The following is a 49,209-nucleotide window of genomic DNA, read 5'->3' as shown; positions in this document are numbered from 1 at the left end:
GGCTGTTGGCGGTAGGTGGCAGGTGGGGAGCAGTTGCAACCGCGCCACAGGCGGCGGGTGGTACGTAGTAGTCGCCAGGCAAAACAAAAGCCCCGAAGCAAAAGCTTCGGGGACTTGCTGGTGGCTCCGACCGGCGTCGATCCGGTGACCTTTCGATTTTCAGTCGAACGCTCTACCAACTGAGCTACAGAGCCAAGACCTGAACCAAAAGGTCTGGTCGGCGACCCCGACGGGACTTGAACCCGCGACCTCCGCCGTGACAGGGCGGCGCGCTAACCAACTGCGCTACGGGGCCTTACAACAGGTAAGACCTATTGAATTATTCCGGTCACGATAGCGACCGGTGGTACCCCCAACGGGATTCGAACCCGTGTCGCCGCCGTGAAAGGGCGGTGTCCTAGGCCGCTAGACGATGGGGGCCTGCTTGGCCGTCGAACTGGCGTCCGAAGACGGGAGATAGTTTAGGCAGAACGCGCTCGGCACGTCAAAACAAAACGGAGTGACAGCTGACACATTACTGGAAAACGTTGCAATTGTGCGGAATTCACAGGATTTCATCAGCTAGGCGACCTACCCTTGATGTATGACTATGACACCAGCACTCGGTGCCCTCGCCCAGGCCTCGGACGCTCTCACGCGGGCGATTGCAGACCCTCAATCCGGGGCGGAGGCCGCCGTCGTCACGACCATTGACTTCACCCTCCTGATTCTCGGCCCAATCGTCGGCGCCTTTGTGGGTGTCGTCATCTCGGTCGTCATGTCCGCGCTCTTGCGTAAGGCTTTCGCGAAGGCCGCCACGGCCTCGTCGATCCTGGCGCGCGTGCGCCGCCCGGGCCACTTCACCTTCGCGGCGTGGGGAGCGTGGGCGGGGCTCGGCATCGCGCTGGTCAACCCGAATCTGTCCGACTGGAACGGCACGTCGATCACGACGTTCCTCATGCACGTGCTCCTCATCCTCGCCCTCGCGTGCCTCACCTGGATGGCCTACGCCGCCGCCTGGGTGTTCGAGGACGCCGCCAAAGCCCGCCAGGAATCTGACCAGGGTCGTTCGCGCCGTTTCGAGACGCAGGCGCAAGTGCTGCGCCGCTTCACCCAAGGGATCGTCGTCGTCGTCGGCGTGGTCGCCATCATCGGCACGTTCGAGGTCGCCCGCCAGGCTATGACGACCGTGCTGGCCTCCGCCGGCGTCCTCTCGGTCATCGCCGGTCTCGCCGCCCAGCAGACCCTCGGTAACGTGTTCGCCGGCCTGCAGCTGGCCTTCACCGACGCGATCCGCGTGGGTGACGTCGTCGTCGCCGGTGACAAGCATGAGACGGGTTCCGTCGAGGAGATCACGCTTTCCTACGTGGTCGTGCGCATCTGGGATGAGCGCCGACTCATCATTCCGTGCCGCTACTTCACGCAGACACCCTTCGAGAACTGGACGCGTCGCGCCGCCGCCCAGCTCGGCACCGTTGAGCTCAAGCTCGACTGGTCCGCGCCCATGACCCTCATCCGCACGAAGGTCGAGCAGCTCCTGACTTCCACGGACCTGTGGGATGGGCGCACGTGGGGTGTGCAGATCACCGACTCCGACGAGTACACGGTGACCGTGCGCGTCCTTGTCTCCGCGAAGAACTCCGGGCACCTGTCCGACCTGCGTGCGTACCTGCGCGAGCAGCTCATCTCGTGGATCGTCACGGAAGAGCCGTGGGCGCGCCCCGCTCAGCGCATCGAGCCACTTGAGACCGTGACCGTTGAAAAAGACATGAGCCGTGAACGCATCGCGCGCCTGGCCGCCGAGCTCGCCGGGATCTCCGGCACGAACGAGGCCGTGGCCGCCACGGGCGTGTCGAGTGCCCACCCCGTCGCAGGGGAGCGCACGCCTGCCGGTAGTGCGACGGGAGGCGCCGCGTACGCCCCTGGCGCCATGCCTGCGGGCGTTTCTCCCAAGGATCCCGCCCACGCCGCGCGCATGGTCGCCGCCCGCCGCAAGGCCAAGCGCGCTCGCCGCCGCGCGATGGCGGACCGCCAGCGCGAACTCGCCGAGGGTGGACCCGCCGCTTCGCACGACGAGACCCAGGTGATCTCCAAGGCCGCGCTGCGCAAGATCATCGAGGCCGCCGGCAACGCGAACCCGCAGCTCACACAGACCCTCACCGCGACCTCCATCGGGCGAGGAGAACGCTTCTTCTCCGGATCCGCCGACGCCGATGAGCGCGCCGCCGCCCTCGAGGGCCCGGGCGAAGAGGCCTACGCCGAGCGCGAGGCCGAAGCCCGTCGCGCTCAGGAACGCCGCGAAGGCCACAAGAACCGTAGCTCGGACGCCCTGGATCCCGAGGCGACCCTCGCCCTGGCCGCCGTCGGCGTCGAGCCGGTCGTGCCCGAGGCCGAAGAGGCCGGGGCGGCTCGAGATGGGGCTGGCCCCGCCGCTTCTGGCGAGGCTCAGGGCACCGCTGTGACTGCGGCACCCGCCGCGACCGCCGCGAACAGCGCCACGCCCGGAGAAATCACCGAGGCCAATGCCGCCGCCGAGAAGGCCGGCGTGCCCGCGCCCGCCGACGTCACGGCTGGTGCGCCCGAGGCCGGAACCGATGCCCACGAGCCTTCTGCCGGATCCGAGGCCACCTCCGAGGCCACCTCCGAGGAACCTACGGCTGATGATGTCTCCGCGGAGAGCGCCGCGACCGATGGCACGGCCGCGACCGAGTCTGCCGCCGATGCTGGTGCATCCGAGGCTGACAGCTCCGACGCTGGCGCATCCGCCGACTCTGGCGACTTCCGCGCCGCAGACGCGCAGACCACCGATGCACAGGAAGCCGCCGCCCCCGCCGACGCTCCCGAGCGCGAGGACGCACCCGCCCCCGATGTGCCCGAGGAAACGGGCGGTGAGGAGGAGGCCCAGGCCTCGTCGGACGGCGAGATTTCCCCGGACGAGCAGGAAACCACGCCGATCCCCGCGCGTGAAACATCCGTGAAACATCCCGTGCAGGTGCCACCGCCCGTGCGCACCGGCCGACCCGTCATGACCGACACGGTCCAGGCGGTCGCGCCCGCTCTCGTGCCGCCGCCGGAGCCAACACCCGCTGAGATGGCCGCGTCGCTCGCCGACGAGGAAACCCCCGACGAGCCGACCGTCCACCCCGGCTGGTACGCGGTCGCCGAAGAGGCGCGCCTCGACGCGGAAACCCGCCCCACGCCCACGGTGAAGCCCGCGCGCGTGTCCATCATGGACTTCTTCCCCGCCGTCGCCCCCACCGGCGCCGAGGCCGACGTCCTGCGCGCCGTCACCGGCCAGATCCCGGTCGTCGAACGCCTCGAGCAGGAGTCCGACGAGGGCGAGTCCGCCGCGACGGACGACGAGACCGCGACGGATGACGAGTCCACGACCCCCGATGTCGCGAACCCGGAGCCGTCGGAGCGCGAGGAGTCAGCGTCTGAGGAGGCTGCCCCCGAGGCTGACGTTTCGGAGGCCGAGGACGTGGATGAAGCCCCTGCCGACGACGAGACCGCCGCCACCGATGAGCCCGCCGCCCAGGTGGAGGGTGAGGAGGCCGCAGACGATGCGGATAACGCCGAGGCTGCCGACGTTGAGGCGACCACCGTCATGGACCCCGTGGAGGCCGAAGAGGCTGGCGCGCTCGACTCCGACGCCACGCAGGTCATGCCCGCCGTCGATGAGCCCGTGGACGAGACCCTCGTGATGCCGGTCGCAGCCGTCGCCGAGCAGACGTCCGAGGTCGAGCCCGCTTCGCAGACCGAGGACACCGCAGCGGAAGAGGAAGCACCGGCGAAGAAGGAGACCGCCAAAAAGGCTGCCTCCAAGGCCGGCGTGAAGAAGGCTCCCGCGAAAAAGGCTGCCACCAAGAAGGCGGCGACCGCGAAAAAGGGCGCCAAAAAGTCCTCCACGGCGACCAAGAAAACTGTGAGCGGCGACAACGCCGCAGCCGGTGAGGCAGCCGACGCGACCCCCGCCAAGGCCGCGCAGGCTCCCGCCAAGAAGGCTCCTGCGAAGAAGACCGCCGCCAAGAAGGGTGCCGCCAAAAAGGCAGCTCCCAAGAAGGCGGCCGCGAAGAAGGCCTCAGGCGCTGGGCCCGCACCGATGAGTGATGGGGACAGGTGAACGGGCCACGGCCTCGTGACTGAGGTCGGCGCGAGGAAAGCGGACCGCCCGCGCCCACGCACACATGTGCACGGGTGCGGGCGGTCCGCGACAAGAGAGGCATGACTGCTCCCGATCCCGCTGCCCGCGGCGATTTTTTCGCAAACGCGAGTCCGCAGCGGTGAACGCAGACTGAGCCCCTGCCTCGTCGATGGAGTCGCGCGAAGAAAGCGTTCGCACGCGTGCGAGGGCGCGGGCGGCGCGGGACAATAGATCCATGAACGCTACTGATCCCGCTGCCCGCACCGACGCCGAGTGGAAGAAGCTCCTGAGCCCCATGCGCTACCACGTGCTGCGCGAGGCGGGCACCGAGCGCCCCTTCACGGGCGAGCTCCTCGACGAGGCGCGCGTCGGCACGTACTCGTGCGCGGCCTGCGGATCCGCTCTCTTCGACTCCGACGCGAAGTTCGACTCCTCCTGCGGGTGGCCCTCGTTCTTCCAAGCCCACGACGGCGCGACCGTCGAGAGCGTCGACACCAGCCACGGCATGATCCGCACCGAAGTGCGCTGCGCGACGTGCGGCTCCCACCTCGGCCACGTCTTCCCCGACGCGCCCGACCAGCCCACCGGCATGCGCTACTGCATGAACTCGGCGGCCCTGACCTTCGCGCCCGCACAGTGAACGCCCGCGCGTAGTGAAAGCACCCGACCAGCGCCCGGTCACCGACCGCATCCCGCCCCAGCTCTACATCGTCGGCTCCGGCCTCATCCAGTACGTGGGCGCGGCGCTCGCGGTCATCGCCTTCGCATCCGTCGAACCCGCCTCCGTCGCCTGGTGGCGCGTCCTGACCGGCGCGGTCGTCCTCCTGGCCTGGAAGCGCCCGTGGCGCGGCGGCCTCACGCGCTCGGACTTGGCGATTTCCGCGCTCTTCGGCGTCATCATCCTGACGATGAACTCCTCGTTCTACGAGTCGATCGCGCGCATCCCCCTGGGGACTGCCGTGTCTATCGAGTTCATCGGCCCGGTCGCCGTCGCCGTTCTCCGAGGCCGTGGCTGGCGGCCGCGCATCGCCGCCGTCCTCGCGTTCGCGGGGGTGGCGTGCATTGGCGGGCTCGCCCTTGACCTGAGCGTGGCGAGCGTGCGCGTCGGCGTCGCCTGGATCCTCCTCGCGGCCCTCGCCTGGTCGGCCTACATCGTCGTCGGGCAGAAGGCCTCAACCACGCGCGACGGGGTGACGAACCTGGCGCTCGGCTGCGCGTGGGGCACCCTGTTTTTCGCGCCTTTCCTCGGTCCCGGCGCGATGGCGGCCACGGCCTCGTGGAAGCTGATCGCCATCGTCGTCGGTGTGGGCCTGCTGTCCACGGCGATTCCCTACACGTTCGAGGCGCTGGCGATGCGGCGCCTGGCGGCGTCGACCTTCGCGCTGTTCGCCGCGATCCTGCCGGCCACGTCCGCGCTGGTCGGAGCCGTGATGCTCCGCCAGATCCCCGGCGTCTTCGAGCTCATCGGCCTTGTCCTGGTGTCGGTCGCGGTGTGGCTGGCCTCGCGCGAGTAAGGGTTTTCGGCGGGGCGCTTTCCCGGTTTTCTGTGCCGGTGTGTCCGCGCCATCCCAACTGACAGTCGTGGCCGGGCTATGAAAGATGGCGCCTTCCGCTGAATTCATCGCGATGAGGCGCCCGATCCGGATAGGTTGTGACGATCCGGATAGGTTGTGACGATCCGGATAGGTTAATAACCTATCCGGATGCGCGTTACCTATCCGGAAGTGCACAACCTATCCAGAACATGCCGGTGCGCGGGGCCCGGGTGGCACCGAAACACGGTGGATGGTGTGCTGAAGCCCCTCAGTCGAGGCTGAGCTGGCGGGGCGTGTGCTTGCCGCCGCGGGCGATCACCCAGAATGCGAACCACGCGCCGGCCGAGCCGACGATCATGACGAGCACCATCGGCACGGCGCTGTCGCCGCCCGAGGTTGCCAGGGGAGCGGCGATGCCGTTCGCGATCGACTGGAACACGCCCATGACGGACGAGGCCGTGCCCGCGTGCTCGCGCGCCTCGCTCATGGCCTGCGCGCCCGAATTGCCGAAGATAAACGCGTTCGCCGTCATGACCAGCGCGAAGCCCACGCACGTGAGGATCAGCGGCAGGTTGAGGAAGAACGTCGAGATCGCCAGCGTCACCACGCCGGTTGCAGCGATCGTGAGGCCCGTGATGATGAGCGTGCGCGGCGTGAAGTGCGAGATCAGGCGCACGTTGACCAGCGCGAAGCCTGTCGACAGCAGCGCGTTGAACGCGAACACCCACGCGAAAGCCATGGGGGACAGGCCCAGCGGTCCCTGCAGGACGTACGTGGCGTTCGAGATGTAGCCGAACATACAGAAGCTTGAGAAGGTGTTGGTCAGCATGAAGCCCATGAAGGGACGGATGCGCACGACCTGGACGAGGCCGGAGAAGAACCGCGGAATACCACCGGGGTGGCGGCGTTCCTCGGGCAGGGACTCGGGCACGAGGAACCACGCGAGGGCCGCCATCAGCAGCATGAAGCCGGCGAGCGCCCAGAAGACGACCCTCCACGTCGCGTGCGTGATGATGAACGCGCCGAGGACCGGGGCGAGCATCGGCGCGAAGCCGACGATCGCCTGGATGAGGCTCATGGCGCGCGCCAGTGTCTTGCCGTGCGCGACGTCGACGAGGATCGCGCGCGCCACCGAGGAGGCGACGCCGCCGCCGAGGCCCTGGAAGACTCGGCCCACGAGGAACACCCAGATGCCCGGCGTGAACACGCAGATCACGGAGCCGACGAGGGCAATGATGCCGCCCGCGATGATGGGGCGGCGGCGCCCGATCTGGTCCGAGATTGCACCGCCCAGGACTTGGCCGGTCGCGAAGCCCACGAAGAAGGTCGTGAGCGTGAACCCGAGCATCGTAGAGTTCGTCGCCAGGTCCGCCGTGATCTGTGGGAACGCGGCCGAGTACATGTCGGTCGCCATCGGGGGCACGGCGTTCTGCAGGGCTAGCGTGATCAGCAGGGCAACCGTGAGCGCCCCGCCGACGACTCCGCCGCGGTCCCGGGTGTCGTTAGTCGTCATGGTGCGATTGTGTACCCTTTGGGACGCTAAATAGATGAATCGGTCGATTATTTGATGCATCTCGCACGTCTGAGCCTCCCCACCTGCATGGATGTGATGCCGATGAGGTCGTTCAGTTGGCGGTCAACCGGGTCTGCGCGGTGCTCACTCCCCGTCTATGCTCGCCTCCAGTGCATCCGCCGCGGCCTCAATCTGTTCGCGCGTCGGGCACGAGGCCGGTCCGACGGCCGTTGTGGACAGCGCGCCCGCGCAGTTGGCGAGGAGAAGGGCCCTCTCCACGGGAATCCCCCGCGCGAGGGAGGCTGCCAGGACGCCGGAGTGTGCGTCGCCTGCGCCGTTCGTGTCGATCGCCTCGACGCGAGGTGTCGGGATGTGCGTTGCGCTCTCATCGAGGGTGTCCGGAGCTGCCGTGGAAGGCCAGGCGACGTATGCGCCCTCGGCGCCTGCGCGGACGAGAACGGGACGATCCAGCACAGTGAACATCGCGCGCGCCGCTTCGCGAGGCTGGAGAGCCCGGTCGCGAGCGCTCGCATCGCCTCTCTGGTGAGCGATCTCTTGAGCCTCCCTGTGGTTCATCGACACGATGACGCCGTCGGAGGGTAGCCCTCCCGGGATTCCGATGACGGGGGAGACATCGAGGACGACGCGCACGCCCGCGGGCAGGACGCGCAGCGCAGCCTCCGCGGCCTCCCTGTTCGCCGGGTGGTCCATGAGGTAGCCGTCGATGTAGAGCACGTCACCCGGGTGCATCATGCGCACGAAGTCAGCCCACGCGCTCGCGGGTGCCATCGTCTCGGCGCCCTTGGTGGAGATGAAGGTGCGCTCGCCCGTGCGGTCCGTGAACGCGATGCAGAAACCGTTGTCAGTGCCTGTGACGCGAGGACCGAGGTCCGTGATCCCTTCGCGCTCAAGCGCCGCTTGGATGAGCGAGGAGTATGGGCCGTCGCCGATGGGGCTGAGGGAGATGGCCTCGGCCCCCATGCGCCGCGCGGCCACGAGGGCGTTGAAGCCTCCGCCCACGTGCATTCCCTCGTCGATGGCCCACACGTCGCCGCCGGGGGAGGGGAGGACCTCACCGCGTACGGCGAGGTCCACGAGGATCTGGCCCATGAGGACGACGCGGCCTGCGGGGGAGGCAGGCGACGAGGTGGGGGCCGGCTCCTCCGGAGAAGTGACGCCGCGCGAAACCTCGGGCGTGGCATCCGAAGAGGCATCCGGGGGAGCCTCCTCCTGGCGGCCGGCGAGCGCCTGATCGCGCAGCTCGAGGAGCTCCCTGGCGACGGTGGGTAGGCCGAGGTGGGAAACCTCCTCGATCCTCGAGAGGCTGTCTGTGGGGAGAACCTCGACCCCGAGGGCGGCGCCCAGGATTGCGCCCGCGATTGCGCCGATCGTGTCGGTGTCGCCGCCGAGGTTGGCGGCGTCCAACAGGGCCTGCGGCGAGGGATCGCGCGCGAGCAGCGCGAAGGCCATGGGGATCGCCTGCGCCGAGGCCACGGACGTGCCCACCTGCTCGACGAGGCATTCCAGGGAGGACAAGGCAGGGTTGGCGGCCAGCTGCATCGCCCGGCGCGTCGCCGCGACGACGTCCGGGTCGGGGGTCCACGCGCCGCGCTCGGGGAGGGAATCGACGTAGGTGACGGCCTTCCACAGCAGACCCCTCAGATTCGGGCTCGTTGAGCGAGCGGTGTCGATCCCCAGGGACACGGCCGCCGCCACGAGGGCAGCCGACTGGAAACCCTGTCGCGTCGCGTGCGTGACCTGGCAGGACGACCAGACGGCATCCGCAAATGCCTCCGGATCGTCCGTCGGCATCGCGATGCCGATCGGGGTGACGCGCATCGCCGCGCCATTCGTGGTGCCCTCGCCGCCCACGGTTAGCGGGTCCTCGCCCGCGCGCACGCGCTCAAGCGCCGCCTTCGTGGAGGGACCCAGCAGGTCGAGCGACCCGCGCCGAATCATCGAATCCTCCCAGGCCAGCAGGGCGTGGGCGAACTCGCCCGCGTCCAGGGCCACGCGACCCGAGGAGGATCCCCGGCCTCGTACCAGGAGGGACGCAATCAGCAGAGCCTGCTCCGTGTCATCCGTGACGGACCCGGCCGGCATCCCCGGCGCGTAGGGCTGCGAGGCGTCACCGTCCACGAGCCCCGTGATACGCCCGTACACCGCGCGAATCTGCTCCGGCGACATCGCCTGCGTCGGCATGCCCAGCGCGTCACCGAGCGCCAGGCCAGCCAGGGCACCGTACGCGCGAGAAAAACGAGGATCCATACTGCACCTCCGAAAGCGGGCGCGCGCCCGCAGATAGCGTGAACGCCCCGGAACATTCCGAGGCGACCAGTAGGCCCAGGGGGACTCGAACCCCCAACCTACGGATTAAAAGTCCGCTGCTCTACCATTGAGCTATAGGCCCAGCAGCCCCCATTGTAGGAGGAAGAAGTCCCCATGGCCCAATCGAAGATGCCGCGACGCCCCGCCATGCTCGACGCAGCCCGGGCTGAGGCCATCGTCGGCGACGAAGATCCCGCGGCCACCGCCGCCGTTGCGCACACCGCCGCCTGGGCCCTCATGGGCGTGGGAGACGAAACCTTCACCGACGCCGACGTCGCGCGCCTGCGCGAGACCGTGCGCACCCGCGGCGTGGATACGATCGCGCACGTGTGGTCGCGCAGCCCCGAATTCACGCTCCCCGGGGCGCTGTGGCGCGTCTACCTGCTGCACGAGTGGTACCACCGCGACCCGCTTCTCGTGGCCGAGCGCTACGCCGACGGGATGCGCGCGCCCATCATCCAGGGCCTCGAGGCCCCCGTCGAGCTGCGCCCCCTGAACCTCATCATGGAGGAAATTGATTCGCTGCTGCGCGGCGACCTGACCGACGACGATCTCGACTATGTGCTCGCCCAGGCGTCGCGGGCCATGCGCGTCCTCGCCGCCGGCGAGGCCGGGGCCCTGTGGATCGAAGACCCCTCAGACCCGCTCGCCCACCGCGTCACCATGCGCCACTGTGCGCTGCTGGTCACCGCCGACGAGCTCGACGTCGCCGCGCGCGAGGCGGCCGTCGGCACCCTCGACTGACCCGTCGCCGCCGAGGCCGGGGCGCCTCGGATCGGGCGTGACCCGGGGTGACGTGGCGCGCCCACCAGGGCATCGGCGCGCCCGGGCGACTACCCTATTCCCTATGCGCCCGATGCCAGCCCCACGCCCCCAGCGACTCGTTCGCTCTGCGGGTGCACTCGTCTGGCGCTTCACAGCCCCCGCGCGCGTCGCCGTTCCCGGCGAGCCGATCGACCCCTCGGACATCGAAGTCCTCATGGTCCACCGGCCGCGCTACCACGACTGGTCCTGGCCTAAGGGAAAGACCGAAAACGGTGAGTCCCTCGTCTCCGCCGCCGTGCGCGAAGTCGAGGAGGAGACCGGTCAGATCGTGACGCTCGGGGCGCCCTTGACGACCCAGCGTTACCGCCTGGGTGGCGGGCAGACCAAGGAAGTCCACTATTGGGTGGGCACGCCCGTCCCCACAGGTCACGCCTCCGAGCGCCTGCGCGCCCCCGTCGCGCGCGCCCCGCGCACCGAAATCGACCAGACCGTGTGGACCTCGCCCGAGCGCGCCGCCGACATGCTTACGCGCCGAGGCGACCGCCGCCTCCTCGCCGACATCGTCGCCCGCGCCCGCGAAGGCCGACTCGTGACCACGACGCTCCTCGTCCTGCATCCCGGGCAGGGCGAGCCCCCGCACCTCGACGAGGCCGGGGACGCCCACGCTTCCGCGTCGCCTTCCGCGTCGTCCGGCGGCTCCGCGTCGTCCGGTTCTTCCGTATCCTCCGGCGGCTCCGCCGTGCCCGGGGCGGCCGCGGCACCTGCTCAGCCTCGCCGCGCGCCGACCCCCGCGATGGTCGCGTCCGCCGCGGCCAGGAGGGCCGCCCAGGTGGAGCAGGCCTCGGCGAAGAAGGCCGAGGCTGCGCGCGAACCCGTCGACCCGCCGCTCAGCCGATTCGGCGTGCGCCAGGCGTTCGACCTCATCGACCTGCTCTCGAGCTTCGGCGTCGCCCGTGCGTTCGCCTCTCCTGCCGCCCGCGCGCGCCAGAGCCTCACGCCCTGGGCGTCGATGGGTGGGGGCTCGGTGACGCTCGTCGACTCCCTCGACCTGACCGCCACCGGCTCAGACGCATCTTTCGGCGACGAGGCGCGCCTTGGTCGTGTCCGCGCCTTCGCGGCGCAGCGCCTGCGCGAGCACGCGTCCCCCACGGTCCTGTCCGTCGCGGGCGCCGCGCGTGAGGCCGTCATCGAGGAGATCCGCGCCTACGCGTCCGGTGCCGTTGCCGGTGCCGAGGCCCCGCGCCTGGCCCACGGTCAGGTCCTCGTCGCGCACGTCGAGCACGGTCCCGATGGGCCGGTCGTCGCAGCCCTCGAAACGCACGGCGTCACCACGAAGAACCCCGCCACCCACGCGCGCAAAGCCTCCAAGAAGCACTGAGGCGGCTCGACCGAAGCCGAGCCGCCACGCCTCGTCGCAGAAACCGGGTCACATGCCGGAGTCGCGCACAGACCGAGTCAGCTTTGAATGATCCAGCGGACGAGCCAGACACACGATCGTGCGGTCCTTGTGCGCCCACGAATCCTTCGTCGGGATCATCCACGTCGCATCCAGCGATGACGTCAGGTAGTCCGCACCCACGTACTCGTCAAACGCCGAGATGCACATTGACTCGGCCTGCCTGTTGAGCTCGTCCGCCCCCGGGAAATCCCCGTCGGCAACCGTGTCGATATGGAAGACCTCGGCGTCATGCTCGTGCGTGCAGCCGGTCGTCTCGAGAGTGGTCGCCGTGGTCTCCTCCGAGCCCTCCGGCAGGAGGATGCACTGGCCCACCCGCATGTGCATGACGGACGAATCCGAGCACGCCGCAAGTGGGGCGGCGAGGAGTCCAACGACGGCGACCAGGCCGACGAGACGACGGGAAGCCACTAGTGAACCCCCAGGGGAAGCGCCACGACGAGGTACACGATGCCAGACACGACGGCCGCGGCCGGCAGCGTGAGGAACCACGCGGTGACGATGCTGCCCGCGACGCCCCAGCGAACCGCGGAGAAACGCTTCGTGCAACCCACGCCCATGATCGCCGTCGACACGACCTGCGTCGTCGAGATGGGGGCGTGGATGACGTAGGAGCACAGGTACAGGATCGAGGCGGACACGGCCTCGGCGGTGAAGCCGCGAGCCGGATCCAGGTCGATGATCTTGCGGCCAATCGTGCGCATGATGCGCCCACCGCCGGCCATGGTACCCAGCGAAATCGCCAGAGCGCTCGAGATCTTCACCCACAGAGGCACGTTCATCTCGCCCGTGATCGGATCGAGGATGTTGTGGTGCTCGCCGTAACCGCCAGCCATCAGCGCCATGACGATGATGCCCATCGTCTTCTGCGCGTCCTGGATGCCGTGGCCCAGGGCCATCGCAGCCGAGGAGATGCGCTGCGCGGCGCGGAAGCGACGCATCGTGCGGTGATACTGGGCCTTGCGCAGCAGCGACAGCACGAACTTCATGACGATGTAGCCGACGATGAAACCGATGATGGGGGAGGCGAACATCGGGATCACGACGTGGCTCATGATGCCCCACCAGTAAACGACCGTGCCGCTCATGAGGCCGGCGCCCGCCATACCACCGATGAGGGCGTGTGAGGAGGACGACGGCAGGCCAAACCACCAGGTGATCAGGTTCCAGATGCAGGCGCCCAGCAGGGCGGCCAGGATGATGACCAGGCCCTTTTGCTGCATCGCTGGCAGTGGAGACTCGGCGTAGTCGCTGATCGAGATGATGCCCTTACCGACCGTCTTGGCGACGGCCGTGCCCATCATGGCGCCGATGATGTTCATCGCCGCGGCCATGAGGAGCGCCGCGCGGGGAGTCCACGCGCGTGTCGACACGGAGGTCGCGATCGCGTTCGCCGCGTCGTGGAAGCCATTCGTGTAGCTGAAGAACAGCGCGACGGCGATGACGACGACGACGAGGATCAGATTCAGATCCACGGCTCAGGATTCCTTCAGTGCGAGGGACTCGATGACGTTGGCCAGCTCCTCGAACGCGTCGGCGCAGGACTCGAGGCCCTGGACGATGTCCTTGAGCTTGATGATCGTGACCGGGTCGAGGCCGGAGTCGAACAGGGCGGTCAGCGTGCGGCGGTAGGCCAGGTCGCCCTCGTTTTCGAGGCGGTTGATCTCGATCCAGTAGTCGCGCATGTCCACGGGCGACTTGAGCTTGGGCATGTTCTCGGCGGTGAGGTCCGCGCAGTGCTTGATGACCTCGATCTGTGTGTTCAGCAAGGAGACCAGGGAGGAGGGGATGTCGGCGATGCCGTAGACGACCAGGAGATCGCCGGCCTCGTCGATGAAGTCGAGGCAATCATCCAGGTGGGACGCCAGCGACTGCAGGTCCTCGCGGTCGAAAGGCGTGATGAACGAGGAGTTGATGCGCTGGACGATCGCGTGGTTCAGCTCGTCGCCGCGGTGCTCGACCTCGTGGAGCTGATCGCGCAGGGCGATGCGCTCCTCCGGGGAGGCGGCGTAGATGTGCGTCAGGAATTCGACGGCCTGCACGAGCTGGCGGGCCTGGGAGGTGAAGTCTTCAAAAAAGTCAGGGCCTTGGGTCTTGTTTCGGAATCCCATGGTGTATTCGGTCCTTCCAATGGTGAACAGCACTGTTGTGCTACCTGTAATCGTCGGTCATGGGGCGGTGAGACTTCAAGTTCAGTGATGGATTTGTGACCCCATATCTGGTGGTCTATCTCACGGAGAGCGGTGGTGGGCTGACTTCCGTCTCATTCACGAGGTCTGGGCTGGGTTGAGTACGAAGCGTGGCGGCCCAGGGGTGGGTTGAAGGTCCCTGTCGGCCGGGCGGTGTGTGACTCGTTCGACTACGATTGTGGTGTGACCGGGACCAAGCGCCCGTAAGCGCGGGCGAGGGGTCCGGCATGATTGATTATGTCAATCGGGGACGCAGACGCGGCCTCGACAATCCAAAATGCCTCAGGAGGCAAAATGTCCGTGACTGAACAGGACGTGCGTGCAGCGGCTCCGGCCAACGCTCCCGAAGATGTCGTCAAGTGGGTTGCTGAAATTGCTGAGCTGACCACCCCTGACGCCATCGAGTTCTGCGACGGCTCCCAGGAGGAGTGGGATCGCCTGACCTCTCAGATGGTCGAGAGCGGCATGTTCACCAAGCTCAACGAGGAGAAGCGTCCGAACTCCTTCCTCGCTCGTTCCAAGCCGTCCGACGTGGCGCGTGTTGAGTCCCGTACCTTCATCTGCTGCGAGAAGGAAGAGGACGCGGGCCCGACCAACCACTGGGCCGACCCCAAGGAAATGAAGGCCACCCTGCACGAGAAGTTCACGGGTGCCATGAAGGGCCGCACCATGTACGTGGTTCCCTTCTCCATGGGTCCCCTCGGCGGCCCCATCTCCCAGCTCGGCGTTGAGATCACCGACTCCCCCTACGTTGTCGTCAACATGCGCATCATGACCCGCATGGGTGCTGCTGCCATGGACCTCATCAACGAGGGTCGCGTGTGGGTTCCCGCCGTTCACTCCGTCGGCGCTCCCCTGGAGCCCGGTCAGGAAGACTCCTCCTGGCCCTGCAACGACGAGAAGTACATCACCCACTTCCCCGAGACCAACGAGATTTGGTCCTTCGGTTCGGGTTACGGCGGCAACGCCCTGCTCGGCAAGAAGTGCTTCGCCCTGCGTATCGCCTCGACGATGGCCCGCCGTGACGGCTGGATGGCCGAGCACATGCTCGTCCTGCGCCTGACCCGCGAGTCCACCGGCCAGCAGTTCCACGTCACCGCCGCCTTCCCGTCGGCCTGTGGCAAGACCAACCTCGCCATGCTCCAGCCCACGATCCCCGGCTACAAGGTCGAGACCGTCGGCGACGACATCGCGTGGATGCGCCCGGGCCCGGATGGCCGCCTGCGCGCCATCAACCCCGAGGCCGGCTTCTTCGGCGTCGCCCCCGGCACCTCCTACAAGACCAACCCCATGGCCATGGAGACCGGCAAGGCCAACTCCATCTTCACGAACGTCGCCCTGACCGACGACGGTGACGTGTGGTGGGAAGGCATCGACGGTGACGTTCCGGCGCACCTGATCGACTGGCACGGCAACGACTGGACCCCCGAGTCCGGCGAGAAGGCTGCTCACCCGAACAGCCGCTTCACCGTCCCCGCCTCGCAGTGCCCGATCATCTGCCCCGACTGGGAAGCCCCCGAGGGTGTCCCGGTTGACGCCGTCCTCTTCGGTGGCCGCCGCGCCACCAACGTCCCGCTGGTCGCCGAGCAGTACGAGCCCGCCCACGGCGTGTTCATCGGTGCCTCCGTGGCCTCCGAGGTCACCGCTGCCGCGACCGACGTCAAGGCCGGCTCGCTGCGCCACGACCCCTTCGCCATGCTGCCCTTCTGCGGCTACAACATGGCCGACTACTGGGGCCACTGGCTGGAGATGCAGGACAAGCTCGGCGAGGGCTTCCCGAAGGTCTACCAGGTCAACTGGTTCCGCAAGGACGAAGACGGCAACTTCATGTGGCCCGGCTACGGCGACAACTCCCGCGTCCTGGACTGGATCGTTCGCCGCGCCGCCGGCGAGGTCGAGGCCATCGACGGCGTGACCGGCCGCTACCCGAAGTTCGAGGACTTCAACCTCGACGGCCTGGACATCGACGAGACCGTCTGGGCGAAGCTCTTCGCGATCGACCCCGACGCCTGGGCCGCCGAGATGGACGACACGGAGGAGTACTTCTCGCAGTTCGGCGACAAGCTCCCCGCCGCCATCACCGAGCAGCTGGCCAAGTTCCGCGAGCGCATCGCCGCCGCGAAGCAGGCCTGATCCGCGCGGATCTGAGGGCGAGCCCCGGAGGAAACTCCGGGGCTCGCCCCTTTTCTGCACACGTTTCTGCGCCTCGTTGATATCTACGCGAAAACTGACCGGATTGCGTGTGCGGGGCCCGAGACGGCTACACTGAGATAGCATCCGACCGCGCACGCAAGGAGAGCCCGTGCCCAACTACTTGACCAACGAAGAGCTGGCCCACGCCAAGGGGCTGCTCGATCGTATGAACGATATTTTCCAGCACACCGTCGTCGGCCAGGAAGGTCTGCGCCGCGCGTTGACCGCCGCGCTGCTCGCGGGCGGCCACGTGCTGGTCGAATCCGTCCCCGGCCTCGCGAAGACGACCGCCGCACAGACACTCGCGTCTGCGGTCTCTGGTACCTTCCACCGTATCCAGTGCACGCCCGACCTCATGCCCAACGACATCGTCGGCTCGCAGATCTGGAACCAGGAACGCGGCGAGATGGTCACTCAGCTGGGTCCCGTCCACGCGAACATGGTCCTCATGGACGAGATCAACCGTTCATCGGCGAAGACCCAGTCCGCCATGCTGGAGGCTATGCAGGAACGCCAGACCACGATCGGCGGCGTCAACCACAAGCTGCCCAGCCCCTTCATGGTCATGGCCACGCAGAACCCCATCGAAGAAGAGGGCACCTACGTGCTGCCCGAGGCGCAGATGGACCGTTTCCTCCTCAAGGAGGTCATCACGTATCCGACGCCGGTCGAGGAACTCGAGGTTCTGACGCGTATCGACAATGGCCAGATCGCAGCGAAGTCGTCGGCGACGCCGATCACTTTGCCCGACGTGCTCACCCTGCAGGATGCCTGCCGCCGAGTGTTCGTCCACGAGACCCTCAAGGCCTACATCGTGGACATCGTGAACACGACGCGAGGTGCCGGTCCCAACCCGTTGCCGGGCTGGAACAAGCACGTGCGCGTCGGCGCGTCCCCGCGTGGCAGCATTGCGCTCATGCAGATCTCCCAGGCAATCGCCCTCATGTCCGGCCGCAACCATGTGATGCCCGACGACATTAAGGCGATGCGTTACGGCATCCTGCGCCACCGCATCATCCGTACATTCGACGCGCTCGCCGACAACGTGTCCATTGAGGGCCTCATTGATGCCGTGTTCAACGCGGTTCCCGTTCCGTAAAGAACCCTCGGTCCCACACGCCAGTTGATTGTCTGAAGGAACGTCATGCCTGTACGCTCGCGCGAAATCCACTCGCTCTCGTCGCGCATCCAGCTGCCCGTCATGCGCAAGCTGCTGTCCATCATGGACGGCCAGCACTCTGCGTTGCGGCAGGGACGCGGCTGGGAGTTCATGGACTTGGCTCCCTACCAGGCGGGCGACGATGTTCGTTCCATCGATTGGGCGGCAACCGCGCGCACGGGGTCGCCGGTGATTAAGCGGCGCGAGGCGACGGCTAACCTGCAGGTCATGCTCGTCGTTGACACGGGACGTGAGATGGGTGCGCTGGCACCCTCGGGGGAGACGAAGGAAGAGGTGGCGTTGACGGCGTGCGAGGCGATCGCTTGGCTGAGCGTCGCCCGAGGAGACCAGATTGGCCTCGTCGCCGGGGATTCGCAGCGCGTGCGCTTCATGCCCGCCCGCTCGGGCAACGCCCACGCCGAGACCGTGATGCGCCGCATCGAGGAGGACATCACCCTGTCCTCGCCTCACTCGGACGTGCCCAAGCTCCTGGCGCGCGCCCGCACCGTGACCCAGCGGCGAAGCCTCATGGTGATCATCACGGATGCGACCCAGCCGGAGCCCACGCGCGTGTCCGACGATCTCATTAAGTCGCTGTCGGTACGCCACCAGGTCATGCAGATCTGCGTGGCTGACATCGATCCGACGTCCCTAGACACGGGCACGAATGTCGTCGATGTGAACGAGGGACCGCTCCCCGACTTCCTGCTGCGCGACAACCAACTGTCGGGTGAAGCCGCCAACGTGATGGCGATGCGACGCGCGGCAGTGACCCAGATGCTTGATAAGAGGGGGGTCATCCACGTGGATGTTTCGTCCAGTGAAGAAGTGCCGCGCGCCCTCATGCGCGCTCTCGAAAGGGGCGCACATGTCCGGTGACATCAAAGATAACCTGCTGGACCCCGTCATCTATCCGAACTGGATGTGGGTCCTCGGCCTGGCGATCGTGGTCGCCGTGCTTGGGTGGATCCTGTACAGCGTGTGGCGCTGGTGGACCTCGCGCATCGGCGAGGTCATGGAACTGCAAACAATTACGGACGCGCGCCGCAAGAAGTACCTGACTTTCATCGATCAGATCGCGGACCGCTACGCCGACGGAGATCTGGATGCGCGCGGCGTGCACCTCGCGCTCGCGGGCCTCATGCGTGCACTCGGCACAGAGCGTACGGGGCGTGACCTCGAGGTGGCGACCGTGTCCGAGGTACGCGAGCTCGTCCCCGTGTGGCCGGGCCTGGCCGACATCCTTCAAGCCTGTGAAGTCCCCAGTTTCACGGGCGACAACATCCCGCAGGGGCAGCCCTCGCACGAGGCTGTCACCCGGGTCCTGACCATGGCTGTGGAGGCGGTGAACGTATGAGGTTCGGGTGGCTTATCCCCGTCGTCCTCCTGGTCGTCGCGGCGGCGACCGTCCTCGGATGGATGCTCGCACGCCGGGCCGGCGAACGCTCGGGCAAGAAAGGCTGGGTGGCCAACACCGGCTTCCTGCGTGGCCTGCCCAAGTATCAGGCGCTCGTGCGCCGCACGCGCGCGTCCCTGTCGATGGCTGTCGTCTGCTTCATCATCGCCGTCATCGCGGCGGCGGTCTCCGCGGGTGCGCCCGTCGACCGGTATACCAAGTACGACAAGTCGTCGAGCCGTGACATCATCCTGTGCCTGGACGCCTCCGGATCGATGCTCCCCTACGACTCGGAGATCGGTGACGCGTTCAAGCAGATCATTTCCCACTTCGAGGGTGAGCGAATCTCGCTGCAGCTGTGGAATGCCTACTCGATGACGATGTTCCCTCTGACAGACGACTACGAGATGGCCGACGACGTGCTGACGGAGATGGCCGATAAGATCGACCGTGGATACAGTCAAATCGGCCAGAACATTTACGTCACCAAGGAACTCGAGGCCTACCTCCAGCCGACGCTCGCTAACGACGATGAGCGTCGTGCCTCGCTGGTCGGTGATGGCCTGGCCTCCTGCGTGCTCGGTTTCGACCACACCGACAAGGAACGTTCGCGTACGATCCTGCTCGCGACCGACAACGAGGTGTTCGGCGAGGGTATCTACAACCTGTCCGAGGCCATCGAATTCGCGAAGAGCCAGGGAGTGACCGTCTCCGTCCTGTATCCGGGGTCAAAGTACGGGATGAAGGATGAGGGCGTGGAGCTGCGCGACCAGGCCAAGTCGACCGGCGGCGAGTTCTACGACGCATCCTCCCCTTCTGCCGTCGATGACGTCGTTCGGCAGATCGAATCCGAGCAGAAGCAAGAACTCGATTCCGCGGGCAAGCTCGTGGAAACCGACCGCCCGGGCGCCGCCCTCGGCTGGACCATCGTCGGTGTCCTGTCCCTGCTCGGTCTGCTCGCTTTCGGGAGGCTCTGACATGATTTTTCGCCCTGTTATCCACCCGGTGTTGCTGGTTCTGATCCTGGCGATTGGCGTGACTTTCGTATTCCTGTCCGCCAAGCGCGCAGCCCGCAAGCGCGTCATGGACGTGATCCGCCGCTCGCTCATCGTCCTGATCGTCATCGTCATGGGTGCCGGTCCGTCGATTCCTGGTGAGGCAGTCGAAGTTTCGTCGGCCCTCGAGGTCTACCTCGTCATCGACCGTACCGGCTCGATGGCTGCAGAGGACTGGGACGGATCCAAGCCGCGCATCGACGGCGTGCGCAATGACGTCGCCATCCTCATGAACTCCATGGCGGGTTCCCGCTTCTCGATCCTCACGTGGGACTCCTCGGTGCACATCGACATGCCGCTGACGACCGACTCGTCGGCCGTTGCCTCGTACATGGAGAGCTTCAACCGAGAGCTATCCTCATCCTCCCAGGGATCGTCGATCAACCGTCCCGCCGCGGACCTGGCGGACCTTCTCGCTAAGAACAAGGAACGCCACCCCCAGAATCTGCGCGTCGTCTTCGTCTTCTCCGATGGTGAGACGTCGAACCAGGATCACTGGTCGAGCGCGCCGAGCGGTTCCGAGGAGGACTGGGACCGCGTGAAGGAGTACGTCGACGGCGGTCTCGTTATCGGCTACGGCACTGAAACGGGCGGGCCGATGAAGGCGCTGCGCCTAGGCAACAGCGAATCGCAGAGCGCGGGTGACGACGGCTACATCCACGACCTGTCCAAGCCCGGTAATCCGGTTGCGATCTCAAAGATCGACGAGGCGGCCCTGCAATCGGTCGCATCGCGCATCGGCGTCGACTACGTGCACTCGCCCGACAAGTCGGCGATCGAGTCCCACGCGCGCACCATCATGGACAGCGCGTCGGAGATCTCCGAGCAGCGCAACATGAAAGACACGTACCGTTACATCATCTGGCCGTTCGCGCTCCTGCTGGGGGGACTCCTCGCGTGGGAGGGCGCCACCCTGGCGCTGCGCGCTCAACAGCTGAGGAATTCGCATGCCCTCTAAAAACAACCTGCCCGAAGAGGACCTCCTGCCTTTCGGTGCCCTCACGGGCAGCCCGGTCGATTCCTCGGTCCGCGAGCAGCTCGGCCAGGCCACCAACGGCAAACAGAAAGTGCAGCGCTCCCCGCGCGCGCTGCGCCCGCTGTGGTACTCCATCCCGATTCTCGTGATCGCCCTGGCGATCGCCGGGTACCTGATCGGTCTGACGCTCTGGTCGCGCTCGTCGTTGAAGCACTGGAAAGCTCAGGACTACGAGGCTGCGCAGGCGGGTTACGAGGGACAGCGGACGTGGACGGGCATCGGTATCGAGGCCTGGGTCGCTCACTACAACCTCGGCACCACGCTCGTGCGCCAAGATCGCGTGGACGAGGGCGTGGCGGAACTGCGTACCGCCTTCGACCTCGTCCCCAAGGCCACCGAGGTTCAACCCGGTCGCCTCGAACCCTTCTCCTACGAGTGTCGCGTGCGCGTCAATCTCGGCATCGGACTGGAGATCCAGGGCGACCAGCTGCGCGCCGCGGGCTCGACCGCGGACGCGGTGAGCGTCTACCAGGAAGCCGAAGACACGATCGCCCCCTGCCAGACCGCCTCCGGTGGAGGCGGCCAGTCCGGCGACCAGAACCAATCCGGCGGACAGTCCGATCAGCAGTCCGGCGGTGAATCCAATAACCCCGCCGACGAAAACAAGGAACGCGTCGGGGACAAGAAGCAGCAGACCGAGGAAGAGTCTCAGGGACAGAGCGGATCGCAGGGCCAGCAGCAACAGCAGGGCCAGCAGGGCCAGCAGGAGAATCCGACGCCCAGCCCCAGCCCCTCCGAGAACCCCTATGAGGGCGAAACCCAGGACCAAAAGGAACGCAGGGAACAGCTCGAAAACCAGAACAAAGACAGACAGCAGAATCAGCGTGACGCCCAGGACGGCAAACGCGACGGCAACCCGAACGGCGCGTGGTGAGGGGCGCAGACCCGTCTCACTTTCGCTGTGACGTGCACCCATAAAACCCAACGACGGCCCAGGTGGTCGTCAAACACCGATAGGCTGGTAACGTGAAGGTTCTTCTCGTTGGTAACGGAGGTCGCGAACACGCGATCGCCCGTGCGCTTGTTCGAACGTCCACCCCTGAGCATCCCGTGTCGCTTGTCGTCCAGGCGGGTAACCCCGCGCTGGAGCAGCTGGGTCGCTCCCTGACCATGGATCCGCTGGACCCGAAGGATGTCGTGCGCCGCGCCACGTCCGAGAAAGTCGACCTCGTGGTCGTCGGCCCCGAGGCTCCGCTCGTCGCCGGCGTTGCGGACGCGGTCCTGGACTACGGGATTCCCGTCTTTGGCCCCACGAAGGACGCCGCGCGCCTCGAGGCCTCCAAGTCGTTCGCGAAGCAGGTCATGGCCGACGCCGGCGTGGCGACGGCTCGCGCTTTCACGTGCACCACGATGAACCAGGTCGAGGCCGCGTTCGAGGAACTGGGTGCTCCCTACGTCGTGAAGGATGACGCGCTCGCCGCCGGCAAGGGCGTCGTCGTGACCACCGACCGCGCCCAGGCCTCGGACCATGCGCGCGCCTGCCTGTCTCGCGACGGGGGAGCGGTCGTCATCGAGGACTACCTCGACGGCCCCGAGGTCTCCCTCTTCTGTTTCGCCGACGGCGCGACCGTCGTTCCCCTGCAGCCCGCCCAGGACTTCAAGCGCGTGGGCGATGGCAACGAGGGCCCGAACACGGGTGGCATGGGCGCCTACAGCCCCCTGCCGTGGCTGCCCGAGGAAGCCACCCAGCGCATCGTCGACGAGGTCGCCCAGCCCGTCATCACCGAGATGGCGCGTCGCGGCACCCCCTTCCGCGGGCTCCTGTACTGCGGCCTCGCGATGACCTCCAAGGGCATCCGCGTCGTCGAATTCAACGTGCGTTTCGGTGACCCGGAGACCCAGGTTGTCCTCGAGCGTGTCGATTCCCCGCTGGCCCCCATCCTGTACGCGGCCGCGACCGGCACCCTCGCGAAGGTCCCCGCGCCCGTGTGGAGCCAGGACGCCGCCGTCACGGTCGTCATGGCGTCGGGAGGCTACCCCGGTCCCACGGATACCGGACACCAGATCACGGGTATCGATGCGGCCGAGGCGCTGGACGGCGTCCACGTCATCCACGCCGGCACCTCCGAGGAGATCACCGACGACCCGACCGACGTCGCCGCCGGATGCTGCGGCTTCGAGCCGACCTACGCGCTCGTGAACTCCGGCGGCCGAGTCCTCGACGTCGTCGCCCGCGCGGCCACGCTCGACGAGGCCCGTGCCCTGGCCTACCGCGGCGTCGACCTCATCCACTTCGACGGGGAGCACCATCGCAGCGACATCGCGACGTGGCCCGCAGACCTCGCCGTCACCCTTGACTGACAATCCACTGAGGAGCACTATGACCGTCACCCTTCACGGCTGGACCCCGCTGAGCGCGGGCAAGGTCCGCGACATCTACGCTCCCGACGAGGCCGTGGTCGGCCCCGCGCCGCAGACCCCCACCCCGGCAGGACGCCCCCGCCACGCGAAGGCGGGCCCCGAGGCGCTGCTCATGGTGACGTCGGATCGCATCAGCGCCTACGACTACGTGCTGCCGACGCTGATCCCCGGCAAGGGCGCGGTCCTCAACCAGCTCGCCATCTGGTGGATGGGCCAGCTGCGTCCCCTCACGGAAAACCACCTGCTGGCCGTCGGCACGAAGGCCCCGGCTGAGGCCTCGCGCGCCCTGGAGGGCGCCCAGCCCACGCGCTTCACGGTTCCCGCCGAGGTGGACGGGCGCGCGGTCGTGTGCCGCAGCCTGCACATGATCCCCATCGAGTGCGTCGTGCGCGGCTACCTGACCGGCTCGGGTCTGGCCGAGTACCGCCAGTCCGGTTCCGTGTGTGGCATCGCTCTGCCCGAGGGCCTGACCGAGGCCTCGCGCCTCGAGGAGCCGATCTTCACGCCGGCCGCGAAGGCCGAGCTGGGCGAGCACGACGAGAACATCACCTTCGAGCAGACCGCCGAGCGCATCGGCGAGGAGCTCGCGGTCGCTATCCGCGACCTGTCCATCGCGCTGTACAAGGCTGCCCGCGACATCGCCGCGCAGCGCGGCATCATCATCGCGGACACCAAGTTCGAGTTCGGCATCGACGTGACCACGGGTGCCCTCGTGCTCGCGGACGAGATTCTCACGCCCGACTCCTCGCGCTTCTGGCCCGCAGACCAGTGGGTGGAGGGTCAGGTGACCCCCAGCTTCGACAAGCAGTACGTGCGTGACTGGCTGGTCTCTGCCGAGTCCGGCTGGGACCGTGCCTCGGGCGCCAACCCGCCCGCGCTGCCCGAATCCGTGGCCGCTGCGACCGCCGCGCGCTACGTCGAGGCCTACCGCCGACTCACCGGGTCGGACCCCATCCTGTAAACAGACTTGCCCGCCGGGCAAGATGCGCGGCGGGATCCTCACCAACAACACAAGGAGGAACGCCGTGGGGCGAATCATCGTGGAAGTGATGCCGAAGCCGGAAATCCTGGATCCCCAGGGTAAGGCTGTCGGTTCGGCGCTGCCCAGGCTCGGAATCACGAGCTTTGAGGCCGTGCGCCAGGGTAAGTGCTTCCACCTGAGCGTGGACGGTCCCGTCACCGACGAGCTCCTGGAGCAGGCCCGCAAGGCCGCCGAAGAGGTCCTGTCCAACCCGATCATCGAGGATGTCGTGCGCGTCGAGGCTATCGACGAGGCCGACGCCCGTTACGCGGGAGGCGTGCAGTGACCCGCGTCGGAGTCGTCACCTTCCCCGGCACCCTCGACGACCGCGACGCCGCCCGCGCGGTGGAAATCGCTGGCGCGCAGGCCGTGTCCCTGTGGCACAAGGACGCCGACCTGCGCGGCGTCGACGCGGTCGTGATCCCCGGCGGCTTCTCCTACGGCGACTACCTGCGCTGCGGCGCGATCGCCGCGACCGCCCCCGTCATGAGCGAAATCGTGCGCGAGGCCGGACGAGGCCTGCCCGTCCTGGGCATCTGCAACGGCTTCCAGGTCCTGTGCGAGTCCCACCTGCTGCCCGGCGCGCTCATCCGCAACGACCACCAGAAGTTCCTGTGCCGCGACCAGGTGCTGCGCATCGAAAACGCGGACACCGCGTGGACGCGCGCCTACAGCGCCGGCGACACCATCACCGTGCCCCTCAAGAACGGTGAAGGCAACTTCCAGGCCTCCCCCGCCGAGCTCGAACGACTCGAGGGCGAAGGCCGCGTCGTGTTCCGCTACGTCGACTTCAACCCCAACGGAAGCGCCAACGACATCGCGGGCGTCACCAACGCCTCGGGCAACGTCGTCGGCCTCATGCCCCACCCCGAGCACGCGACCGAAGCCGGCTTCGGCCCGCTCTCCCTCGGCCCCGACGGCGCCAGCCACCACGGCGGCACCGACGGCCTGGGCATCTTCCACTCCGTCCTCGCATCCCTCGTCGGCTGACGACGCCACCGCGCCCTCACCCGTGAGGGAACCCCGGCCTCGTCCCAGACCTTTCGAATGGAAACACGAATGACCTCCGAAAACACCCGCGAGCTGCCCGACACCGTCGAAAACGCCGCCGCGACCCCCGACCAGGACATGCCCTGGAAGGAACTCGGCCTCAAAGAGGACGAATACCAGCGCATCTGCGACATCCTCGGACGCCGACCCACCAACGCCGAGCTCGCCATGTACTCCGTCATGTGGTCCGAGCACTGCTCCTACAAGTCCTCCAAGAAGCACCTCGCCGAACAGTTCGGCGCGCGCACGACCGACGCCATGAGGAAGAACCTCCTCGTCGGCATGGGCCAGAACGCCGGCGTGGTCGACATCGGCGGCGGCTGGGCCGTCACCTTCAAGGTGGAGTCCCACAACCACCCGTCCTTCGTCGAGCCCTACCAGGGTGCGGCCACCGGCGTGGGCGGCATCGTCCGCGACATCATCTCCATGGGTGCCCGCCCGATCGCCGTCATGGACCAGCTGCGCTTCGGCGCCGTCGACCACCCCGACACGGCGCGCGTCGTCCACGGCGTCGTCTCCGGCGTCGGCGGCTACGGCAACTGCCTGGGCCTGCCCAACATCGGCGGCGAAACCGAGTTCGACCCCTCCTACCAGGGCAACCCCCTCGTCAATGCGCTGTGCATCGGCAAGCTGCGCCACGACGACATCCACCTGGCCAACGCGACCGGCGAAGGCAACCTCGTCGTCCTCTTCGGCGCGCGCACCGGCGGCGACGGCATCGGCGGCGCCTCCATCCTCGCCTCCGAGACCTTCGAAGACGGCATGCCCGCCAAGCGCCCCTCCGTCCAGGTGGGCGACCCCTTCATGGAGAAGGTCCTCATCGAATGCTGCCTCGACCTGTTCGAGGCCGACGTCGTCCAGGGCATCCAGGACCTCGGCGCCGCGGGCATCTCGTGCGCCACCTCCGAGCTGGCCTCCAACGGCGACTCCGGCATGCACGTCGACCTCGAGAACGTGCTCCTGCGCGACCCCACGCTCACCGCGGGCGAGATCCTCATGAGCGAGTCCCAGGAACGCATGATGGCGATCGTGACCCCGCAGGACCGCGAGCGCTTCTTCGAGATCATCGACAAGTGGGACGTCGAGGCAGCGGTCATCGGCCACCTGACCGGCGACGGCCGCCTCACGATCGACCACCACGGCCACCGCATCGTCGACGTCGACCCGAAGACCGTCGCTCACGAGGGCCCCGTCTACGACCGCCCCTACGCGCGCCCCGCGTGGCAGGACGAGCTGCAGGCCGCCACCTCCGAGGACCTTGCGCGCCCCGCCACGCGCGAGGAACTCATCGCCGACGTGCGCGCCGTGCTCTCCGACGTCAACCAGGCCTCCAAGGCGTGGGTCACCGACCAGTACGACCGCTACGTGCAGGGCAACACCGCTCTGGCCCAGCCCGACGACGCGGGCGTCATCCGCATCGACGAGGAAAGCGGCCTCGGCGTGGCTCTGTCGACCGACGCGAACGGCTGGTACACGAAGCTCGACCCGGCAGCGGGAGCCCGCCAGGCCCTCGCCGAGTCCTACCGTAACGTCGCCGTCGTCGGCGCCGAACCCGTCGCCATCACGGACTGCCTGAACTTCGGCAACCCCGAAGACACGGACGCCATGTGGCAGCTGGTCACCGCCATGACCGCGCTCGCGGACGGCTGCATCGAGCTCGAGATCCCCGTGACCGGCGGCAACGTGTCCCTGTACAACTCGTCGGGCACCGAGAAGGGCCTGCCGAACTCGTCGATCAACCCGACGCCCGTCATCGGCATGCTCGGCATCCTCCCCGACGTCACGCGAGCCAACCCCTCCGGCTTCACCGAAGAGGGCCTCGCCGTCATCCTCCTGGGCACCACCCGTGAGGAGTTCGACGGGTCCGCGTGGGCGCGCATCGCCCGCTCGCACCTCGGCGGCCTGCCGCCCGAGGTCGACCTGAAGGCAGAGGTCGCCCTCGGTAACGTCGTGCGCGCGCTGAGCGCCGCCGACGGCCCGGACGGCCGACCCCTCGTGCGCGCCGCCCACGACCTGTCCAACGGCGGCCTCGTGCAGGCCCTCGTCGACTCCGCGCTGCGCTTCGGCGTTGGCGGCGTCTTCGATGTCGCGTCGGCGGCTCGCCGCGACTGCGTCGGCGATCACGAGATGCTCCTGTCTGAGTCTCAGGCCCGCGCCTTCGTCGTGGTGCCCGAGGCGGCCGTCAAGGCCGTGTTCGCGGCCGCCGAGGCCGAGGGCGTGGACGCCGTGCGCATCGGCACCACGGGCGGCGACATGCTCGCGATCAGCGGCGTGGATCTGCTCGCCGCCGAGGGCGAGGGCTGCGGCTGGATCGCCTCGATCGACGAGCTGCGCGAGCTGAGCGAGACCGGACGCAAGTACTTCTGAGTAGTCGCGTCTGAGTTGTAGCGTCAGGGGGGCGCGGGCCTGCGGGCTCGCGCCCCTGTGCTGTGCCCGTCGTATCTGGGTTGCTGCATGTTGCCCAGTTCTGGCTGTCAATCATCAATTTCGCATGCAATTCCCCGGCAGCATGTTCAAACATTGAATTTGCATCGTTGGAATTGCAACGTTTTCTGGGTTTGTTGAAATTTGGCCCAATCGAATTGCATGCGAAATTTGTCTGGCGGTGGTATTGCCGTCACCCGCGGGTGTCGCGGCCACCCTTTGGCACCGCGGCCTGGCCCTCCGGTTCCTCCGGCACCCTTCACACCTGTGGCGCCGGGGTGCTGTTGTGTCGGCTCGCTCGATATCTGCCTCGCGTTCGGTACAAAATTCTCCCTACTCGGCCTCTTGGTGGTGAGAACGGTACAAAACTCTCCCTGCATGCAGAAAAAGCGCCAAATTGAGCCATTTCGGGCGAGCGGGGAGAGTTTTGTACCGCACATGCGGCGTGAGGGGGTGTGCTGGGAGAGTTTTGTACCGGTAGTAGGGCCGTGCGGCTCGTGCTGGGAGAGTTTTGTACCGGAAAGGCGGTGAGGGCGGGTGTGCTGGGAGAGTTTTGTACCGGAGGGGCCCGGCGCGTTTGTTGTTGGGTGAATAATGTCGTGCTCTGGCCTAGTCCTCGTGCCAGTTGCGGGGCTATGGCAGCGCCCTGGCGCTGCTCATGGGCTCCGTGGCCAGGCTGTGCCGCGCTCTTTGTTCTGGGGCTGTGGTGTTGGGCGAGTTTTGTCGCGCCAACCGGTACTGCGTCGGTCTTGTAGGCGACGCGGCAGCCTCCAGGCCAGTGACCGGTGGGGGTTTTGCACTACACGAAGCCTTCTGACGCCGTGTCGCCGGCGTGTCGGACCCCCGTGTCGTGCAATTCCCCCCGATTGGCGGCGGCGCGGCCGTGGTTTGCCGTGGTGTGGCGCTCAAATCGCAGACCACCTCGGTGAAAAACACTGAAAACGGGCTGCTAGTGGTGAAGTGGTCTGCGTTTTGGGTGCAACGGTGTCTGTCGTGGTGTGTTGGTCGCACGCAAGCCCGCTATTGCGAGTGCTAACCCGCTCTATCGCACGGAAACCCGCTATTGAGAGTGTGGGCGGGGCTGCCCAGGCGCGTATTAGGGGGCCCACGTGCGCATTGAAGGGCCGGGGCCACCACCTATCGGACCCGGGTGCACCCAAGCGAGCGTACTCTGGCGAGGTCCGGGCGGGTGCGACGGTCGCCACGCCCGTGCACACGCAAGCGAGTGGGCAGGAACACTCCCCGAGCGCGCAAGCACAAGCATAATCTCGCCAGAGACCGGCCAGGACCGATTAGAAGTGTCATCAATTCGCAGTTGCGGTGCATGAAGACGACGCGCGGCAGACCTGTGACAACGCTCCGAAGCCATGCCATATGGTCGAAGTCCTACTAAAAGCTCGTCAATCTTTGGCATACTGAGGGGCGGAAATAATCCGCCACGACAGGAGCTGTCTGTGCCTGAGCAAAATGTCCCCACTGCAACTGAGCAGGCTGCTGCAACTGAGCAGGCCCCGGCCTCGTCGGAGGCTGCCAGCAAACCCAGCCTGGGCCGTGTGATCGCCGCGTGGGCGGTGCACGCGTTCACTATCTCCGGACTCGCGTGGGCGACGCTCGCGCTCTTCGCGATGCTCGACAACAACATCCCGATGATGTGGCTGTGGTTCGCCATCGCGCTCATCGTGGACGGCGTCGACGGCACGCTGGCCCGTAAGGTCGGCGTTCGTCAGGTGATCCCCTGGTTCGACGGCGGCGTCGTCGACAATCTCGTCGACTATCTGACGTGGACGTTCCTGCCGGCCCTGTTCATGGCGATGTACCTGCCGTTTGGCCCGAAGCCGGTACCGGTCATCATGATGGTGGTCATCATCGTGTCTTCCGTGTTCTGCTACGCGAACGACGGGGAGAAGTCGAATGACAACTACTTCGTGGGCTTCCCGGCGGCATGGAACTGTGTTGCAATTGTCATGTACGTGCTTCAGACTCCCGCGTGGGTGAATATTGCGGCGACGATCTTCCTGGCGATCATGACGCTGGTTCCGCTGCATTACACGCACCCGGCGCGTGTGAAGCGCTTCCAGATCCCTAACATCATCGGTGCGGCCGCGTGGATTGTCGCGTGCGCGTACATGGTTGTCGTCTACCCGGTGCAGCCTCTGTGGGCGCTGATTCTCTTCTGGGTGGGCGGCGGATGGTTCATGATCGCGGGCTTCATTCGCACGGCGACCGGCGAGGACAAGTAATCTCCTCGTCACCAACGAATACGAACGTCCCCCGGGCCTCGCGCTCGGGGGACGTTTGTTGTAGGTGGAGCGTACGTGGGACGTTGTTGCGCAGGTCGGGTTCGTCGTAGCCGCGGGGACGAGGCCGGGACGGCTCGCGCGGTGACCGCTCAGTCGTGGGGTTGATGGGGAACGTGCGGTGCCCAAGGGACGAGGCCGGGGCAGCCTGTGTTGTAAATGCTCGCAATGCGGTGGCTGTGCCGGTGTGGTGAGCACTGGAAGGCATGGTGGCCGTGAGTATGTGGCGCGCTTGTAGTGTCCGGCGTCACCTGCCCCCAAAATTTCGCATGCAATTCGTTTGGGTGAAAGTTCAATAACGTCTGAAAACGTTGCAATTCTGCCGATGTGAATTCATATGTTGAAATAGCTCGAGGGGAATTGCATGCGAAACTGCGGGGTGTCGCGCCGTCAGCCCTCTGACAAGTCGCACGTAATTCCTCCAGGACCTCATTCACTGACAGCTCGAAAACCGCGGAATATCAACGATCTGATTTCAAAATCTGCAATATCCTCAGGGGAATTACGTGCGAAATTAATGCGGACTGGTTTCGAGACGCGGTATTGAACGCAGTGAGTTCGCCTGGTCTCGCGGCCAGGCTGGTGCTGGCGGTCCGGGTCTTCGGCGTAGGAATATCAGTGGGACCGGCCGCAGCTTCCGTTGCTGACACTGGCGGCCGTGGCCTCGGGTGCCAGGAGCACCAGCGGGCGGCGGTTGGGCGACGGTCGGGCTATCTCCCTGGGGGTAAACGCGCATCCGGATAGGTAACGAACATCCGGATAGCTTAATAACCTATCCGGATGTGCATAACCTATCCGCGTGCGCATAACCTATCCGGATGATGCGCCGACGGTGGGGCTGTGGGGCCTGGCTGCGCCGCACACGCGCGTATCAAGCTATCCGCCCGGCGGAATCGTCAAGCAACCTGCCCTGCGGAATCGTCAAGCAACCTGCCCGGCGGAATCGTCAAGCAACCTGCCCGGCGGAATCGTCAAGCAACCCGCCCCGTGCAAACAGCGAGCCCGGCTCGCGCGAGCTGGGCAGCCGCCGCCGGCGGCGCATCAACTGTGCGCTTGCTCCGCGAGGCCCTTCTTGACGGCGCGGTCGCGCCGGTAGCGGAAGACTTCGAGGAAGATCCCGCCGAAGAAGATGAAGGCGATAGCGGTCCAGACGCCGGGTGGAGCGTGGCGCCCGTACATGAGGAAGTACACGTAGGGGGCGAGGAAGGTGACGGCCGCGGTGGCCGCGCCGACGATGCGGTGCCAGAGTTTTTGCCCGGCGACCATTTCGATGAGGCCCCACGTGTAGGGGATAGCGGTGATCATGTCGATGGCCCACAGGATGCGCCAGTCGCCCCGGAAGTGCGGCACGTACATGACGGGGACCGCGCGGGCCATGGAATACACGAGGACGACGACGTACGCGATAAATTTGGGGTTGCGGCACAGCTTGAGGAAGCCGGCGCGTTCGATGATGGAGGCGCCGACGGCTCGCGAGGCGTGAGTTGCGTGCGAGGAGGTTGTCAGCGTGTCGAGTCCTGCCATGGCGACGCGCATGAACTCGCGCTGCTCGTCGCTGCCGGATGCCCAGCGTTCGAGGAGTTCGAGGGGGGACATGGCGACGGGCGTGTAGCCGTCGCGTGCCATTCCGGCCTCGTGGATGATGTCGGCGCCGAGGGCGTCGCGCAGCCGCGGGAGGTCGCGTGTGGGGATGTCGGCGATCCACAGGCGTACGCGGCGTTGAATGGCGTCGTGGAGTTCGTGGGAGAGGGCGTGTCCGGCGGCGGAGTGGGGCGAGAAGCCTTCGGCGGCGATGTCTGAGAGTGAGCCGGGAACTTCGACGATGCGGGTGGTGAGGTCTCCGGCGCGGTCAACGCCGGAGATGGCGATGATGGTGGCAGCGTCCCATTGGTAGCTGCGCGCGATCTCGAGGTCGAGGATCGAACGCAGCGTGATCAGGGAAGCGGTGTCACTCACGTGGGGCCTCTCGTTGGAAGTTGGACACAACCATTGTGCCTGACAAAGTGGTCGGAATGCACGCCCGGGGCGGGTGTGGTCGCGCCGCGTAGAATCGGGGTATGGCGAAACGACGGATTGACCCGGGTGAGGGGATGGTGGCGCTGCGCTCGTGGCGGGACGCGGTGGAGCGCGGCGAGGAGCCGTCGCGTGCGGTCGTGTTGACGGCGGTCCGCTTCACTCTCGAGGAGCTTGGCGTCTTGCATCCGGGGCGCTCGGTCGAGGTGCGTGTGCCTCCCGCGGGCGCGGTGCAGATCCTGCCGGGGACGACTCACCGGCGTGGCACTCCGCCCGCCGTCGTGGAGACCGATGCGCGCACGTGGTTGTCGCTCGCGTGCGGTCTCCTCACGTGGGACGAGGCCGTGGCTGGGTCTGCGGTGAGCGCTTCGGGTGAGCGCACGGACCTGGGGCCCTTCCTGCCGCTCGTGTGAGCAACAGGGCAGGGGACGAGGCAGGGGCCCCGGTGTGCGGGGCTCAGGCCTCGAGCTGGGGAACGCCGAAGCGCGCCTCGAGCTTGGGGGCGAGCCACTTTTGGGAGCCCTTGTAGGCATAGCGCTGGGCGACGGCCGCGATGGCGGCGGAGGAGGCCGCGAAGAGGACCAGCGAGGCCATGGTGACGTCGTCGGCGTCCTCGGCGGGGATCGGTCGGCCGGTTGCGATCTTCCAGCCGGCTTCGAAGAGCTTGGAGGCGGCGAAGGCCGCTCCGGCGATGACGACGGTCGTGGCGACCTTTTCGATGGTGGCTGAGTCCATGGTTGCCTCCTGGCGTGGGGGTGGTTGTCCCTTCGCGCGTGCGCGTGCTTCCATGATGCCCCACGCGGGGCGCTTGCGCGAGGGCCACGGGCGTGCTGCCCTATGCTTGAACGGTAGTGTCCCCGTCAGAAGGATTCCTCATGGCTCGCGCCCGCTCTGTTTTTGCGTTGTCGGCCCTCGCCGTTGTGGCCACGTCGGTGGCGGCCTGTTCGCCGTCCGTGTCTTCGAGCGCCCCCCGGGATCCTTTCGCGTCCCCGATTGTGCCGGGTCAGAGCGCTCGCGCGTCGTCAAGCGCGACCGGGCATGGGACGATCGACGCGCCGACACCGCGCAGCGGCTCGGGCACGGTAACGGTCGCTCTGGTGGGCGGCGCACAGCTGCCGATGGAGACGGCTCAGGAGTTTACGAAGGCGACGGGTTTCACGGTTGCGGCTGTGCCGGTGGACGGCGTGGGTGAGCTGGCGGAGACGAATGCGGATGTTGCCCTGGGGCTTGATGGCGCGGACGCGCTGCAGGCGAGCGCGTCGGGTGCGATTGCGGCCGTGGCGCCTGCGGATACGGTGACGCTGTCGGGTACGGCGGTGGAGGGCGCGGCCGCTGCCGTCGCCTACGGCCGCGATGACGTGTGCGTGATCGCCGACAAGTCGTGGATGAGCGCCAATGGGCGCACGCTGCCGACTTCGTTTGGCGATCTGACCTCGCCGCGCATCCGCGCGCTGCTCGCGATTCCGGACCCGGCCTCGTCGTCGGTGGGGCGCGCGTTCGTGCAGGAGGCGGCGTCGCAGACGGGCGAGGGCTTGGGGGCGTTCGCGCAGTCTCTGAACCCGCGCGTGGATCCGTCGCTGGGTGCGACGGTGAGCGCGTGGACGGCCGGTGCGCACGTGTCCGAAGGGTATTTGTCCGAGGTCGTGGGTGCCTCCGCTGGAAAATCGGGCGCGTACCCGCTGGTCGTGGCACCACGCTCGCTGGCGGCTGCGGCTGCGACGAACACGGGTGCGGATTCCTACGGCACGCCGATCTCGTCGACCTGCATTGCCCGCATCATGTACGCGGCGGCGACGGGTTCGTCGGCTTCTGACGGCGCGGAGTCGTTGATCGCCTGGCTGCAGGGGGAGAGCGCTCAGCGTTCCCTGGCGACGACGGGTGCCGCGTATCCGATCGACGGTGCGCTCGCGGCCGATACGAAGGCCGGTTGGCTGATGGGCATCACGGGCGAGGCGGTTGTCGCTGATGAGACGGTCGGATCCCTGGATGCGCTCGACGCCTGGCTGGCGACGTGGTCCTCGGCGCTGGCCGCACCTGCACCCACCCCCTCGCAGACTCCCGCCGCCGACGCGGGGACCGATCCGAGTACGCCCAACGCAGGGGACGAGCAGGGCGCAGGGCAGGATCAGGCACCCTCGGATGAGACGGGGGGCACCGATCCGGGCGACGAGGAGTAGCCCCGCCGCGCCCCACGAGTCGAGTCAGCTTCGCAGCATTGCGGGGCTGACTTTGCATTCCTCCCCGATGCGCATGGGGGCGATGAGGCCCCTGTCGCGCAGCTCGAGGAGGCGCGGCACGGTGCGCTCGACGACCTTCCACGGGTCGATCGTGTTGAGGTAGATGCGCGTGCCGCCCTCGAAGCCCGCCAGGGTCGAGATGCGCCACTTGAGCAGGATGCGCCAGCGCATGGGCGTCGAGACGGTGGGCGGGCGGTGGTACCACTCTTCGTTCGCGGGCACCTCGACGCCCGTCGCGGCGTGCGCGGCGTGCAGGATGTCGGAGATGCCTCGCATGGCCTCGGGGCTGACTTCCCACGGGTTTGCGGCCTGTCCGAGGGGCCAGATCGCAATGCCGGGGAAGCGGTGTCCGAAACCAGCCAGGGCGACGGCGTGCTCGTTCTGGGCGATGAGGAGCTTGCGCGTGGCGGCGACGGTGAAGATCTGGTCGTAGATGTCGGGCTGGGCGCGCAGGCGCTCCAACTCGGCCTCGGTCTGCACGGACAGGTCGTCGATGGCGACGAGCTGCTTGTGCAGGTGGTCGAAGGAGGCACCGGCGGGACGCAGCCAGTTCTGGAAGGTGGCGACGTAGCGCACGGCAGGGTCGAGGTCGTATAGGTCGCGCATCGAGCGGGCCGTGTAGGCCGTGTACTGCGCGTGCTCCTCGGGGGTGAGGGTGCCCGAACCGGCCAGCTGGTGGGCCTCGGTGGCCCCGTCGACGTAGTGGCGCCTGCCGATGATGAGGTCGTGGCCGCCGGAGAAGAATCCGTTGGCGGCCTGCAGGCGCGCGGTTTCGCTGGTGGCCGCGAACTCGCCCTCGCTCATGCCCGAGGCCAGCATGCGGGCGCGCACGACGTTCATGACGTGCTCGTAGCCCGCGTCCGAGGCCAGGTAGTGGGCCATGCGGCGTCGGTCCTCCTCGGAGGGGACGTGACCGTGGTTGAGGTGCCAGTAGTTGTAGGAGACGATCTCGAACAGGTTCGGGATGCGTCGAAACTCGGCAACCGTGTCCGTCAGCTGATCCGCGCCCAGGGCGTCCAGCTGTTCCCAGGTCCCGTCCTCGTGGCGCACGAGGCGTGACTTCTCGGGAGGGGTTTCGAGGTAGCGTCCCGAGCAGAACGCGCAGTGGTGCCCGTCGGCCTCGTGGCAGATGGGGTTGTGGTCCGCGTGCGGGGCGCTCAGGGGTCGGTTGCCGCGGCCCGGAACGGTCCACACCTCGGTGCCCGTGAGGAGGTTTTGCTGTTTGACGGTGCCGTCGGCCAGCCGGACGATGGCGCGGTCGGCGCGCGTGAGCTTGGAAGCCATACCTGTATCGTACCCGTCCTCAGAGCCGGTCCATCGTGGTGGGATGCGACCCCGTGCGTCCCGCTTCGCCTTCGTCGAGCGCGTCGATGCGGGCGCGCTGTTCGGGGCTCAGCGAGAAGGAGAAGAGGTCGAAGTTGGTGGTCATGCGCGCTGGGCTCAGCGTCTTGGGGAAGACGACGTGGCCGCGGTCGAGGGCCCAGCGCAGGGCGACCTGGGCGGCGCTCACGCCGAGCTGGGACCCGATCTCGATGAGCGTCGCCTCGGTGACGGCACGCCCGCGCGCGAGCGGGGACCAGGCCTCGAACACCATGCCGAGCCCCTGCGCGTAATCGCGCAGCGCGGCGTTGGGCAGGAAGGGGTGGGCTTCGACCTGGAGGACGTGCGGGGGAAACGTGGCGACGTCTCGGACGGCCTCGACGTGCTCGCGCTCGTAGTTGGACAGGCCGATCGCTCGCGCGCCGCCGCCGGTGAAGGCGTCTTCGAGCGCGGGCCAGGGCAGCGCGACGTCGCCCCCGTAGAGGGTGGGCAGCGGCCAGTGCACGAGGAGGAGGTCGACGTAGTCGGTGCGCAGGTCCTCGAGGGAGCGCTCGATCGAGGCGGCGGCCCGCTCGGGCTCGTGGTTCGAGTTGTCGACCTTCGTGGTGACGAACAGGTCCTGGCGGGCGATGCCCGAGGCCTCGAGTGCCGCCCCGACCTCGGCCTCGTTGCCGTACATCTGGGCGGTGTCGATGTGGCGGTACCCGACCTCGAGGGCGCGGCTCACCGCGTCGTACGCGTCCTCGGGTGCGACCTTGTAGGTGCCGAAACCCAGCACGGGGATGGGCATGCCCGTCGGGAGGGTGAGGGTCGGAATCGGGGACGAGGCCGGGGCGGGGCCTGCGGGTGGCGGGGTGTTCATCGGTGAATCCTCCTAGTCGCCACCAGTGTAGCCTCCCGGGTAGGGGCCGGTCGCGGTCGGCGCTCGCGCTGGCGGTCGGTGTGCCGTAGCGTTGTCCTCGTTTCGGTGCCGCGCAGGTGCCCGTTCGAGAGCGCAGGAGAAATCATGATCAATGCATGCGAGACGGAGGAAGGCGTCGTCTTCGATATGAGCGGGCTGGAGTGCGACGCCCTGCGCTCGTACGCCGATGGGCTCATCGTCGACCCCGCGCATCCTTTCGTTGAGCTGCTGCGCAGCCAGGGCCTCGTCGTCGGCGATACTCCTGTCCCGCACCTCGCCGCGGTCTTCGAGGGGTTCGCGCAGGCGACGAAGGTGCTGACCGCCTGGGTCGTCGCTCCGGCCGGATGTCGCCGCGTCACCTTCTTCGTCGGCCCGCGCTCCGCCGTCGTATCGCGGTGCGACGAAGGGGGACTGTATGCGGATGAGCATGACATGCTGTCGGTGTGGACGATCGATGTTGCGCAGCTGAGGGAGACCTTCCTCGAGCTCAGCGCCTTGGGTGAGCCGTCGGGAGAGGGGATTGTGTCGACGGCGGTGCCGGAGGTGCTCTTTAGTGCGCTCGAACGGGGCGACGTGACGGAGATCCTTGTGGAGGTGCCCAAGGTTGCTCGCGAGATCGCCGAGGTGATCGATACCGAGGTTGACGAGGCGACGGCATCCTTCTGGGCGGACGTTGCGGACGAGGCGTGGGCGGGGCTCGCTGTGCGGGTCGTTGATGCGGTGTCGTACCCGGATCTGTCGGGCGAGAGCTGGCGTTTGCTCGCCACCAGCGAGGATGTGTGCGAGGTGCTGGCGGGCGTGGAGTTCGCCGAGCTGTACCCCGACGAGGTGCCCTTGCTGGCGGATAAGGATGGCGAATTCTGGGCGGCTGTCGCGTCGTCGTCGCCGGAGGTGCTCTGGGAAGATGTCGAGGACGTCCTCGCCGAGTAGGTCCTCGCGTGAGCGATAGATCTCAAAATTTGAGACTGTCGGGTGACAAATAATTTCTGTCCCCATGGTCAGAGCGCCCTGTGGGGCGGTTTTATCCGGTTTTGGACGAGGTGCGTCTCGAGTTTGGAGGGCTCTAACTGTTCGACTGTCGCTTCGTTGGAATATCACTGAAAAACTTGAAAAAGGTGTCTGCAATGTGGTTGGCACTTTTATTGGTGTCACGGTCGGTTTCCTCGATATTCCCCGTCATTTCGCGAACCCCTGTCTAACCAGCCGGTAGGGTTTTTGTTAGGTAACCCACCGCCGATTCCCCGCTCTAACAACGATTTTGGCGTACGATAGATACTGTTCAACCACGATCGTCTACACGTCCAGACAACGAACGGAGAGTTATGTCGGTTCGCAATGCCCTGCTGGCACTTGTTGCGCAGCAGCCCGCCGGTGTCTACCGCCTGAAGCAGATGTTCGAGGAGCAGACGTGCGGAGCATGGCCGCTGAACATCGGCCAGGTCTACCAGACGATGCAGCGCCTCGAGCGCGACGGCCAGGTCATCTCTCACGCTGAGACCAATGCGGGCCGTGATTCCGAGGTCTTTGAGCTGACTGATGTCGGTCGTGAAGTCCTCGCCGCCTGGTGGTCCACCCCTGTTCCTCGCGAACATCCCGAACGTGATGAGCTTGTGATGAAGCTCGCTGTGGCCGCCGCCGACCCCACGGTCGACGTTGAGGCCATGATCCAGACTCAGCGTCGCTCGACCCTGGGCTCGCTGCGCGATGTGACCCGCCTGAAGGCTTCGGCCGATGAGGGCGAGCTCGCGTGGAAGCTCATCCTTGAGCGTCACATCTTCGACCTCGAGGCCGAGCTCAACTGGCTCGACCACATTGAGTCCGGTGCGGTCTCCGAGGCCGCGCGTCGTGCCGCCTTCGCCGCTGCGAAGGGCCGCTCGATGAACTGGGCCCAGGCCGAGGCTGGCATTTCGGAGCGTGCCGGGGTGCGATGAGCCAGCCTGTGCCGCTACCGATCAGGATGGCGGGTGTCGGACATGAGTTCGGCGCTGACGGCGTCCGAGTGAGAGCGCTCGACGGGATCGACCTTGAGGTCGCACCCGGCGAGCTTCTCGCTGTTATGGGTCCCTCCGGTTCCGGTAAGTCGACGCTGCTGTCGATTGCCGGTGGCCTGGAGCGTCCGACCCGCGGGCATGTCTATATCAACGGGGTTGACCTGGCGGCCCTGGATAGCGTTCATCGTGCCGAGGTTCGTCGTCGGTCGATTGGATACGTCTTCCAGGATTACAACCTGATCCCCTCGCTGTCGGCCCTCGAGAACGTTGAGATGCCGCTGCAGCTCGATGGTGTGAGTCCCTCCAAGGTGCGCGAGGCCGCGATGGCCGCGCTGGAGGAGGTGGGCGTTGCGGACCTGGCGGATCGTTTCCCGGAGCTCCTGTCCGGTGGCCAGCGCCAGCGCGTCGCAATCGCCCGCGGACTCGTGGGTAACCGCTCGGTCATTCTTGCTGATGAACCGACGGGTGCGCTCGATTCTCACACTGGTGAACAGATCATGTTGGTGTTGCGTGATCACATTGATGCCGGTGCAGCCGGTATCCTCGTGACTCATGAGGCCAGAATGGCCGCATGGGCAGATCGGACTGTCTTCCTGCGCGACGGTCGCATTGTCGACCGATCGAGGGGGGATTCGCTGAAGGATCTGCTGGCAGACACTGCACCAAGGATCTGATGAACCGACTCAGCACACGGATGAGGCGATGGGGAGTAGTACTCCGCATCGCCTCTCGTGATGCGCGCCAAAGCCTGGGCCGTACGGCCACGGCGGTCTTCTTGATCTCCCTGCCGATCATCATTGCGATCGCGGCGATCACCTTCTGGGACGTCACGACCTCGCAGCGTTACCAGGCCTCGTCGTGGCTCGGCCACCGCAGCGACGTCCAGGCGGTGACGCTGCACCGGTCGTCGACGGCCATCGAGCAGGACTTCACCGCGGACCGCCTGTCGAAGACGGCCTCGAGCGACGAGGTCTCGGTGTCGATGGACACCCTCGACAGCTGGCTGCCCGAGGGCGATCAGCTGGTCGCCGTCGATACGCTCTACCAGCTGCGTCTGGAAACGGCGGATGGCACGGGCTTCACGGTCGACAACGGCACGCAAACGGCCTCGCTGGAGGCGCCGCGCGTGAATGCGGGTGGTAAGAGCGGGCCCTTGGCCGCTGGCCATGCCGTCATTTCCGAGGACGTGGCCCGGGCCCTGTCGGTGAGCGTCGGCGACTCGGTGAACCTGTCCCTGACGATTGCGAAGGAACGAGCGACTCAATCCCTGAAGGGTAACGTCGTGATCGACTCCATCATTGGGGGTTCCGAACGCGCGATTATCGGCGATGGGACGCTTCCGATTGACCGCCTCGCGGTCGCGGGGCGCACCCAGACTGCCTGGTTCGTGACGGGACCGACGCCGGTGTCGTGGGAAAAGATCCGCGAGCTGAACGCGTCCGGTTTCTCGGTCCTGTCCCGTCAGGTGCTGGCAAACCCGCCCGATGCCTCGGCCCTGCCCTCGCAGATCGCCCAGTACGAGGTCCCCCAAAGCACTCGGAGCGCCAACCCGTGGCAGTACCTGCTGCTCGTTGCCGGTATTCTCCTGATCCTCACGGAGATGATCCTGCTCATCTCGCCGCTGTACACCGTCGCTCAGCGCTCGGTCATGCGCACGGCCGCGATGATTGTTGCGAACGGTGGTGACCGCACCGACGGCCGTCGGCTCACGATCGCCCACGGCGTGATCATCGGCCTCTACTCTGCTGTGTTTTCCGCGGCCTTCTCAGCGGCCGCGATGGTGGGAATCGGCATGTGGTCGGGCCTGGGCATCGGCATCGTCCCGTGGTGGCCCCTCGCGCTGTCCGTGCTCCTGCCGGTACTCCTGTCGCTCATGGCGTCGGTGTCACCGGCCCACACGACGTCGCATATTGACACCTCCGCCGTTATCGGCGGTCGCGTGTGGGAGCCGTCGCGCCTCGTGCGTCGACGCATGATCTACCCGTTGGCGCTTCTGGCGGGTCTGCCGCTCCTCGGTGTCGCCGCCTGGTTCGGCTCGGTATTGGCCCTCGTCGTCGGTATCGGCCTGCTGGAGGCGGGCCTGATCGGCTCGATCCCCTACATCTTTACCCGGTGGCGCGTTCCCAACGGTCGCGCGTCGATGAGCATGCGCCTGGCGCTGCGCGACGCCGTTCGCAACGGCCACCGCACCTTCCCGGCCATGGCCTCGATCCTGACGACGGTGTTCGTGGCGTGCGGCCTGCTCATCACCCTGTCTTCCTCGAACGAGGCCGGCTGGAACTCGCGCCCGCACGTGGGGCAGCGGGGTCAGGTCTTCGTGTCGACGGTTGACCGCACGGATTCGGTCAAGCGCTCGCGTGACCTCATGAAGTCGGCTGTCGAAGCGGTCGACGGCCAGCGCGGCGTCACCTCGCAGGCGACGCTGAACGGCTTGGCGTGGAATAGCGGCCCGGGTGGCCCGACCACGATGGTCGAGGCGGTGCACCCGTACAACAATTCGACGTTCACGATGTCGACGAACATGGGCACCATGACGGAACTGGACGTGGCGTACATGGTTGATGACGGCACGTATCTGCGTCAGGCTGGGTACTTCAGCAACGAGGACGACATGGTGCGTGCGATCGCTACCTTGAACGCCGGCGGCGTCCTCATTCCCGACCCGGACTACATCGATGGCGCGGGCCAGGTGACGCTGCGGAGCCTCGACATGAGTGCCATCGCGGAGGCGAAGGCGGCGGGAGCGTCGGACGATAACCTGCCGGACGCCAAGGTGACGACCGTCCAGACCTTCGTTGCCTCGCCCCTGACTCGCGTCAACGTCATCGTGCTGTCGCCGACTGCGGCGTCCTACCTCGGACTCCAGGTGCGGCCTCTGGGCGAGCTCCTCACCGTCGATCATCCGGTGAGCCCCGTCGATGCTCCGTCGTTCCAGGCGACGATTGCGCGCCAGGTGCCCGGCGCCTCGGCCCAGGTGATCGTGCCGACGATGCGCTCCCTTGTCTTGCCCTACGTCGCGGCGCTTATCGCGGTTGTTGCCGCGGCCGCCACGGTCGCTCTCGTTGTGGCGCTGTCGGCCTCGGACATGCGCCCTGACCTCGATACGCTCGATGCGATCGGTGCTGCCCCCGCGATGCGTCGCCACGTGACGACCTGGCAGGGCGTTGTCCTCGCCCTGAATGCGATCCCGACGGCGGTCCTCGCCGGCCTCGTCGTCGGCGTTCTTGCCGTCATCACGTTCGCTCGCTCCCGCATCTTCCCGACCCTGACCACGCTGTGGCCGGTCGTGCCGTGGGGTGCGCTCCTGGGCATGCTCATCGGCATGCCGATCCTGTGCGCGCTCGTCGCGATCGTCCTGACGCCCCGCCACCAGAAGCGTCTGCGTCGCATCAACTAGGGGACGCCGATGAGTGAGACCCCCGACGACGTCGCGATCCCCGCCGGTGCCCTCGCCTCGTCCTCCGTGCGCGTGGATACCTGGCTGTGGGCGACCCGCCAGCTGAAATCCCGCTCCCAGGCGACGGCTGCCGTGCGCGCCGGGCACGTGCGCGTGAACGGGGAGCCCGTCAAAGCGGCCTACAAGGTGCGTGTCGGCGACGAGGTCCGCCTGCGCATTGAGGGCTTCGACCGCGTCCTTGGGGTCGTCCTGCTGCTCGCGAAGCGCGTCTCCTACCCGCAGGCGCGCACTGCTTACGATGACCGCACGCCCGAGCGCCCGCGCGTGCACATTCCCGTCGCGATGCGTGAGAGGGGCAGTGGGCGCCCGACCAAGAAGGAGCGTCGCGAGCTCGATAGGCTGCGCGGCTACGATTCCCACGAGCACTACTGAGCTCAAAGACGAGGCCGGGGCAGGCTTCGTCGGTGCGCGCATGCGGGTCGTTCACGGCTGAGTCGCGTCCGGGGTCGGGATGACGACCCTTGGCTGCGGGTACACAAACCCCGCCGCCCACGCAGGGCGACGGGGTAAGCGCGATCAGGAATACCGTGTCACTCGTTCGGGAAGAACGACTTCACGTCAACCTTGTAGTACTCGCCCCAGGTGGGGTCGTAGGGGACTGTAAATTGTGTCTTGCCCGTGCCGGAGCGGTCGACGTCGACGGTTGCGACCTCGCCGAGGTCGTGCCCCTTGGACGTGAGCTTACTGCTCGTCGTCTGCATGCTCATTTGGAGCGTGACTGTCGTGGAGGAGAACGACGCGAGATCTTTCTTGATCGTGTCGTTTGCCGTTACGGTCGCGGTGCACGTGATCTTCGTGCTCGATGCATTAATGGTGCACTGGCTGGTGGTGTCGAAAGCCCCGTTGGGATCGTTGTTAGTAACGAGGTCAGTAATGGTGACCTTCTTCTGGCACTGCTGATCGACAGCGTTCTGAGCCGTCTCGCTCACGCCGAGGTAGAGGTCACGTAACTCGTCGAACTTCGCGACGTTCTCGGGTGTGATCTGTGCGCACCAGTAGGAGGCGAGCTCCTGACCGGCCTGCTCTCGAGTCGCCTGGGCCTCGTCGCGCATGTTGGCCGCGGACTTGGTGGTCATCGCAGTCGCAACAAGCATGGCGATCGTCAAGACCGCGAGGAGCGCTGCGACGATGAAGGCGACGCGGTTGAAGATGGACAGGCCCTTGCTCTTACCGGGCTTCGCGGGTGCCACAGGGGCAGTGGTGGCTGCGGTGGTGTTCGGGTCACTCACTGGATTGCCTCCTGCACCTTCTGGAGCTCACTCTTTGCATCATCGAGGATGGACTGAGAATTCGCGACGTCCTCCCTGGCCTTGCCGTGCATACCGGTCGCAATGATGCTCGATCCTAGGAAGAGCACGACGAGGAGCGAGGCGATGACGGCGAGGGCGATCTGTCCGCCGGTGGCCTTGGTGGCGGGCGCCTGAGCCACGGGGGTGAACTGCGCCGTAGTGTTGGCGGGCTGCGGGACGGCCTGAGCGGCGGTGGCGGCGGCTGTCTCGCTGGTGGCCGCGGCATCGCCTGCGGCGTTCGGGGTTACGGAATCCGTGGCGGCGTTGGCGGCGGGTGCGGCCTGGAAGCGGTCGGTCCACTGCGCGCCGTCCCACCAGCGCAGCTGGCCGGTTCCTGCAGGGTCTGCGTACCAGCCCTGGACGGGGTTACTCACGAGGAGGCTCCTTTCACTGTTTCCCCTACAGTCTAGGGGAGCATCAATTTTATTGATCCGGTCAGTGATCGGCCTCACGTGATTCTCAGAGGTTGGTCGGCCACCAGGAGGTCATGGTGAACCCGCACTCGGTCTTGTCGCTCATCGCCGGGTCGTAGGGGACGGAGATTGTGAACGTAGCGGGGGTTCCCGGCGTGAGCGTCACGGTCGTGCTCCCCTGGTAGGGCGACGAGGGGTTCAGGGTCGTGCCCTTGTCAAGGGTGTAGCCGGAAATCGTCAGTTCGAGCGGCCCGAGCGAGGAGATGGGGCTCGCGGAGTTCAGGGTGATGGTGCCGTTGATCGTCGTGGTCACCTGGTCGGTCGTGCACTCGGGGATGCCGGGGCTGAAGGCGGTGTCGGCCCCGGCGCGCTGCGCGTTAGCGAGAGTCTCCTTGGGGGCGCACTCCTGGTGAATGGCGTCCTTGACGGCCTGCGTCGCCGAATCGTAGGTCTTGATGGCGTTGCGGATCGACGCGGCGGTGTCGCGGGTGACGGAATCGCACCACGCCTTGGCGTCCTTGTGGACGTTGGCGGCGTCGAGGCGGGTCTTCGCGTCGGTGATCTGCTGGTCGACCGCGGCCTTCTCGGATTGCGCCTGCTCGGCCTGCGCCTCGTAGCTGGACGCAGAATGCGAACGCCAGACGTTGATGCCGCCGACGACGGCGGACAGGATGATGAAGATGACCGCGAGGGTGGCTCCGGCGACGGTCGCTGCACGCAGTGGTGCGGGTGCGCTCACTTGTTGGCCTCCTCGATCTGGCGGTTAATGTCCGCGAGCGTGGACTGCGCGGTGTCGAGCTCCTGTTGCGCGGTTTCGGCGCGGCTCTTCGCGTCATCGTGGATGCGACCGCTGGCGCCCAGATAGGACCACGCGAGAACGAGGACCGCGATAAAGACGGCGACGAGCGCCCAGGAGGCAACGCAGCCGAGTGTCCACTTGAGGGTGCCCGAACGCTTCGGGGTCTCTTGGGAGGGCTCGGATTCGTCGGGCATCGGGATCGGGGCGGCGCCTGCCTCGTCCATCGACGAGGCAGGGGTGGCCTCCCACGCCGACGTCTCCTCGGGGGAGGGGGCGGGTACGGAGTCCTCCCAATACGAGGGTTCCTCGGGGGAGGGAATCGGCGCGACCTCGGCAGCTTCCTGAGTCGGCACGTTCGCCGCTACCTGCTCCTGCTGAGCGTAGTACGGGGCCTCGTCGTAGGCGGGGGTCGCCTCGGCGGTCTCAGACTGCGCGGGGGTCGCCTCGGCGGTCTCAGACTGCGCGGGGGTCGCCTCGTAGGGTTCGACGTACTGCGTCCATGCGTGACCGTCCCACCAGCGCAGCTGCGCGGCACCGGTCGGGTCGGCGTACCAGCCTTCCGCGGGTTCGCTCATCGTGGTTCTCTTTCCCGTGTCGTGTCAAAACCGAGGGTACGGTCAGGAAGTCTAGTCGCCGCAGGGATGGTGGGCAACTATCTGCTCAGACCCCGCTGGGCCAGATGCTGACAGCGCGGACGATGCAGGATCCCGAGTCGAAGGAGGGCAACGGCACAGTCGATGTCAGCGAGGCTGATCCGCCCGCGGGGACGGTGACCGTCTGCTTGTCCGAGGGCTGATAGCCCTTGATGGTAGAGCCGGGGACGAGGTAGAACTCGACGCCGACGTCGTACGCCGAGAGGCCCGCCAGGTTCGTTCCGGTAACGGATACGGATCCGGTGATTGTCGCCGAGGATGCCCCCGCCGAGCAGGTGGGGGTGTCTGGCTTGACCATGTCCTGCGATGCGTCTTTTGCGTACGCCTCGATAAAGTCCTTTTTCTTCGGGCAAATCTTGCCGATGGCTTCGTGGCGTGTCGCCGTCAGGCTCTTGTATTCTCGCGCCTTTGCGTCAAGTGAGTCGAAATCTGCATTCGCGCTCGTCAGACCGTCACACCACGCCTGAGCTTCCTTCTTGTTTGTCGCCTCGGTGATCTTGGTGCGGGTCGTCGCCGTCTCGGTTTCCGTTTCCTTGGCCTGATCACGCAGGGACTGGGCGTCGCTCTGCGCTTGCCGGGCGGCCTGATGGGTGGAACGCGCACCGAGTCCCAGGACAACCGAGAGGATCAGAAAGAGGATGGCGAGGCAGGCGCCGATGATCGTCAGAATTTTCATGCCGCTGCGGGACCCTGAAGCCTGTGGCGTGGGTGCCTGCGCGGGGGTGGGAACGTAACTCACTTCTCTAACTCCTCAAGTTCCTTCTGGGCCTCATCAAGCTCCTTTTGTGCCTGGTCGAGCTGGCTCTGAGCGTCGTCACGTTCGCTGACCGCGGGTGCGAGCTCCGCACGTGCGTGGCTGTAGGAGGTGCCCGCGATGATTGCCGTCACAACGAAAACGACGACGGCCACCCACGCTGCGACTGTCGCGATCTTCCAGCGTGAGGAGGTCGTAGAGTCCTTGGTCTGTCCGGCCTTCTTATCCCGCGCGTCCTTCTGTGGCTGGTCGAACCTGGGTTCGGAGCCGTAAGGATTCGAGGAGACGGTCGGCGCCTGCTTGTTGGACGGCAGGTGAGGGCCCTTCTGGGCGTTCGCCTGCTGCGCGCCCTGCTGGGGGAAGCCCTGCTGCTGCGCGCCTTGCTGTGGGAATCCCTGCTGGGGGAAGCCCTGCTGTGGTGCGCCCTGCTGCTGCGGGCGGCCCTGCTGCTGCGCGCCTTGCTGTGGGAATCCCTGTTGCTGCGGGAAATTCTGCGGTGCGCCCTGTTGGGGTCCACCCTGCTGCGGGAAGCTCTGCTGAGGCATGCCCTGCTGAGGCATTGCTTGGTGTTGCGTGGGCATCGGCTGGTACTGCTCGGTCCACATGCCACCGTTCCACCAGCGCAGGCGGGGAGAGCCTGCGGGGTCTGGGTACCATCCGGGTGCTGGTTGAGACATGACCGTCCTTTCAGTTTCTGGCACCAGTGTAACCAATCCGTGAGGTTCATAACGCAGGTAATGTGACAGTCGGCGGGAACCGCCGGGGGAGCGACAGGTACTCTGAAAGCTATGGCCTCTCTATTCACGTCTTCACCCCTGCTCGCACTGTTTGTCGTTGTTGCGTTGGGTGCGGCGATTGGGGCCATTCGGATCGGCCCGCTGCGCTTCGGTGCGGCCGGCGCGCTCTTCGTGGGCCTCATCGTTTCGGCGCTGCACCCCGAGGTCGTGAGCACGCACATGTCGATCGTCCAGCCGATGGGACTGGCCTTCTTCGTGTATTGCGTCGGCATTTCCGCGGGCGCGACCTTCTTCCAGGATCTGCGTAAGCAGACGAACCTCCTCGCGCTGACGACGATCGTGTGTATCGTCGGCGCGGCTATTGCCCTGACGGGTGGTCGCCTCCTCGGCCTGCCCGCCGGTCTCACCTCGGGCCTGTTCACGGGTGCCCTCACGGCCGCACCCGCCCTCGATACGGCCACCCGCCTGACGGGGGACGCAAACGCGGCGGTTGGCTACGCCTTCGGTTACCCGGTCGGCGTCATCGGCGGCATTCTCATCGTGACCATCACGGTGACGAGGAAATGGCTGGGGCCCAAGGACACCCCCTCCCTGGCGGGTGCGTCCCTCGAGGCCGTCAGCGTGCACGTGACCAAGCAGATCAACACCCGCGATATCGATGCGTGGCGCGAGCAGCGCGTGCGCCTGTCCTACCTGCGACGCGACGGTCGCACGAGGGTGATCGCCCCGGGCGAGGACCTGCTGCCCGGTGACCACGTCGTCATGGTCGGTGATCCAGCGTCGATCAAGGACACGGCGCCCCTCGTCGGCGAAATCCTCGACCACAACCTCGAGGACGACCGCTCCGACCTGGCGTTTGAGCGCATCGTCGTCTCCAACCCCGATGTCGCCGGCCGCAGCGTCTCCGAACTCAACGTCACCAAGCGCTTCGGTGCCGTCATCACGCGCGTGCGCCGAGGCGACCTGGACCTCCTGGCCCGCGACGACCTCGACCTCCAGCTCGGCGACCACGTCGCGGTCGTCGTCCCGACGGAGGAGCTCGACGATATCGCGGAGTGGCTCGGCGACTCCGAGCGCCGCGTCGCCGAGGTCGACGGCATGGCCTTCGGTATTGGCCTCGTCTTGGGTCTGCTTCTGGGCATCGTGTCCTTCCCACTGCCGGGCGGGCAGGGCTTCCAGCTGGGTGCCGCCGCCGGCCCGCTGATCGTCGGCATGCTGCTCGGCGCGCTGCGCCGCACCGGCCCGCTCGTGTGGACCCTGCCCGCCGCCGCGAACCTGACGATCCGCCAGATCGGCCTCATGCTCTTCCTCGCAGCGCTCGGCCTGAACGCAGGCCCGCAGTTCGCGAGCCTGCTCGGCAGCCCCGACGGCTGGCGTGCCGCCCTCCTCGCCGCCGTCATGGTGGTCGTGTGCTGCGCCCTCCAGGCGATCGGCGCGAAGTTCATTGGCCTGTCGGCGCCTCGTGCCGCCGGTGGCGTCGCGGGCTTCCTCGGCCAGCCGGCCGTCCTGCAGGCCGCCGACGCCCGCGTGACCGACGAGCGCATCGAGGCCGCCTACGCGACCCTCTTCGCCTTCGCGATCATCGTCAAGATCCTGCTCCTGCCGATCATTACGTCCTTCCTGTGAGCGCCGTAGACTAGGGCCATGGCTACCCCCGACTTCGTCCTCGAGCTGCGCCGACACGTCGGCCACGCGCCCCTGTGGATGCCCGGCACGACCGTCGTCATCCTGTGCCCCGCCCCGGGATGCGCGCCCATCGACTGGGAACGTCCCATCGCGCCCGAGGCTGTCGACATCCTGTGCGTGCGCCGCTCCGATAACGGCGCCTGGACCCCCGTGACCGGCATCGTCGACCCGGGTGAGGAGCCCGCCGTCGCGGCCGCCCGCGAGGCGCTCGAGGAAGCCGACGTGCGCATCGAGGTGCGCCGCCTCCTCTCCGTCGAGGTCGTCGGCCCCGTCACCTATGACAACGGAGATGTCACCACCTACCTGGACGTCGCCTTCGCAGCGCAGTGGGTGAGCGGCGACCCCAACCCCGCCGACGGCGAAAACAGCGAGACCGCGTTCTTCCGCGGCGACCAGCTCCCGCCCATGAACGACCGCTTCCGCCGCGCCGTCGCCAAGGCGCTGAGCGCCCGCCCCGAGGCCGACTTCCTCACCGCCTGAGGCCGCGTGACCTGCGGGCGTGCCCCGGCCTCGTCCCTGAGCGCGCGGAATTACTTGTCTTTGTGTCAAACCCCTTGCGGGACTGAAGTCCTAGTGGTGAAATAGGGGCATGGATACACCTAGCAAGATCGCATACTCCGTCACCGCCGACTCCACGGGCGGCCGCGCCGGCACCTCCTCCGTCCCCGCGCTCGGCATCACCCACATCATGCGCGCCCCCAAGGAACTGGGCGGCCCTGGCGACGGTGCCAACCCCGAAGCCCTCTTCGCCATGGGCTACGGCGCCTGCTTCCAGGGTGCCATGGGCCTGGCCGCCAAGGAAATGGGCATCGACACCACCGATTCCGTCGTGCGCACCACGATCGGACTGGGCCCAGAGGGCGACTCCTTCGCCCTGACCGCCGACATCAAGGTGTTCATCCCCGGTGCCCCGCTCGACCGCGCTCAGGCCCTCGCCGACCGCGCCCACGAGCTGTGCCCCTACTCCAAGGCCACGCGCGGCAACGTGCCCGTCACTGTCACCGCCGTTGCATCCTTCTGAGGACGCCCGATAGACGAAAAGAACCCCGGCCTCGTCG

General features: G+C 66.9%; 43 protein-coding genes and 4 tRNA genes. 28 read left to right on the top strand and 19 right to left on the bottom strand.

The window, feature by feature from the left end; genetic code table 11:
* Positions 1-118: 118 nt before the first annotated feature.
* The 3 genes from O3656_RS08035 to O3656_RS08025 form a co-directional block, all read right to left on the bottom strand.
* Positions 119-194: transfer RNA gene (locus tag O3656_RS08035), tRNA-Phe, on the bottom strand.
* Between the two features lie 27 nt (positions 195-221).
* Positions 222-295, bottom strand: a tRNA-Asp gene (locus tag O3656_RS08030).
* A 49-nt stretch (positions 296-344) separates the two neighbouring features.
* Positions 345-420: transfer RNA gene (locus tag O3656_RS08025), tRNA-Glu, on the bottom strand.
* Between the two features lie 163 nt (positions 421-583).
* Here O3656_RS08025 and O3656_RS08020 point away from each other — a divergent pair.
* The 3 genes from O3656_RS08020 to O3656_RS08010 all read left to right on the top strand — a co-directional run bounded on the left by O3656_RS08020 (position 584) and on the right by O3656_RS08010 (position 5,637).
* Complete coding sequence (locus tag O3656_RS08020; RefSeq protein WP_500063454.1) at positions 584-4,102, top strand: mechanosensitive ion channel domain-containing protein; 3,519 nt, start codon at positions 584-586, stop codon at positions 4,100-4,102.
* Positions 4,103-4,358: 256 nt separating this feature from the next.
* Positions 4,359-4,763 (top strand): peptide-methionine (R)-S-oxide reductase MsrB, encoded by a 405-nt coding sequence (gene msrB / locus O3656_RS08015; RefSeq protein ID WP_464796525.1) that lies wholly within the window; start codon positions 4,359-4,361, stop codon positions 4,761-4,763.
* Between the two features lie 13 nt (positions 4,764-4,776).
* Positions 4,777-5,637 (top strand): EamA family transporter, encoded by an 861-nt coding sequence (locus tag O3656_RS08010; RefSeq protein ID WP_500063452.1) that lies wholly within the window; start codon positions 4,777-4,779, stop codon positions 5,635-5,637.
* 289 nt (positions 5,638-5,926) lie between these two features.
* Here the strand turns inward: O3656_RS08010 and O3656_RS08005 are convergent, their stop codons facing one another.
* The 3 genes from O3656_RS08005 to O3656_RS07995 form a co-directional block, all read right to left on the bottom strand.
* Positions 5,927-7,171 carry a multidrug effflux MFS transporter gene (locus O3656_RS08005; RefSeq protein ID WP_500063450.1) on the bottom strand — a complete coding sequence of 415 codons (1,245 nt, stop codon included), beginning with the start codon at positions 7,169-7,171 and terminating at the stop codon, positions 5,927-5,929.
* A 144-nt stretch (positions 7,172-7,315) separates the two neighbouring features.
* Entirely contained in the window at positions 7,316-9,439 is a 2,124-nt protein-coding gene (locus O3656_RS08000) for a PfkB family carbohydrate kinase (protein ID WP_500063449.1), read from the bottom strand.
* Positions 9,440-9,509: 70 nt separating this feature from the next.
* Positions 9,510-9,581: transfer RNA gene (locus O3656_RS07995), tRNA-Lys, on the bottom strand.
* A gap of 32 nt (positions 9,582-9,613) precedes the next feature.
* Between O3656_RS07995 and O3656_RS07990 the strand changes: the two genes are divergently transcribed.
* Together O3656_RS07990 and O3656_RS07985 are read left to right on the top strand one after the other, a co-directional pair.
* On the top strand, positions 9,614-10,243 hold the full coding sequence (locus tag O3656_RS07990; protein ID WP_500063448.1) for a hypothetical protein: 630 nt from the start codon (positions 9,614-9,616) through the stop codon (positions 10,241-10,243).
* A 112-nt stretch (positions 10,244-10,355) separates the two neighbouring features.
* A complete protein-coding gene (locus tag O3656_RS07985) occupies positions 10,356-11,642 on the top strand; it encodes an NUDIX hydrolase (protein WP_500063457.1) in 1,287 nt (428 codons plus the stop codon).
* Positions 11,643-11,690: 48 nt separating this feature from the next.
* Here O3656_RS07985 and O3656_RS07980 read toward each other — a convergent pair whose 3' ends face one another.
* Genes O3656_RS07980 through O3656_RS07970 form a run of 3 tightly spaced genes read right to left on the bottom strand, consistent with a single transcriptional unit; the run spans position 11,691 to position 13,831 of the window.
* Positions 11,691-12,131, bottom strand: coding sequence for a septum formation family protein (locus O3656_RS07980; RefSeq protein WP_500063447.1), 441 nt, complete (start codon positions 12,129-12,131; stop codon positions 11,691-11,693).
* Entirely contained in the window at positions 12,131-13,195 is a 1,065-nt protein-coding gene (locus tag O3656_RS07975; RefSeq protein ID WP_500063446.1) for an inorganic phosphate transporter, read from the bottom strand. The genes O3656_RS07980 and O3656_RS07975 overlap by 1 nt, the downstream gene beginning before the upstream one ends.
* Positions 13,196-13,198: 3 nt before the next feature.
* A complete protein-coding gene (locus tag O3656_RS07970; protein WP_500063445.1) occupies positions 13,199-13,831 on the bottom strand; it encodes a DUF47 domain-containing protein in 633 nt (210 codons plus the stop codon).
* A 372-nt stretch (positions 13,832-14,203) separates the two neighbouring features.
* Between O3656_RS07970 and O3656_RS07965 the strand changes: the two genes are divergently transcribed.
* From O3656_RS07965 to O3656_RS07905, 13 genes are all read left to right on the top strand, one after another.
* Positions 14,204-16,042, top strand: coding sequence for a phosphoenolpyruvate carboxykinase (GTP) (locus O3656_RS07965; RefSeq protein WP_500063444.1), 1,839 nt, complete (start codon positions 14,204-14,206; stop codon positions 16,040-16,042).
* A 169-nt stretch (positions 16,043-16,211) separates the two neighbouring features.
* On the top strand, positions 16,212-17,201 hold the full coding sequence (locus O3656_RS07960; protein ID WP_500063442.1) for an AAA family ATPase: 990 nt from the start codon (positions 16,212-16,214) through the stop codon (positions 17,199-17,201).
* Between the two features lie 45 nt (positions 17,202-17,246).
* Positions 17,247-18,140: a DUF58 domain-containing protein gene (locus O3656_RS07955; protein WP_500063441.1), complete on the top strand. Its 894-nt coding sequence runs from the start codon at positions 17,247-17,249 to the stop codon at positions 18,138-18,140.
* A complete protein-coding gene (locus O3656_RS07950; protein WP_500063440.1) occupies positions 18,130-18,618 on the top strand; it encodes a hypothetical protein in 489 nt (162 codons plus the stop codon). Before O3656_RS07955 ends, O3656_RS07950 begins: the two co-directional genes overlap by 11 nt.
* Positions 18,615-19,634, top strand: a complete 1,020-nt coding sequence (locus tag O3656_RS07945; RefSeq protein ID WP_500063439.1) for a vWA domain-containing protein — start codon at positions 18,615-18,617, stop codon at positions 19,632-19,634. Before O3656_RS07950 ends, O3656_RS07945 begins: the two co-directional genes overlap by 4 nt.
* 1 nt (position 19,635) lies before the next feature.
* Entirely contained in the window at positions 19,636-20,670 is a 1,035-nt protein-coding gene (locus tag O3656_RS07940; protein ID WP_500063438.1) for a VWA domain-containing protein, read from the top strand.
* Entirely contained in the window at positions 20,660-21,622 is a 963-nt protein-coding gene (locus O3656_RS07935) for a hypothetical protein (protein WP_500063437.1), read from the top strand. Before O3656_RS07940 ends, O3656_RS07935 begins: the two co-directional genes overlap by 11 nt.
* 92 nt (positions 21,623-21,714) lie before the next feature.
* A complete protein-coding gene (gene purD, locus O3656_RS07930) occupies positions 21,715-23,049 on the top strand; it encodes a phosphoribosylamine--glycine ligase (RefSeq protein WP_500063436.1) in 1,335 nt (444 codons plus the stop codon).
* A gap of 19 nt (positions 23,050-23,068) precedes the next feature.
* Complete coding sequence (locus tag O3656_RS07925; RefSeq protein ID WP_500063435.1) at positions 23,069-24,070, top strand: phosphoribosylaminoimidazolesuccinocarboxamide synthase; 1,002 nt, start codon at positions 23,069-23,071, stop codon at positions 24,068-24,070.
* Between the two features lie 64 nt (positions 24,071-24,134).
* Positions 24,135-24,416, top strand: coding sequence for a phosphoribosylformylglycinamidine synthase subunit PurS (purS, locus tag O3656_RS07920; protein ID WP_500063434.1), 282 nt, complete (start codon positions 24,135-24,137; stop codon positions 24,414-24,416).
* Positions 24,413-25,120 carry a phosphoribosylformylglycinamidine synthase subunit PurQ gene (gene purQ, locus O3656_RS07915; protein WP_500063433.1) on the top strand — a complete coding sequence of 236 codons (708 nt, stop codon included), beginning with the start codon at positions 24,413-24,415 and terminating at the stop codon, positions 25,118-25,120. The genes purS and purQ overlap by 4 nt, the downstream gene beginning before the upstream one ends.
* A 69-nt stretch (positions 25,121-25,189) precedes the next feature.
* The gene (purL, locus tag O3656_RS07910; RefSeq protein WP_500063432.1) at positions 25,190-27,547 is read left to right on the top strand and encodes a phosphoribosylformylglycinamidine synthase subunit PurL; all 2,358 of its coding nucleotides are present in this window, start codon (positions 25,190-25,192) and stop codon (positions 27,545-27,547) included.
* 1,511 nt (positions 27,548-29,058) lie between these two features.
* Positions 29,059-29,844, top strand: a complete 786-nt coding sequence (locus O3656_RS07905; protein ID WP_500063430.1) for a CDP-alcohol phosphatidyltransferase family protein — start codon at positions 29,059-29,061, stop codon at positions 29,842-29,844.
* Positions 29,845-30,942: 1,098 nt separating this feature from the next.
* On the opposite strand, the gene O3656_RS07900 is transcribed toward O3656_RS07905, so the two are convergent.
* Complete coding sequence (locus O3656_RS07900) at positions 30,943-31,857, bottom strand: P-II family nitrogen regulator (protein ID WP_500063429.1); 915 nt, start codon at positions 31,855-31,857, stop codon at positions 30,943-30,945.
* 101 nt (positions 31,858-31,958) lie between these two features.
* Here O3656_RS07900 and O3656_RS07895 point away from each other — a divergent pair, with 101 nt between their 5' ends.
* Entirely contained in the window at positions 31,959-32,327 is a 369-nt protein-coding gene (locus tag O3656_RS07895) for a sterol carrier family protein (protein ID WP_500063427.1), read from the top strand.
* A gap of 43 nt (positions 32,328-32,370) precedes the next feature.
* Here O3656_RS07895 and O3656_RS07890 read toward each other — a convergent pair whose 3' ends face one another.
* Positions 32,371-32,649, bottom strand: coding sequence for a DUF4235 domain-containing protein (locus tag O3656_RS07890; RefSeq protein WP_500063426.1), 279 nt, complete (start codon positions 32,647-32,649; stop codon positions 32,371-32,373).
* Positions 32,650-32,789: 140 nt separating this feature from the next.
* Between O3656_RS07890 and O3656_RS07885 the strand changes: the two genes are divergently transcribed.
* Positions 32,790-34,091, top strand: coding sequence for a hypothetical protein (locus O3656_RS07885; RefSeq protein ID WP_500063425.1), 1,302 nt, complete (start codon positions 32,790-32,792; stop codon positions 34,089-34,091).
* 24 nt (positions 34,092-34,115) lie between these two features.
* Here the strand turns inward: O3656_RS07885 and O3656_RS07880 are convergent, their stop codons facing one another.
* Positions 34,116-35,435, bottom strand: a complete 1,320-nt coding sequence (locus tag O3656_RS07880; protein WP_500063424.1) for a DUF4921 family protein — start codon at positions 35,433-35,435, stop codon at positions 34,116-34,118.
* Positions 35,436-35,454: 19 nt separating this feature from the next.
* Positions 35,455-36,333 carry an aldo/keto reductase gene (locus tag O3656_RS07875; protein ID WP_500063422.1) on the bottom strand — a complete coding sequence of 293 codons (879 nt, stop codon included), beginning with the start codon at positions 36,331-36,333 and terminating at the stop codon, positions 35,455-35,457.
* A gap of 144 nt (positions 36,334-36,477) precedes the next feature.
* Between O3656_RS07875 and O3656_RS07870 the strand changes: the two genes are divergently transcribed.
* The 5 genes from O3656_RS07870 (at position 36,478) to O3656_RS07850 (ending at position 42,192) form a co-directional block, all read left to right on the top strand.
* A complete protein-coding gene (locus O3656_RS07870; RefSeq protein WP_500063421.1) occupies positions 36,478-37,302 on the top strand; it encodes a hypothetical protein in 825 nt (274 codons plus the stop codon).
* 392 nt (positions 37,303-37,694) lie between these two features.
* The gene (locus tag O3656_RS07865) at positions 37,695-38,303 is read left to right on the top strand and encodes a PadR family transcriptional regulator (RefSeq protein WP_500063420.1); all 609 of its coding nucleotides are present in this window, start codon (positions 37,695-37,697) and stop codon (positions 38,301-38,303) included.
* Positions 38,300-39,037 (top strand): ABC transporter ATP-binding protein, encoded by a 738-nt coding sequence (locus O3656_RS07860; protein ID WP_016460460.1) that lies wholly within the window; start codon positions 38,300-38,302, stop codon positions 39,035-39,037. Before O3656_RS07865 ends, O3656_RS07860 begins: the two co-directional genes overlap by 4 nt.
* Positions 39,038-39,057: 20 nt before the next feature.
* Positions 39,058-41,760 (top strand): ABC transporter permease, encoded by a 2,703-nt coding sequence (locus O3656_RS07855; protein ID WP_500063455.1) that lies wholly within the window; start codon positions 39,058-39,060, stop codon positions 41,758-41,760.
* Positions 41,761-41,769: 9 nt separating this feature from the next.
* The gene (locus O3656_RS07850; protein WP_500063418.1) at positions 41,770-42,192 is read left to right on the top strand and encodes an RNA-binding S4 domain-containing protein; all 423 of its coding nucleotides are present in this window, start codon (positions 41,770-41,772) and stop codon (positions 42,190-42,192) included.
* 158 nt (positions 42,193-42,350) lie between these two features.
* On the opposite strand, the gene O3656_RS07845 is transcribed toward O3656_RS07850, so the two are convergent.
* The 6 genes from O3656_RS07845 to O3656_RS07820 form a co-directional block, all read right to left on the bottom strand.
* Complete coding sequence (locus O3656_RS07845) at positions 42,351-43,049, bottom strand: hypothetical protein (protein WP_500063417.1); 699 nt, start codon at positions 43,047-43,049, stop codon at positions 42,351-42,353.
* The gene (locus O3656_RS07840) at positions 43,046-43,483 is read right to left on the bottom strand and encodes a DUF2510 domain-containing protein (RefSeq protein WP_500063416.1); all 438 of its coding nucleotides are present in this window, start codon (positions 43,481-43,483) and stop codon (positions 43,046-43,048) included. The genes O3656_RS07845 and O3656_RS07840 overlap by 4 nt, the downstream gene beginning before the upstream one ends.
* 85 nt (positions 43,484-43,568) lie before the next feature.
* Positions 43,569-44,261 carry a hypothetical protein gene (locus O3656_RS07835; protein ID WP_500063415.1) on the bottom strand — a complete coding sequence of 231 codons (693 nt, stop codon included), beginning with the start codon at positions 44,259-44,261 and terminating at the stop codon, positions 43,569-43,571.
* Entirely contained in the window at positions 44,258-44,896 is a 639-nt protein-coding gene (locus O3656_RS07830; RefSeq protein ID WP_500063413.1) for a DUF2510 domain-containing protein, read from the bottom strand. Before O3656_RS07830 ends, O3656_RS07835 begins: the two co-directional genes overlap by 4 nt.
* An 85-nt stretch (positions 44,897-44,981) precedes the next feature.
* Positions 44,982-45,713, bottom strand: coding sequence for a hypothetical protein (locus tag O3656_RS07825; RefSeq protein WP_500063412.1), 732 nt, complete (start codon positions 45,711-45,713; stop codon positions 44,982-44,984).
* Positions 45,710-46,405, bottom strand: a complete 696-nt coding sequence (locus O3656_RS07820; RefSeq protein WP_500063410.1) for a DUF2510 domain-containing protein — start codon at positions 46,403-46,405, stop codon at positions 45,710-45,712. Before O3656_RS07820 ends, O3656_RS07825 begins: the two co-directional genes overlap by 4 nt.
* A 111-nt stretch (positions 46,406-46,516) precedes the next feature.
* On the opposite strand from O3656_RS07820, the gene O3656_RS07815 reads away from it, so the two are divergent.
* From O3656_RS07815 to O3656_RS07805, 3 genes are all read left to right on the top strand, one after another.
* On the top strand, positions 46,517-48,091 hold the full coding sequence (locus O3656_RS07815; protein WP_500063408.1) for an aspartate:alanine exchanger family transporter: 1,575 nt from the start codon (positions 46,517-46,519) through the stop codon (positions 48,089-48,091).
* A gap of 18 nt (positions 48,092-48,109) precedes the next feature.
* The gene (locus O3656_RS07810; protein ID WP_500063406.1) at positions 48,110-48,631 is read left to right on the top strand and encodes an NUDIX domain-containing protein; all 522 of its coding nucleotides are present in this window, start codon (positions 48,110-48,112) and stop codon (positions 48,629-48,631) included.
* Between the two features lie 109 nt (positions 48,632-48,740).
* On the top strand, positions 48,741-49,172 hold the full coding sequence (locus tag O3656_RS07805; RefSeq protein ID WP_500063405.1) for an Ohr family peroxiredoxin: 432 nt from the start codon (positions 48,741-48,743) through the stop codon (positions 49,170-49,172).
* Positions 49,173-49,209: the final 37 nt, after the last annotated feature.

Origin of the sequence: Pauljensenia sp. 27098_8_83 (assembly GCF_041432695.1) — a bacterium.
Classification (GTDB): Bacteria; Actinomycetota; Actinomycetes; order Actinomycetales; family Actinomycetaceae; genus Pauljensenia.
The sequence above is the reverse complement of the archived record's forward strand: the minus strand, read 5'-3'. Positions and strand labels throughout refer to the sequence as shown.

Excerpts from the sequence above, each read along its gene's own strand:
- O3656_RS08020 (WP_500063454.1), top strand. The coding sequence starts at position 584 with ATGACTATGACACCAGCACTCGGTGCCCTCGCCCAGGCCTCGGACGCT.
- msrB (WP_464796525.1), top strand. The coding sequence starts at position 4,359 with ATGAACGCTACTGATCCCGCTGCCCGCACCGACGCCGAGTGGAAGAAG.
- O3656_RS08005 (WP_500063450.1), bottom strand. The coding sequence starts at position 7,171 with ATGACGACTAACGACACCCGGGACCGCGGCGGAGTCGTCGGCGGGGCG.
- O3656_RS08000 (WP_500063449.1), bottom strand. The coding sequence starts at position 9,439 with ATGGATCCTCGTTTTTCTCGCGCGTACGGTGCCCTGGCTGGCCTGGCG.
- O3656_RS07990 (WP_500063448.1), top strand. The coding sequence starts at position 9,614 with ATGGCCCAATCGAAGATGCCGCGACGCCCCGCCATGCTCGACGCAGCC.
- O3656_RS07985 (WP_500063457.1), top strand. The coding sequence starts at position 10,356 with ATGCCAGCCCCACGCCCCCAGCGACTCGTTCGCTCTGCGGGTGCACTC.
- O3656_RS07970 (WP_500063445.1), bottom strand. The coding sequence starts at position 13,831 with ATGGGATTCCGAAACAAGACCCAAGGCCCTGACTTTTTTGAAGACTTC.
- O3656_RS07965 (WP_500063444.1), top strand. The coding sequence starts at position 14,204 with ATGTCCGTGACTGAACAGGACGTGCGTGCAGCGGCTCCGGCCAACGCT.
- O3656_RS07955 (WP_500063441.1), top strand. The coding sequence starts at position 17,247 with ATGCCTGTACGCTCGCGCGAAATCCACTCGCTCTCGTCGCGCATCCAG.
- O3656_RS07950 (WP_500063440.1), top strand. The coding sequence starts at position 18,130 with ATGTCCGGTGACATCAAAGATAACCTGCTGGACCCCGTCATCTATCCG.
- O3656_RS07945 (WP_500063439.1), top strand. The coding sequence starts at position 18,615 with ATGAGGTTCGGGTGGCTTATCCCCGTCGTCCTCCTGGTCGTCGCGGCG.
- O3656_RS07940 (WP_500063438.1), top strand. The coding sequence starts at position 19,636 with ATGATTTTTCGCCCTGTTATCCACCCGGTGTTGCTGGTTCTGATCCTG.
- O3656_RS07935 (WP_500063437.1), top strand. The coding sequence starts at position 20,660 with ATGCCCTCTAAAAACAACCTGCCCGAAGAGGACCTCCTGCCTTTCGGT.
- O3656_RS07925 (WP_500063435.1), top strand. The coding sequence starts at position 23,069 with ATGACCGTCACCCTTCACGGCTGGACCCCGCTGAGCGCGGGCAAGGTC.
- purL (WP_500063432.1), top strand. The coding sequence starts at position 25,190 with ATGACCTCCGAAAACACCCGCGAGCTGCCCGACACCGTCGAAAACGCC.
- O3656_RS07895 (WP_500063427.1), top strand. The coding sequence starts at position 31,959 with ATGGCGAAACGACGGATTGACCCGGGTGAGGGGATGGTGGCGCTGCGC.
- O3656_RS07890 (WP_500063426.1), bottom strand. The coding sequence starts at position 32,649 with ATGGACTCAGCCACCATCGAAAAGGTCGCCACGACCGTCGTCATCGCC.
- O3656_RS07885 (WP_500063425.1), top strand. The coding sequence starts at position 32,790 with ATGGCTCGCGCCCGCTCTGTTTTTGCGTTGTCGGCCCTCGCCGTTGTG.
- O3656_RS07880 (WP_500063424.1), bottom strand. The coding sequence starts at position 35,435 with ATGGCTTCCAAGCTCACGCGCGCCGACCGCGCCATCGTCCGGCTGGCC.
- O3656_RS07875 (WP_500063422.1), bottom strand. The coding sequence starts at position 36,333 with ATGAACACCCCGCCACCCGCAGGCCCCGCCCCGGCCTCGTCCCCGATT.
- O3656_RS07870 (WP_500063421.1), top strand. The coding sequence starts at position 36,478 with ATGATCAATGCATGCGAGACGGAGGAAGGCGTCGTCTTCGATATGAGC.
- O3656_RS07865 (WP_500063420.1), top strand. The coding sequence starts at position 37,695 with ATGTCGGTTCGCAATGCCCTGCTGGCACTTGTTGCGCAGCAGCCCGCC.
- O3656_RS07860 (WP_016460460.1), top strand. The coding sequence starts at position 38,300 with ATGAGCCAGCCTGTGCCGCTACCGATCAGGATGGCGGGTGTCGGACAT.
- O3656_RS07855 (WP_500063455.1), top strand. The coding sequence starts at position 39,058 with ATGAGGCGATGGGGAGTAGTACTCCGCATCGCCTCTCGTGATGCGCGC.
- O3656_RS07850 (WP_500063418.1), top strand. The coding sequence starts at position 41,770 with ATGAGTGAGACCCCCGACGACGTCGCGATCCCCGCCGGTGCCCTCGCC.
- O3656_RS07830 (WP_500063413.1), bottom strand. The coding sequence starts at position 44,896 with ATGAGCGAACCCGCGGAAGGCTGGTACGCCGACCCGACCGGTGCCGCG.
- O3656_RS07820 (WP_500063410.1), bottom strand. The coding sequence starts at position 46,405 with ATGTCTCAACCAGCACCCGGATGGTACCCAGACCCCGCAGGCTCTCCC.
- O3656_RS07815 (WP_500063408.1), top strand. The coding sequence starts at position 46,517 with ATGGCCTCTCTATTCACGTCTTCACCCCTGCTCGCACTGTTTGTCGTT.
- O3656_RS07810 (WP_500063406.1), top strand. The coding sequence starts at position 48,110 with ATGGCTACCCCCGACTTCGTCCTCGAGCTGCGCCGACACGTCGGCCAC.
- O3656_RS07805 (WP_500063405.1), top strand. The coding sequence starts at position 48,741 with ATGGATACACCTAGCAAGATCGCATACTCCGTCACCGCCGACTCCACG.